The organism is Winogradskyella tangerina, assembly GCF_003260205.1.
Classification (GTDB): Bacteria; Bacteroidota; Bacteroidia; order Flavobacteriales; family Flavobacteriaceae; genus Winogradskyella; species Winogradskyella tangerina.
The window spans coordinates 1-57,671 of record NZ_QERF01000005.1 but is presented as its reverse complement, the minus strand read 5'-3'; the positions used below and the strand labels follow the sequence as shown (position 1 = coordinate 57,671).

Annotated in this window: 57 protein-coding genes; 24 read left to right on the top strand and 33 right to left on the bottom strand. The window is 36.3% G+C overall.

All coding sequences use genetic code 11. From position 1 onward, the window contains the following. Positions 1–74 precede the first annotated feature (74 nt). Positions 75–1,133: a serine hydrolase domain-containing protein gene (locus tag DDY94_RS09095; RefSeq protein ID WP_111683795.1), complete on the top strand. Its 1,059-nt coding sequence runs from the start codon at positions 75–77 to the stop codon at positions 1,131–1,133. On the opposite strand, the gene DDY94_RS09090 is transcribed toward DDY94_RS09095, so the two are convergent. The 11 genes from DDY94_RS09090 to DDY94_RS09040 form a co-directional block, all read right to left on the bottom strand. After that, entirely contained in the window at positions 1,130–2,794 is a 1,665-nt protein-coding gene (locus DDY94_RS09090; RefSeq protein ID WP_111684014.1) for an amidase family protein, read from the bottom strand. The genes DDY94_RS09095 and DDY94_RS09090 overlap by 4 nt on opposite strands. Positions 2,795–2,826: 32 nt before the next feature. Beyond that, the gene (locus tag DDY94_RS09085; RefSeq protein WP_157957284.1) at positions 2,827–3,180 is read right to left on the bottom strand and encodes a hypothetical protein; all 354 of its coding nucleotides are present in this window, start codon (positions 3,178–3,180) and stop codon (positions 2,827–2,829) included. A 27-nt stretch (positions 3,181–3,207) separates the two neighbouring features. Then, positions 3,208–4,182: a signal recognition particle-docking protein FtsY gene (gene ftsY, locus DDY94_RS09080; protein ID WP_232817847.1), complete on the bottom strand. Its 975-nt coding sequence runs from the start codon at positions 4,180–4,182 to the stop codon at positions 3,208–3,210. Positions 4,183–4,437: 255 nt separating this feature from the next. Then, positions 4,438–4,590, bottom strand: coding sequence for a DUF4295 domain-containing protein (locus DDY94_RS09075; RefSeq protein WP_008271041.1), 153 nt, complete (start codon positions 4,588–4,590; stop codon positions 4,438–4,440). A 6-nt stretch (positions 4,591–4,596) separates the two neighbouring features. Then, positions 4,597–4,779: a 50S ribosomal protein L33 gene (rpmG, locus tag DDY94_RS09070; protein WP_076616981.1), complete on the bottom strand. Its 183-nt coding sequence runs from the start codon at positions 4,777–4,779 to the stop codon at positions 4,597–4,599. A 25-nt stretch (positions 4,780–4,804) separates the two neighbouring features. Beyond that, on the bottom strand, positions 4,805–5,041 hold the full coding sequence (gene rpmB / locus DDY94_RS09065; RefSeq protein ID WP_111683792.1) for a 50S ribosomal protein L28: 237 nt from the start codon (positions 5,039–5,041) through the stop codon (positions 4,805–4,807). Positions 5,042–5,120: 79 nt separating this feature from the next. Then, positions 5,121–6,368: a competence/damage-inducible protein A gene (locus tag DDY94_RS09060; protein ID WP_111683791.1), complete on the bottom strand. Its 1,248-nt coding sequence runs from the start codon at positions 6,366–6,368 to the stop codon at positions 5,121–5,123. Beyond that, positions 6,369–6,710, bottom strand: a complete 342-nt coding sequence (locus tag DDY94_RS09055; RefSeq protein WP_111683790.1) for an Hpt domain-containing protein — start codon at positions 6,708–6,710, stop codon at positions 6,369–6,371. Continuing rightward, on the bottom strand, positions 6,711–7,322 hold the full coding sequence (locus tag DDY94_RS09050) for a fumarylacetoacetate hydrolase family protein (RefSeq protein WP_111683789.1): 612 nt from the start codon (positions 7,320–7,322) through the stop codon (positions 6,711–6,713). 13 nt (positions 7,323–7,335) lie between these two features. Further along, entirely contained in the window at positions 7,336–8,256 is a 921-nt protein-coding gene (locus DDY94_RS09045; RefSeq protein WP_111683788.1) for a carboxypeptidase-like regulatory domain-containing protein, read from the bottom strand. A gap of 19 nt (positions 8,257–8,275) precedes the next feature. Then, positions 8,276–9,052, bottom strand: a complete 777-nt coding sequence (locus DDY94_RS09040) for a 3'-5' exonuclease (protein WP_111683787.1) — start codon at positions 9,050–9,052, stop codon at positions 8,276–8,278. Between the two features lie 110 nt (positions 9,053–9,162). Here DDY94_RS09040 and DDY94_RS09035 point away from each other — a divergent pair, with 110 nt between their 5' ends. Beyond that, complete coding sequence (locus DDY94_RS09035; protein WP_111683786.1) at positions 9,163–10,239, top strand: NADH:flavin oxidoreductase; 1,077 nt, start codon at positions 9,163–9,165, stop codon at positions 10,237–10,239. Positions 10,240–10,460: 221 nt separating this feature from the next. On the opposite strand, the gene DDY94_RS09030 is transcribed toward DDY94_RS09035, so the two are convergent. From DDY94_RS09030 to DDY94_RS09015, 4 genes are all read right to left on the bottom strand, one after another. Next, a complete protein-coding gene (locus DDY94_RS09030) occupies positions 10,461–11,828 on the bottom strand; it encodes a dihydrolipoamide acetyltransferase family protein (RefSeq protein WP_111683785.1) in 1,368 nt (455 codons plus the stop codon). Positions 11,829–11,911: 83 nt separating this feature from the next. Then, a complete protein-coding gene (locus DDY94_RS09025; protein ID WP_111683784.1) occupies positions 11,912–13,012 on the bottom strand; it encodes a glycosyltransferase family 2 protein in 1,101 nt (366 codons plus the stop codon). 7 nt (positions 13,013–13,019) lie between these two features. Next, positions 13,020–13,637 (bottom strand): recombination mediator RecR, encoded by a 618-nt coding sequence (gene recR, locus DDY94_RS09020; protein ID WP_111683783.1) that lies wholly within the window; start codon positions 13,635–13,637, stop codon positions 13,020–13,022. Positions 13,638–13,719: 82 nt separating this feature from the next. Beyond that, a complete protein-coding gene (locus tag DDY94_RS09015; RefSeq protein WP_111683782.1) occupies positions 13,720–16,704 on the bottom strand; it encodes a VPS10 domain-containing protein in 2,985 nt (994 codons plus the stop codon). A gap of 71 nt (positions 16,705–16,775) precedes the next feature. Between DDY94_RS09015 and DDY94_RS09010 the strand changes: the two genes are divergently transcribed. Next, a complete protein-coding gene (locus tag DDY94_RS09010; RefSeq protein WP_111683781.1) occupies positions 16,776–18,242 on the top strand; it encodes a sodium:solute symporter in 1,467 nt (488 codons plus the stop codon). On the opposite strand, the gene DDY94_RS09005 is transcribed toward DDY94_RS09010, so the two are convergent. After that, complete coding sequence (locus DDY94_RS09005) at positions 18,229–18,591, bottom strand: CoA-binding protein (protein WP_111683780.1); 363 nt, start codon at positions 18,589–18,591, stop codon at positions 18,229–18,231. The genes DDY94_RS09010 and DDY94_RS09005 overlap by 14 nt on opposite strands. Before the next feature lie 100 nt (positions 18,592–18,691). Between DDY94_RS09005 and DDY94_RS09000 the strand changes: the two genes are divergently transcribed. Beyond that, entirely contained in the window at positions 18,692–21,163 is a 2,472-nt protein-coding gene (locus tag DDY94_RS09000; RefSeq protein WP_111683779.1) for a TonB-dependent receptor domain-containing protein, read from the top strand. Between the two features lie 382 nt (positions 21,164–21,545). Here the strand turns inward: DDY94_RS09000 and DDY94_RS08995 are convergent, their stop codons facing one another. From DDY94_RS08995 to DDY94_RS08985, 3 genes are read right to left on the bottom strand one after another with little or no spacing between them, the layout of a single operon-like run. Further along, positions 21,546–22,169 carry a hypothetical protein gene (locus tag DDY94_RS08995; protein ID WP_157957283.1) on the bottom strand — a complete coding sequence of 208 codons (624 nt, stop codon included), beginning with the start codon at positions 22,167–22,169 and terminating at the stop codon, positions 21,546–21,548. A gap of 20 nt (positions 22,170–22,189) precedes the next feature. Continuing rightward, positions 22,190–22,699, bottom strand: coding sequence for a hypothetical protein (locus tag DDY94_RS08990; RefSeq protein ID WP_111683777.1), 510 nt, complete (start codon positions 22,697–22,699; stop codon positions 22,190–22,192). Positions 22,700–22,739: 40 nt separating this feature from the next. After that, positions 22,740–23,750: a 3-oxoacyl-ACP synthase III family protein gene (locus tag DDY94_RS08985; RefSeq protein ID WP_111683776.1), complete on the bottom strand. Its 1,011-nt coding sequence runs from the start codon at positions 23,748–23,750 to the stop codon at positions 22,740–22,742. Positions 23,751–23,931: 181 nt separating this feature from the next. On the opposite strand from DDY94_RS08985, the gene DDY94_RS08980 reads away from it, so the two are divergent. Together DDY94_RS08980 and htpG are read left to right on the top strand one after the other, a co-directional pair. Continuing rightward, complete coding sequence (locus DDY94_RS08980) at positions 23,932–26,373, top strand: alpha/beta hydrolase family protein (RefSeq protein ID WP_111683775.1); 2,442 nt, start codon at positions 23,932–23,934, stop codon at positions 26,371–26,373. 165 nt (positions 26,374–26,538) lie between these two features. Beyond that, entirely contained in the window at positions 26,539–28,446 is a 1,908-nt protein-coding gene (gene htpG / locus DDY94_RS08975) for a molecular chaperone HtpG (protein WP_111683774.1), read from the top strand. A gap of 229 nt (positions 28,447–28,675) precedes the next feature. On the opposite strand, the gene DDY94_RS16125 is transcribed toward htpG, so the two are convergent. Next, positions 28,676–29,035 (bottom strand): hypothetical protein, encoded by a 360-nt coding sequence (locus tag DDY94_RS16125; protein ID WP_198658937.1) that lies wholly within the window; start codon positions 29,033–29,035, stop codon positions 28,676–28,678. Between the two features lie 389 nt (positions 29,036–29,424). Between DDY94_RS16125 and DDY94_RS08965 the strand changes: the two genes are divergently transcribed. The 5 genes from DDY94_RS08965 (at position 29,425) to DDY94_RS08945 (ending at position 34,604) form a co-directional block, all read left to right on the top strand. After that, the gene (locus tag DDY94_RS08965) at positions 29,425–31,077 is read left to right on the top strand and encodes a serine hydrolase (protein WP_111683772.1); all 1,653 of its coding nucleotides are present in this window, start codon (positions 29,425–29,427) and stop codon (positions 31,075–31,077) included. Between the two features lie 153 nt (positions 31,078–31,230). Beyond that, entirely contained in the window at positions 31,231–31,815 is a 585-nt protein-coding gene (locus tag DDY94_RS08960; protein WP_111684013.1) for a Crp/Fnr family transcriptional regulator, read from the top strand. A 157-nt stretch (positions 31,816–31,972) separates the two neighbouring features. After that, positions 31,973–33,154, top strand: a complete 1,182-nt coding sequence (locus tag DDY94_RS08955) for an NAD-dependent epimerase/dehydratase family protein (RefSeq protein ID WP_111683771.1) — start codon at positions 31,973–31,975, stop codon at positions 33,152–33,154. A gap of 16 nt (positions 33,155–33,170) precedes the next feature. Then, entirely contained in the window at positions 33,171–33,806 is a 636-nt protein-coding gene (locus DDY94_RS08950; RefSeq protein ID WP_111683770.1) for an MOSC domain-containing protein, read from the top strand. A gap of 12 nt (positions 33,807–33,818) precedes the next feature. Beyond that, complete coding sequence (locus DDY94_RS08945) at positions 33,819–34,604, top strand: class I SAM-dependent methyltransferase (RefSeq protein WP_111683769.1); 786 nt, start codon at positions 33,819–33,821, stop codon at positions 34,602–34,604. A gap of 77 nt (positions 34,605–34,681) precedes the next feature. Here DDY94_RS08945 and DDY94_RS08940 read toward each other — a convergent pair whose 3' ends face one another. From DDY94_RS08940 to DDY94_RS08930, 3 genes are read right to left on the bottom strand one after another with little or no spacing between them, the layout of a single operon-like run. Next, positions 34,682–35,848, bottom strand: coding sequence for a hypothetical protein (locus DDY94_RS08940; RefSeq protein ID WP_111683768.1), 1,167 nt, complete (start codon positions 35,846–35,848; stop codon positions 34,682–34,684). Then, on the bottom strand, positions 35,832–36,347 hold the full coding sequence (locus DDY94_RS08935) for a hypothetical protein (RefSeq protein ID WP_157957281.1): 516 nt from the start codon (positions 36,345–36,347) through the stop codon (positions 35,832–35,834). The genes DDY94_RS08940 and DDY94_RS08935 overlap by 17 nt, the downstream gene beginning before the upstream one ends. Beyond that, positions 36,328–36,876: an RNA polymerase sigma factor gene (locus DDY94_RS08930; RefSeq protein WP_111683766.1), complete on the bottom strand. Its 549-nt coding sequence runs from the start codon at positions 36,874–36,876 to the stop codon at positions 36,328–36,330. Before DDY94_RS08930 ends, DDY94_RS08935 begins: the two co-directional genes overlap by 20 nt. A gap of 125 nt (positions 36,877–37,001) precedes the next feature. Here DDY94_RS08930 and DDY94_RS08925 point away from each other — a divergent pair, with 125 nt between their 5' ends. Then, positions 37,002–38,327 carry a hypothetical protein gene (locus tag DDY94_RS08925; protein WP_111683765.1) on the top strand — a complete coding sequence of 442 codons (1,326 nt, stop codon included), beginning with the start codon at positions 37,002–37,004 and terminating at the stop codon, positions 38,325–38,327. Here the strand turns inward: DDY94_RS08925 and DDY94_RS08920 are convergent. Both DDY94_RS08920 and DDY94_RS08915 read right to left on the bottom strand, forming a co-directional pair. Beyond that, the gene (locus DDY94_RS08920; RefSeq protein ID WP_111683764.1) at positions 38,324–38,728 is read right to left on the bottom strand and encodes a hypothetical protein; all 405 of its coding nucleotides are present in this window, start codon (positions 38,726–38,728) and stop codon (positions 38,324–38,326) included. The genes DDY94_RS08925 and DDY94_RS08920 overlap by 4 nt on opposite strands. Then, complete coding sequence (locus tag DDY94_RS08915) at positions 38,715–39,299, bottom strand: RNA polymerase sigma factor (protein WP_111683763.1); 585 nt, start codon at positions 39,297–39,299, stop codon at positions 38,715–38,717. The genes DDY94_RS08920 and DDY94_RS08915 overlap by 14 nt, the downstream gene beginning before the upstream one ends. A 143-nt stretch (positions 39,300–39,442) precedes the next feature. Between DDY94_RS08915 and DDY94_RS08910 the strand changes: the two genes are divergently transcribed. From DDY94_RS08910 to DDY94_RS08900, 3 genes are all read left to right on the top strand, one after another. Beyond that, positions 39,443–39,787 carry a DUF6249 domain-containing protein gene (locus DDY94_RS08910; protein ID WP_111683762.1) on the top strand — a complete coding sequence of 115 codons (345 nt, stop codon included), beginning with the start codon at positions 39,443–39,445 and terminating at the stop codon, positions 39,785–39,787. Between the two features lie 98 nt (positions 39,788–39,885). Further along, on the top strand, positions 39,886–40,860 hold the full coding sequence (locus DDY94_RS08905) for a peptidase associated/transthyretin-like domain-containing protein (RefSeq protein WP_111683761.1): 975 nt from the start codon (positions 39,886–39,888) through the stop codon (positions 40,858–40,860). Further along, entirely contained in the window at positions 40,857–41,399 is a 543-nt protein-coding gene (locus tag DDY94_RS08900; RefSeq protein WP_111683760.1) for a hypothetical protein, read from the top strand. Before DDY94_RS08905 ends, DDY94_RS08900 begins: the two co-directional genes overlap by 4 nt. Here DDY94_RS08900 and DDY94_RS08895 read toward each other — a convergent pair whose 3' ends face one another. Beyond that, positions 41,400–42,080 carry a M15 family metallopeptidase gene (locus DDY94_RS08895; protein WP_111683759.1) on the bottom strand — a complete coding sequence of 227 codons (681 nt, stop codon included), beginning with the start codon at positions 42,078–42,080 and terminating at the stop codon, positions 41,400–41,402. It abuts the gene before it with no gap. A 32-nt stretch (positions 42,081–42,112) separates the two neighbouring features. Here DDY94_RS08895 and DDY94_RS08890 point away from each other — a divergent pair, with 32 nt between their 5' ends. The 9 genes from DDY94_RS08890 to DDY94_RS08850 all read left to right on the top strand — a co-directional run bounded on the left by DDY94_RS08890 (position 42,113) and on the right by DDY94_RS08850 (position 48,820). After that, a complete protein-coding gene (locus tag DDY94_RS08890; protein WP_111683758.1) occupies positions 42,113–42,718 on the top strand; it encodes an alpha-ketoglutarate-dependent dioxygenase AlkB family protein in 606 nt (201 codons plus the stop codon). A gap of 377 nt (positions 42,719–43,095) precedes the next feature. Next, positions 43,096–44,022, top strand: a complete 927-nt coding sequence (locus tag DDY94_RS08885) for an alpha/beta hydrolase family protein (protein ID WP_111683757.1) — start codon at positions 43,096–43,098, stop codon at positions 44,020–44,022. 296 nt (positions 44,023–44,318) lie between these two features. Further along, positions 44,319–45,179 (top strand): SPFH domain-containing protein, encoded by an 861-nt coding sequence (locus DDY94_RS08880; protein WP_111683756.1) that lies wholly within the window; start codon positions 44,319–44,321, stop codon positions 45,177–45,179. 2 nt (positions 45,180–45,181) lie between these two features. Then, a complete protein-coding gene (locus DDY94_RS08875; RefSeq protein ID WP_111683755.1) occupies positions 45,182–45,364 on the top strand; it encodes a hypothetical protein in 183 nt (60 codons plus the stop codon). A 1-nt stretch (position 45,365) separates the two neighbouring features. Then, positions 45,366–45,524, top strand: a complete 159-nt coding sequence (locus tag DDY94_RS08870) for a DUF4177 domain-containing protein (RefSeq protein WP_111683754.1) — start codon at positions 45,366–45,368, stop codon at positions 45,522–45,524. Further along, positions 45,524–46,039: a hypothetical protein gene (locus DDY94_RS16225; protein WP_198658936.1), complete on the top strand. Its 516-nt coding sequence runs from the start codon at positions 45,524–45,526 to the stop codon at positions 46,037–46,039. The genes DDY94_RS08870 and DDY94_RS16225 overlap by 1 nt, the downstream gene beginning before the upstream one ends. After that, positions 46,032–46,211, top strand: coding sequence for an Arc family DNA binding domain-containing protein (locus tag DDY94_RS08860; RefSeq protein WP_111683753.1), 180 nt, complete (start codon positions 46,032–46,034; stop codon positions 46,209–46,211). The genes DDY94_RS16225 and DDY94_RS08860 overlap by 8 nt, the downstream gene beginning before the upstream one ends. Positions 46,212–46,764: 553 nt before the next feature. Continuing rightward, complete coding sequence (locus DDY94_RS08855; RefSeq protein ID WP_111684011.1) at positions 46,765–48,024, top strand: DUF819 family protein; 1,260 nt, start codon at positions 46,765–46,767, stop codon at positions 48,022–48,024. 85 nt (positions 48,025–48,109) lie between these two features. Then, complete coding sequence (locus DDY94_RS08850) at positions 48,110–48,820, top strand: DUF4369 domain-containing protein (RefSeq protein ID WP_157957280.1); 711 nt, start codon at positions 48,110–48,112, stop codon at positions 48,818–48,820. 64 nt (positions 48,821–48,884) lie between these two features. Here DDY94_RS08850 and DDY94_RS08845 read toward each other — a convergent pair whose 3' ends face one another. From DDY94_RS08845 to DDY94_RS08815, 7 genes are all read right to left on the bottom strand, one after another. After that, the gene (locus DDY94_RS08845; RefSeq protein WP_111683751.1) at positions 48,885–49,151 is read right to left on the bottom strand and encodes a hypothetical protein; all 267 of its coding nucleotides are present in this window, start codon (positions 49,149–49,151) and stop codon (positions 48,885–48,887) included. Positions 49,152–49,220: 69 nt separating this feature from the next. Beyond that, positions 49,221–50,192 (bottom strand): type I phosphomannose isomerase catalytic subunit, encoded by a 972-nt coding sequence (locus DDY94_RS08840; RefSeq protein WP_111683750.1) that lies wholly within the window; start codon positions 50,190–50,192, stop codon positions 49,221–49,223. Positions 50,193–50,195: 3 nt separating this feature from the next. Beyond that, positions 50,196–50,606: a 6-pyruvoyl trahydropterin synthase family protein gene (locus DDY94_RS08835; protein WP_111683749.1), complete on the bottom strand. Its 411-nt coding sequence runs from the start codon at positions 50,604–50,606 to the stop codon at positions 50,196–50,198. Next, a complete protein-coding gene (gene idi / locus DDY94_RS08830) occupies positions 50,603–51,130 on the bottom strand; it encodes an isopentenyl-diphosphate Delta-isomerase (protein ID WP_111683748.1) in 528 nt (175 codons plus the stop codon). The genes DDY94_RS08835 and idi overlap by 4 nt, the downstream gene beginning before the upstream one ends. Positions 51,131–51,233: 103 nt before the next feature. Beyond that, complete coding sequence (locus DDY94_RS08825; protein ID WP_111683747.1) at positions 51,234–53,213, bottom strand: OmpA family protein; 1,980 nt, start codon at positions 53,211–53,213, stop codon at positions 51,234–51,236. 10 nt (positions 53,214–53,223) lie between these two features. After that, the gene (locus DDY94_RS08820) at positions 53,224–54,153 is read right to left on the bottom strand and encodes a PorP/SprF family type IX secretion system membrane protein (protein WP_111683746.1); all 930 of its coding nucleotides are present in this window, start codon (positions 54,151–54,153) and stop codon (positions 53,224–53,226) included. A 33-nt stretch (positions 54,154–54,186) separates the two neighbouring features. Next, a partial coding sequence (locus DDY94_RS08815) for a DUF7507 domain-containing protein (RefSeq protein WP_114317101.1) occupies positions 54,187–57,671 on the bottom strand: 3,485 nt, incomplete at its 5' end.

Here is a 57,671-nt window from a genome sequence, read left to right as displayed (position 1 = left end):
CTCTCATAAATTATACGACCATTATTAAAACTAAACCATTAATGATTATATTAGTCTAAAGAAAAATTCAAGCTATGAAAACTAGAGTATTTATGTTATTGAGCCTCATTCTTCTGAGTTGCTCTACCGACGAGACCGTAATTTCGTTTAATGACCCTGTTTATTTTCCACCAAATAATAGCGATACCTGGGAAACAATTTCCATAGAAAGTCTTGGTTGGGATTCGGCACGACTTCAGCCGTTACTTGATTTCTTAGATGAAAGAAATACTAAAAGTTTCATTATGCTTTATAACGGTAGAATTGTTATTGAAGCGTATATGAATGGTCAAACTCAAGATGCCGCTTGGTATTGGGCAAGCGCCGGAAAGACTTTAACCACAGCCACCGTTGGAATAGCTCAAGATGAAGGATTGCTAGATATAAATTCGCCTGTGAGTAGTTATCTTGGTAATGGCTGGACCTCAGCCACCACTGAACAAGAAAATTTAATTTCTGTTAGAAACCTGCTCACAATGACTTCAGGCTTAGATGATTCGGTTGGAGATGGCACAGAACCTGAAGACCTATTATACCTTGCTGATGCTGGAACACGCTGGGCCTATCATAATGTCTATAAAAAATTACAGGATGTTGTAGCGGAGACGAGCAATGAAACCTGGTCTTCCTATTTCAATACTAATTTAAGAGATCGCATTGGAATGGAAGGAAATTGGTTTCAGCTGAATGACTTTAATGTTTACTGGAGTACAGCCCGAAGCATGGCACGTTTTGGCTTGTTAAGCTCTACGCTTGGTAATTGGAATAACGAACAAATTATCCCAGCCGAATATTTTAATGAATCTGTGAATACTTCACAAAACCTCAACCAATCTTATGGATATATGTGGTGGCTCAATGGTAAAGAATCTTACCGTTTGCCCCAAACACAGTTGGAGTTTGAAGGTCCATTAATTCCTAATGCGCCTCAAGATATGTATGCTGCCTTGGGCAGAAACGACCAAAAGATCTATGTTGTACCTAGTCAGAAATTGGTCATCATCAGAATGGGTGACGCTGCTGATGAAGACAATTTTGCACTGTCAGATTTTGATGACCAACTTTGGATTCAAATTAATAGTCTTACCAACTAGTTGTAATTTTTTGGTGCAACTCTCGCTTTCGTAGCTTGTTCAAAAGCGTAAGCCCATTCAAGTAATTGCTTCTCTTGAAGTCGTTTTGCAATAAAGGTTAAACCTTTTGGAGCACCTTCATTGGTATATCCCATAGGCACAGTTAAGGCCGGATATTCTGCAACAGCTGCATAAGAAGCATGATAATTATTAATGGATAAAAAGCCATCTAAATTATGGGCTTCCATAGGCACATCAAAAAACTGTTTGCCGTTTGTGCTCAGCGTATCTTTAATGGCTTCAAGGAATGCTGCATCACCTTTGTCATCAACAATACCTTGGAACAAGCGTTGACCGTAAGGCATAGTTTTCAAGGAATCTTTCAAATTGAAGGCCATCATATCGGCCACAGTTCTCATAGAAATGGATTTATTCGCATAGTTTTCCATGTAATCAGGTAAGTCCTTTTTCATATCGAGATTAAGGAGACTTAAAAAATTTGGTAGGCCAAGACGCTCAGGATCTATTTCTATAACCTCAGCACCCTGCGCCTTTAACACCGCAATGGCTTTCGTATATAGCGTATCTTCTAATAAGCGCTTTGGAGCACCAAATCGTTTACCTTGAAGACTTTTTGTATTAAGGTCTTTGGTATAAAATCCAGATTCCCACATAATCATAAAAGATTTAGAATCTGATTTGTCTTCGCCAAAAATGGCATCGAGAACAATGGCATTATCCATTACCGTTCTTGTTATTGGTCCGGCCGTATCTAAAGTTGAAGAAATCGGAACAATCCCAGAGCGACTTACCAATCCAATAGTTGGTTTTAAACCTACTGCTGAATTCTGACTGGCAGGTGATAGTATTGAACCTGAAGTTTCACTACCTATCGTAGCAGCAGCAAAATTAGCTGCGGCAGCCACACCACTTCCTGAGCTCGATCCACCAGTATCAATGATTCTACGCCCATATGGATTTAAGGTTTGACCTCCAACTGCAGAATAGCCACTTGGACAATCACCACAAAAGAAATAGGCCCACTCACTTAGGTTAGCTTTGCCTAAAATTATAGCGCCTTTAGATTTCAATTGCGTTACGATAAAGGCGTCCTCGGTAGTATTATTTTGCAAAGCAACAGCTCCGGCGGTAGTTGCCATGCCTTTGGCATTAATATTATCTTTAAGAAGAATTGGCATTCCGTAGATAGGATGGTTGTTTTCGTCTCGATTACGATCCAATTCTTTTGCTGTTGAAATGGCGTCAGGATTGATTGAAATCACCGAATTCAGTGACAATTCGTTTTCTCTGTCATACTTTCGAATGCGATATAAATAGAACTTTGTGAGTTTTTCATAATTGAATTTTCCTTCGGAAATATGTTTTTGAAGCGTTGGTATATCTTGCTCTAGAATTAATGGCTTCAAACGATTATAATCGCCCTCTTCAAAATCTTCCATTTGAGAATTGATATTCGACCAGATGTCGGCCTTGGTAAGATTTTTCGAATCGAGTACTTTGAATTCTCTGAAATCCTTGGTAGAAATGTCACTAAGATCATTTTCTGAAGCTTCGGTTTCCACTGTTTCTGATTCTGAAATAGGCTCTCGAGCTTCACGAGATTCTGAATCTTTACACGAAAAAATAAATACAAAAAGGAATAGGAATAAGGTGAGTCGCATGGTTAGTTTTTTTATAAAAATACGAAATGTAATCAATCTTTAAATGGATTGATCTGCATCAAAAGCCAATGGATATCACTCGCATTTATAATATAAAGTATAACAAGACCAAACAATAAGGTTACGAGATGCTTCTTAAATCGTTTCTTCACAAGGTTGCGATAGCTTATAAAACCAATTATTGCGAAAAATAAAGCACCTACAGATGATGCGAAGGACGCATAATAAAACAGCTGACGAGGTACTAATGGGTTGCGATGTGAATAGAAATAATTAGAAACTACACTCGATAAATTTCCAATGACCACAATGATGCAAATGAATAAAGTAGCATAGCTTAGGTTACGGAGTATCCTATCTTGATTCCACTTAAAACTTTTTTGCACTTTGATGTTATAAAATTGGCTTCCGTTCTATTTAAAGAAGGAATCTACAAATTCGTATTTATTGAATACCTGAAGATCTTCTATACCTTCTCCTACTCCAATATATTTCACAGGAATTTTAAACTGGTCACTAATACCAATTACAACACCACCTTTAGCTGTACCGTCTAATTTGGTCACTGCTAAAGAGGTAACTTCAGTGGCAGCCGTGAATTGTTTTGCTTGCTCAAAGGCATTTTGTCCGGTAGAACCATCGAGTACCAATAATACATCGTGTGGTGCATCGCCAACTACCTTTTGCATAACGCGCTTCACTTTAGAAAGCTCATTCATTAAGTTTACTTTATTGTGTAAACGTCCTGCTGTATCAATAATAATGACGTCGGCATTCTGATTAACACCAGACTGAAGTGTATCAAAAGCAACTGAAGCTGGGTCAGAGCCCATTTCTTGTTTAATCATTGGTACATCTACACGATCTGCCCAAACCTGTAACTGATCTATGGCTGCTGCTCTAAAGGTATCTGCTGCACCTAAGACAACGTTTAAGCCCTTCTTTTTAAACTGGTGCGCCATTTTACCAATGGTTGTGGTTTTACCAACACCATTTACTCCAACAACCATTACTACATAAGGTGTTTTACTACCATCGGGTTGTGCTGGCAGATCTGGAATTTGATAATCAGTGTCTTCACCAACATTGGTTTCGGATAGTAGTCCGGCGATCTCTTCTCTCAGTATCTGGTTGAGTTCTGAGGTCCCTAAGTATTTATCGCGGGCAACACGTTCTTCAATTCGTTCTATGACCTTAAGTGTTGTGTTTACACCAACATCACTGGTTACTAAAACTTCCTCGAGGTTGTCTAATACATCGTCGTCAACTTTAGACTTTCCTGCAACGGCTTTATTTAATTTATTAAAGAATGAAGATTTAGATTTTTCTAATCCTTTATCTAAGGTCTCTTTCTTTTCTGAAGAGAATATTTTTTTGAAAAAACTCATTTTATCGTTTGTACGCTTTTTGTTTGTTTGTATGCTCTGCGTTAGGGATTGTAGCGGCATCCCCTGACGATTTCGTCTGGGAAATAGCGTAAAGCCCGACCAAGACATTTATCGTCTTGGTAACGCCCAAAAAACCTATACAATAATCTTGCCTTTGGTTGGTTACTGATAAGTTGTCAGGTTAGCGTTCAAATATAGCCATAAAAAAACTGCTTTCAAATGAAAGCAGTTTTATCAATCTTATTTGTAATAAGCTTACTTTTTGTTTAAAAAGTCATTGACAAATTCTGGTGCCATTACTGATTCTACAAACATGTAGGCTCCAGTTTTTGGAGATTTCACCATTTTAATAGCTTTTGTCAAACGCTTTGATCCTGTCTGTAAAGACGCTACTGATTTCTTTGCCATAACTTATTATTTTATCTCTTTATGAACTGTCATACGCTTAAGGATAGGATTAAATTTCTTAATCTCCATACGGTCTGGCGTATTCTTCTTGTTTTTTGTTGTAATATATCTAGAAGTTCCTGGCATACCAGAAGCTTTGTGCTCTGTGCACTCTAAGATTACCTGAATTCTATTTCCTTTTTTTGCCATTGTAAATTGACTTTAGCTTTTCAGCTTATTTGTAAAATCCTTTTGCTCTAGCTTCTTTAATCGCTGCTGAGATACCAATCTTGTTGATAGTCTTTAATGCAGATGTAGAAACTTTTAACGTTACCCACTTATCTTCTTCAGGAATGTAAAAACGCTTTTTGATCAAGTTAGCATTAAACTTGCGCTTCGTTTTATTCATGGCGTGAGAAACGTTGTTTCCAACCATTGCTTTTTTCCCAGTAAGTTCACAAACTCTTGACATTGTTATCTTTCTTTAGGTATGTTATTTTTTAACAGGGTGCAAATTTAGTAAAACTTTACGTTTCAACAAACATAAAACCTTACTTTTTCAAAATTTCTTTTTGAAGCATTTCAAAAGCCTTGTTCGTAGCTTTCATAATTACCTTATCGCGATGATTTCCGAAGTTAAATACCTCTGAATGAACTCCGTCTTTATTGGCAATGGCAATCCAAACTGTACCTACCTCAGCGTCGGAATCACCTTTTGATGGTCCGGCGTTACCTGTAGTACTGATTCCATAATCCGAATTGAATAAGGTTTTTACATTTTGTGCCATGGCTTCAGCTACTGCCTTACTCACTACAGAATGGGTTGCGATATCATCTTCATTAACCTCTAAAATTTTCACCTTGGCTTCTGTTGCATAACTCACCACACTACCTTTAAAATAAGCCGATGCTCCAGCATTTGTAGTAATGGCTTTGGCAATTTGTCCGCCAGTACAACTCTCCGCCACAGCAATGGTTTTGTTCATCACCGTCAATTGCTTGCCTACAATGGCTTCTAATGATGATTCTTCTTCAAAACCTACGAAGATATCTTCGATCTGTGGAATTAATAGTTGAATTTGCTTAGCGAGTTCGGCGTCTAACAACTCCTTATCCATCGATTTCCCTGATAGTCGCAATCTTACCTTGCCTAGGTTTGGTAAATAGGCCAGTTTAATAAAGTCTGGCAGCGCATCTTCCCATGCTTCAATTCTGGCTGCGATGGCACTTTCGCCTAAACCATAGGTAAGTAATGTTTTGTGCTTAATGTATGGAAAATGATACTTATCCCTTAGGGCAGGAATAACTTCATTTTTAATTAAAGCCTTCATTTCGTATGGTACGCCCGGAAGTGACACAAAGGTCTTGCCGTTGTTCTCCATCCACATGCCTGGCGCTGTTCCGAATTGATTCATCAGAACTTTGGCTTTTGAAGGTACCATAGCCTGATGTCTGTTCATATCAGAAATTGGTGTGCTGATATATTTTTCGAACAGCCATTCTACATGCGCTAAGACCTTTTGATCTTCAACCAAATGATCATTAAAATATTCGCAAAGTGTTAATTTGGTAATATCGTCTTTAGTTGGACCTAGCCCGCCTGTTATTACGATAATATCAGCATTCTCCTCAGCCTCTTTCAAGGCCTTTAAAATATGTGCTTTATCGTCTTGTACAGAGGTGATCTGAAAGATAGAAATACCGATCTTATTGAACGCTTTCGCTAAGTACGCGGAGTTAGTATCTACAATTTGTCCGATGAGGATTTCATCGCCAATTGTTATTATTTCTGCTTGCATTTATAATCCAAAATCAGCCTTGATCTCATTGGTGGCATTTTCTACGGCCTCCAATACTTTTGCCAGCTGAGCATCTACATTTTTATCTTCTTGTTCAAACTTCCCCCAATCCTGAACTTCAATAAGTTCGTCATAAACGCCCAGATCGAATAATTCGATGGTTGGTTTCATTTTATGTGCAGCCTGATAGGTTTCGTAAAAGTCCTTTTCTGGAACAGCCTTTCTTAATCGTTCTGCATCTTCAGGAACTTCTTCTATAAAAGCTGCTGCTAATGCCATGATGAAATCTTCATCGTTATCGGCCATAGCGCGCACACGGTCTAATTTATAATGTTTTGCCATTTATTTTATTTTTATTGAAAAGAGCTCTTCGCCCTCAATATATCCTTTTAATTCATCGTTTGCAAAAACCTTACCAACTCCTGCCGGAGTACCGGTAAAGATAATATCTCCAATTTTTAGCGTAAAATATTTTGAAACATATTCAATGAGTTCATCGATCTTCCAAAGCATTAATTCGGTATTCCCTGATTGAACGATCTCATCGTTTTTCTTCAGACTGAAATTTATATTGTTAACATCACTGAATTGAGATTTTGGTAACCACTTCCCTATTACAGCCGCACCATCAAAGGCTTTGGCCTTTTCCCAAGGCAAGCCTTTAGACTTTAACTTGGCTTGAAGGTCTCTTGCTGTAAAATCGATTCCCAGACCAATTTCGTCATAGTATTTATGTGCAAATTTTCTATCGATATACTTCCCAACCTTTTTGATTTTCACTAGCACTTCAACTTCATGATGGACATCATTTGAAAAATCTGGAATAAAGAAAGGCATCTTTTTCAACAAAATAGAGGTGTCGGGTTTTAAAAACACGACAGGGTCTGTTGGTTTTTCATTTTCGAGCTCTTTTATGTGCTCAGTATAATTACGACCTATGCAGATGAGTTTCATTTATGCTAATTAATCAATTGGACAAAGTTAATGATATAGCCGGAACTAATTTCTTATCACTTCTGAATTTATTTGGCGAATAAAATCTCCATAGTCCAGATATGTAAGCAGCTATGGTGTAGTCTCCTTCGTTAGCTTCGATAGCTGAAAACTTTGGGAGATATTGAACGCCCTTTACATTCTTCTTATCTTCAAATACATAGGTCACTTTTTCTTCGTTATAGGGAATGTAAAGCCATTCAAATGCGATATAAATACCTCCGGTTGGGAAAACTAAATTTTGATCAGAAATATCAATATCAGCAAATTTCTGTTTCTTTTTCAGATCGATGATGACATTCGATTTCAAAATGTCCTTATCTGGTAAACTATCTTTACCTATGGAAAACATTCTTAGTCTAAATTTCGATCTTTTGTTCTTATAATTTCCAAAGTGAAACCTAACTGATTTTAAATAATTAATATCATCATAGATGGAATCGTACGGCATATATAAGGCAATTATCCATGGATTCTTTGCATTCGTTCCGAAACCTGATGATAGGTCTTCTTCATTTATAGGGTTAACCACCATTGTTTTTTCTTCAAACTTTTCGGAAATAACAACTTCTGAAAGTTGCTCCGCAATTGGAGTTAATAACACTTCCTTCAGCTTTATAAAATTTTGAATCGTAAGTGTCGTGTCTCTATAACCTAATGAAGATAATTTTACATATTTGGAGAGATCAAGTTTCTTTATCTCAAGTAAGTAACTGCCACTCTCATCACTCGAAGTTCCAAATGTAGATTCTAAAATTGCAATATTGACATAAGGGATTGGCGCTCTAGTTTCTTTATCTAAGATGACTCCACGAGCAGTTTGGTCTTGAGAAAAAGACAAAAAAGAAATAAATAGAAAGATATACCTCATGGAATGCTTAATAATGAGATTCATGCTTTCGCAGGAATGACAGCTAACCCAATTTATTATTAAACTGACGTAACTTAATAGCGGTTAACACTTTTTTAGTATAAAGTGGGAAGTCAGCATTAAGTAACCAACCAAAATAACCTGGTTCTTGCTCTAAGACATCAACAACACGCTTTCCTTTGTGCTTTCCAAAGGCGAAACATTCTTCACCATCTTTATTGAAGGCTACAAAACCTGCAAAATCTGCAAATTTCTTTCGTGAACTAAACTCTGCTAAGAATTTCGTGTCATTTTCAATTTCATCATATCTATCGATTTGCGCTTTTAAAACTTCGTAAGTTGCTAAAGTATCCGCTTCAGCACTGTGGGCATCATCGAGATTTTTATTGCAATAAAACTTATAGGCAGCACTTAAAGTACGCTGTTCCATGCGATGGAAAATAGTTTGAACATCAATAGCCAAACGATTTTTCATATCAAAATCGAGATCGGCGCGCAACATTTCTTCCGCTAATAATGGAATATCGAAACGGTTAGAATTAAAGCCACCTAAATCAGAGTCTTTAATTAGATTATGAACTTCCTTTGATATCTCCTTAAAAGTTGGTGCATCTGCCACATCAGCATCAGAAATACCGTGAACTTTAGTCACTTCTGGTGGGATGGGAATGGTTGGGTTTACGCGTTTTGTATAGCTCTCCTCTTTACCGTTAGGATGCACTTTCAGAATGGAAATTTCTACAATACGGTCTTTTGAAATATTAATTCCTGTTGTTTCCAGATCGAAAAAACAGATGGGTTTATTAAGGTTGAGTTGCATGTGCTATTAATTTAAACAAAGGTAGTGCTTTAATCTTACTTTATTCAGAAAACCACTTGTTATTAAGGCTAAAATAATCGAATTTCGTAAGGTTGAATATCTACAAATCTATGAGCAAAATATTCCAAAATTCTATAGAATTCAAATGTGGTCACATCATGCCAAATCCATTTATGCTAGCACCATTAACGAATCAACAAAGTCATGAAAACGGGCAACTGTCGGAGGATGAATTTAATTGGTTAACTATGCGTGCCAAAGGCGGCTTTGGGTTAGTGATGACCTGCGCATCACATATTCAGGAAATTGGCAAAGGCTTCTCTGGACAACTTGGAATATTTTCTGATGAATTAATCGACGGGCATAAAAGATTGAGTTCAGCAATAAAATCTTATGGTAGTTTAGCCGTAATTCAATTGCATCATGCCGGAATGCGTTCGCCATTTGAAGTTATCCATGAAAAAGCCGTTTGCCCTTCAGCGCACGAAAAATATAATGCTAGAGCTTTAACTCTGGAAGAAGTACATCAATTACGTGATGATTTCATTGCTGCCGCCGTAAGAGCTAAGAAATGTGGTTATGACGGTGTGGAAGTCCATGGGGCACATGGTTACATCTTGACTCAATTTTTAAGTTCGAAACTAAATCAAAGAACAGATGACTATGGTGGTACCCTAGAAAATAGGGCACGGATCATTTTTGAGATCATTGATGGTATAAGGCGAGCTTGCGGTGACAAGTTCTTACTCGGTATTAGATTGTCTCCTGAGCGCTTCGGAATGAAACTTACTGAAATTAAGACCTTAAGTCAGCAGCTTATTGATGAAGGTAAAATTGATTTCTTAGATTTTTCACTGTGGGACTGCTTTAAAAAAGCGGAAGAGTTGCCTGAAAGTGACTTGAGCTTACTCGACCATATACTTCAGCTAAATCGTAAACATGTAAAATTTACGGTTGCTGGAAACATACGAACAGGTAAAGATGCCGAACGTGTATTAGAAAAAGGAATTGATTTTGTTACCATTGGAAGGTCGGGTATTTTACATCACGATTTTCCAAAAAAAGTCACTGAAAATTCAAACTTTACACCCATTGAAAATCCAGTGACTCCAACGTACTTGAAATCTGAGGGACTTAGCGAAAAATTTATCAATTATATGCGCCGTTGGGACGGATTTGTTGAATAAAATACACTAAGAACCGTTTAGCTATACTTCAATAAATTTCAAGCGTTTACTTGTTTTACCTTTTTTGAAAATAATAGTATTGGGAAAGCAAAGAGCGATAGTACGAATGATTTCATAATTAATAGACCTTGGTTGATTTCGTATCGCAAATCATAAAAAAAGTCATCAAAAAAAAGAGACACCGTTTTAGGTGTCTCTCTTCATATATTATTTTACTCAGTCTATATTTCTCTTTCAGGATCCCATGCTTCGAGGTAATCTTTAACTGCTTTTACAAATTGCCCACCCAAAGCACCATTAACTACACGGTGGTCGTATGAGTGTGACATGAACATTTTATAACGGATTCCGATAAAATCTCCTTGAGGTGTTTCTATAACAGCTGGCACTTTTCTAATCGCGCCTAAGGCCAAAATACCAACTTGTGGTTGATTGATGATTGGAGTTCCCATAATACTTCCAAAAGTACCGACATTAGTTACGGTGTACGTACCATCTTGGATATCATCTGGATTTAACTTGTTCTCGCGAGCTCTGTTGGCTAAGTCATTTACCTTCTTGGCCATTCCGAGAAGATTTAACTGATCAGCATCTTTAATTACTGGTACAATTAAATTTCCGTCTGAAAGCGCAGCGGCCATACCTAAATTGATATGCTTCTTTTTGATGATACTATCCCCTTGAACAGAAATATTCATCATAGGATAATCGCGTAATGCCTTTGCGACTGCTTCCATAAATATCGGTGTGAAGGTTAAGTTCTCACCTTCTCTTTGTTTGAAGGCATTCTTATGCTTATTGCGCCAATTCCAAATTTCTGTAACGTCTGCTTCAATAAACGACTGAACATGTGCCGAAGTCTGAACTGAATCGATCATGTGTTTTGAAATGAGTTTCCCCATTCTGGTCATTTCAATGATTTCATCTTCACCAGAGGCAACTACAGGCGTTGGCGCAGGTTTTGCTTTTGGCTTGGGCTCAGATTTCGTTTCAACAGGTTTTGGCGCAGCCACTTCTTTAACCTCTGCAGGAGCTGGTGCTGCACTAGTTACCGGTGCCGAACTGCGAGATTGTAAATAGCTTTTAATGTCGTTTTTTGTAACGCGACCGTCTTTCCCTGTACCTGGAATACTATCTAATTCAGTTTGTGATATACCTTCTTGTTTGGCAATATTCTTTACTAAAGGCGAATAAAAACGATCTCCAGAACTTACTACTGGCGCAACTGAAGTCTGAGCAGCAACAACGGTTTGTGCAACCTCAGCAACAGCTTTTGGTGCTTCTTCAACAACAGGCTCAACTGCAGGTTCAGTGGCAGCCGGAGCAGCAACCTCTACTGTTCCTTCACCATCGATTTGAATGATAGCAATAGTCTGACCAACTTGAACAACGTCATCAACATCGAAAAGTTTTTCAATTAAAACGCCGTCCACTTCACTTGGCACCTCACTATCCACCTTATCCGTTGCAATTTCTAAAACGGCTTCGTCTGCTTCAATAGTTTCACCAACTTCTTTCAGCCATGAGGTAATTGTTGCTTCCGCAACACTCTCTCCCATTTTAGGTAATTTAAGTTCAAAATTTGCCATATCTTTAATTTGAAGGTCTTTATTTGCTAATTGAGTGCAAAATTAATAAAAAATAGTCTTTTTTGTTGATTTTTTTTCATCAATTAATCAAGAGGGATTACTTCACCTTTGCTCTGATTGCTATCACTTCCGAGGATAAAATTACTATTTTTTAGTAAAATCCGATAGGTGTTTTGATTTGAGTTTTTGTGCTTCAACATATAATTTACAATAGCCTTAAAATCAATAATACTTGTATCGAAAATTATTTGCGCATCGGACGGTAAATTGTTTAAGTCTTGAGTAAAGGTGATCGAGCGATTCAATTTCGACTTTAAACCATTAAATATCGCATCGGTGACTATAACACAATTATTTATATTGGCTGGTGCGGTCCCTTTTAAACGCTTTCTTTTAGAAGCTAGATTTAACCCCAGTTTTACCAACAAGGTTACTACAGGATTAAAGGCAAAATGTTTCTTATAGAATATTTCCATTGCTCCATAAAATCGCTTGGCGTAAATTTTATTCTTATGGGTACTTTCGCCCTTAAAGTGAATTATGGTAGTTTCACCAAAATAATAGTTGGTATATCCCGCTTTCAGAATTTTATAGGATAAGTCTATGTCTTCACCATACATGAAATAGTCCTCATCAAATCCATTTACTTCATTATAGACGGATCTTTTCAGAAGCATAAAAGCACCAACGAGTATATCTGTTTTACCAATCTCACCAGATTGTAATGATGATGTGTAGTAATTCTCCGTATTACCCATTAACTTTTGAAAGGCAACTTTCGGTGTAGGTATTTGACGTTTACTCTCTGGCAAAAATTGTCCACTTCCATCGATAAGCTGACAGCCAACGATACCGAGATTTGACTTAGAATCCGCAAATTCAATAATCTTAGAAAATGTATCTTCAGCAACAATCGTATCAGGATTTAGAATACATAAATAGTCTCCTTTAGCTTTGGCTACACCAATATTATTACCTTTTGAAAATCCATAGTTGTCATCATTTTCAATAAGATGAACTGATGGAAACTGAGTTTTTACCATTTCACAACTTCCGTCTGAAGACTTATTGTCAACCACAATAATTTCAGCATTGATGTCTTTAACGGCTGCTTCCACACTTCTAAGGCAAACCTCTAAGAAGTAGCGCACATTATAATTGAGTATGACGACAGAGAGCTTCAAGACGAGCTTATGATTTTAAAGAGGCTTCAAATGGGATGCGATCGATGATACTTCGTCCTAAGGTAATTTCATCAGTATATTCTAATTCATTTCCGGCAGCAACTCCTCGTGCAATAGTTGATGTAGCAACATCATAGTCTTGAATCTGTCTGAAAATGTAAAAATTGGTAGTATCGCCTTCCATAGTAGGACTCATAGCGAAAATCAGCTCTTTTACTTGTCCGGATTTAACTTTTTCAACCAACGAATTAATATTAAGATCTTGCGGACCAATACCATCGATAGGTGAAATTTTACCACCTAAAACATGGTATAAACCTTTAAACGAACTTGTATTTTCAATGGCCATGACATCGCGGATATCTTCGACAACACATATAAGTTCTGTGTTTCGGTTAGGATTTTCACAAATTTCACAGAGCTCCTTATCACTTATATTATGACACGATTTACAGAAATTTATTTCTGCTCTAACCTTAGAAAGTGCATCGGATAATTGATACGTTTGGTCTTCTGGTTGCCTTAATAAATGAAGTACCAAGCGCAACGCTGTGCGTTTACCTATACCTGGTAATTGGGCCATCTCATTAACGGCATTTTCCAAAAGTTTTGATGAAAATTCCATAGATGCGAAGTTACTGATTTAAGAATAAAAAAAGCCCAAATGCAACCGAATTACAAATGGGCTTAGAATATTCTATTCGTTTTTATTCTAAGATGAGCTTTTTGGTGATTTCACCATTATTGCTCTGAAGCTTCACAAAATATAATCCGGCGTCGAAAGATGACATATTGATTTCAAAACCATTGAATAAGTTAACACTCTTTCCATAGAAGACCACTTTTCCTTGGGTATCAAAAATTCTAATACTAACATCTTCAGATTTGTTCCATTTGAGGTTAACCACATCAGTAGTTGGGTTAGGATACAACGTCAGGCCTTCAAATTCAAAATCATCAACACTAAGTGAAGAATTATAAACGTTTGAACGCCATAATCCTCGACCATAAGTTGCTGCATAAATTCTGTTATCTACTGTATTTATTTCAAGCTCATTAATTCTCACATTTGGCAAACCATTATTAAATGGTATCCATGTATCACCAAGGGCATTATCAGTATAATAAACACCATAGTTCATACCAACGTATAAGCCATCTTCTCCATTATCTTGCCATGCCAAAGCCTGAGATGAAAAATTAGGTAAATCCCAGCGTAGTGAGGTCCATGATACGCCACCATTTGTACTTAAATAAACTTTCTGACTATCTGTCGTCGCAATAGCAATCTTATCTGGGTCTGTTGGATGAATAACGATTTCATTGATCCTTCCACCTCCTAAAGCTAAAGATGACTGAGTCCAGTTTAAACCAGCATTAGATGAATACCAAAAGTTCCCATTGATGGCGAGATAGAGTTTATTGTTGTTTGATGGTGCTATTTTAAAATGGTCGATATTAGATCCGAAATCAGGTGAAATAGACACCCAACTTGCACCACCATTTGTTGACTTAAACACTTCTTTATACGCGGCGTAGATGGTATTATCAACAATTGGGTCTTGTTCAAAAGGAACAATCCAATTCCAGTTACCACTTCCGACAGGGATACTAATTGATGCCAGATTAAAACCACCATTTGTGGTTTTGCTCAACCCTCCAAATTGCGTTGTTCCATACATTATCTGACTATTATTCTTGTCTACAAAACCTTCCATACCATCGGCGCCTAGCCAATCTCTCCAACTTCCGTCTGCTCTCATAACTGAAGTTCCGTTATCTTGAGAACCACCAGTTACTACAACAGGATCGGTTTGGCTTATTCCAATTCTGTAAAACTGCCTAATTCCCATTCCTGGAGTTAGGTCCGTATAATAATTACTATCAACAACTGTAGGGTTATCAGCTCTAAAAATACCGCCATCTGACCCTACAAATAATCTTGCATCAACACCAGTACCGGCAAATAAGAGTATATCAACATCAGCATGACAATATCCAATGTTTTGAGATGACGCACTTCCTGGCACCCACTGCGATGTAATGGTGAAAATAAACCCGCCATTTGTAGACCTCCATGTGTTAATACCTGCAATATGAACATCATCAACATCATTTGGATTTACCACAATATCCATGTCTCGTGGCGCTTGTCCCAGCGCATCATTACCCATTGAATCATATCCGAAGTAATTCACTGAACCGTGATTGAATTTTGTAAATGTTGCACCTCCGTCTAGTGATTTATGCAGTCCACCATAGATATTTCCGTTCGCTTCAAGTACATATACAATATCAGCATCATCTGCACTAACACCAATCATTTTCGCGCCAGAACCGAATTCATTCGATCCGGATTCAAAACCATCAGAAAAAACAACTCCAAGATTCGAAGCCTCAATTGAAATATCATCTAAAGTTAAGCCTCTACCGTAATTGGCAGTCCCTTCAAAAGCGACATAATAATCTCCTGTAGGGTTTGGAAGATTCAAAGTAATATCAGACCATGAACTTACCTCAGCTGTGTAATGCGCTAATTCTATCCACGAACCAGCTGCAGAAGTTTTATATAACACACGTAATTCGTCGATATCTCCAGACCAATTTACTTGTGTATATGAAAAATTTACCTGTGGATTAACTGCACCGCTCAAATTGAGTGAAGGTGTGACTAATCTGGTTGACGGGCTAGAAAAATTCCCTATGTAGAATAGACCTAATCCGTTTCCTGTTCTCGGTGTTACTGTATTATTTTGATTTGAACTTGCTGTAGCCCATGATGTTGAACCAGAGACAAATTCTTGAGTCCAACCATTCAATCCACTATCCGTAGAAAAGGTAGTTCCTGAATCATTGGAAATGAAAAATTTTGTTCCCGTGGCATAAACCACACTTGGGTCGCCAGGCTTAAACTCTATGTCGTAACCAGTTGTTGCTTCAGAATGAATAAGCGTCCATGAGGTTCCTCCATTTGTTGACTTATAAATACCTCCACCTTGTGCAGTTGCAAACATGATCATAGAATTGGTTGGATGAATAAGAATCTTATTCACGAAACCATTAGGTAACGAGCTATGCAAGAACCACGTGGCACCACTATCGGTGGACTTAAATATATTTCCACTGGTAGATCCCCAATAATAGGTTGAATTATTACTTGGGTCTATGGCCAGAGCATATACATCTATGTTTGAAAGGTTATCTGTGAGAACTTCCCAAGTTGAACCACCATCAAGGCTACGCCAAACACCACCTGTTTCGCTACCTGCGATGATATGATTAAGATTATTTTCTTCAACTGAAATCGAAGTTATTCGACCTACACCTGGATTCCAACCGGCTAGAGCATTCCAATAGGTTGGTCCCATTTCTTCCCAGTCACCAACTGTAGTTCTGAAAGCTAATCCTTCACTATTAATGTTGGCGTTGTAATTTAGAAGTTCATTATAATAGAATTCAGGAGATTTTAATCGTCCTGTTTCGTCCATAGCACGTTCTGCAAAATATTGCCAACGTCTGAAAGGTTTGTAGCCAGTACCTCTACCTCTACCAACGGTATCGAAATGGCGTTCTGCAACTTCAACAATTTCGGCGACGGTGTAGGATCCATCTGCAATAAGATCTTGATAGTTTTGTGAAAAGCTAACTATTGATATGCACAAAAATGCGAATAGTGGGGCTATCTTTTTCATAAATATTCAAAATTTGGATAGTATTTTTTCCAAATGTACTATTTTTCATAAAATTTTCTTAATAAAAGTTTATGAGCCCCAGTGCGATCTTGTTCATAATTATCGGTTACTTCGCTGTATTGATCCTTATTTCCTATTTCACCGGAAAAGATGATAGTAATGATGTTTTCTTCAAAGCTAAAAGACAGTCGCCTTGGTATGTTGTAGCCTTCGGGATGATTGGCGCATCACTTTCGGGTGTTACTTTTATTTCAGTACCCGGGCTTATTGGAGCAGAACAATTTTCTTATATGCAGGGTGTTTTCGGATTCTTTTTTGGATACATCTTCATTCTAACCGTATTAATACCGTTGTACTACCGACTAAATGTAACCTCTATTTATCAATATTTAGAACAACGCTTCGGATTGGTAAGCTATAAAACTGGTGCATTTTTCTTCCTATTATCTAGAGTTACTGGTGCCTCTTTTCGCTTATTTCTAGTGGCCTTAGCCATGCAGTATATCGTTTTTGAACAAATAGGTGTTCCGTTTTGGGTAACGGTAGTTATTTCGATAGTATTGATTTGGTTGTATACGAATAGAGGCGGAATTAAAACCATAGTTTGGACAGACACTTTGCAAACACTGGCTATGCTAGTATCGGTTGTTGTGGCGATCTTTCTTATCAATCAACAACTAGATTGGTCTTATACTGATTTTCTGTCTTCGGATGAATTTAAAGAAAAGGGGAAACTGTTCTTTTTTGACGACCCTAATTCAAAAATATATTTCTGGAAATATTTTATTGGCGGCATTTTTATTGCGATCGCAATGACCGGTTTAGACCAGGACATGATGCAAAAAAATCTCACTTGCAAAAATCCAGCAGATGCTAAAAAGAATATGTTGAGTATGGCAACGCTCTTAGTGATTGTTAACTTTATCTTTTTATCATTAGGAGCACTTATATTTATTTATGCCGAAAAGTTCAATATTGCTATCCCGGTTTTAGATGGACGCGTAAGAACTGATTTGCTTTTCCCTGAAATTGCCATGAATCAAGGTTTAGGAAAAGGGCTGGCAATAACATTTTTAATTGGGCTTATTGCAGCGGCCTATTCGAGTGCAGATAGTGCGTTAACCTCCTTAACCACCTCTTTTAGTGTTGACTTTCTGAATATTGAAAACAAACCAAAAGAAGCACAAAAACCCCTTCGGAAGAAGGTTCATATTTTTGTTTCGATCACCTTAGTATTAGTGGTATTACTTTTTAATATGTTAGACGGCAGTGTCGTTAGCAATCTGTTTAAGTTTGCTACATTTACTTATGGTCCGTTACTAGGCTTGTTTGCCTTTGGCATCCTCACTAAATATAAAATCAAAGACCAATTTGTATGGATCGTTGCTTTAATATCGATTACATTAACCTTCGTGATTAGTTCTTTGCCAGAAAGTATTATTGGATCTTATGTATTCCACTGGGAAATACTACCCCTTAATGGCTTAATAACGTTTTTAGGATTACTATTAATTTCAAAAAAATCTAGTACTGATTAGTACCGAGTAATACTAAGGTACACGCTACTTCAAAAGCAATATTGTTGTCTTTGAGAATTTGATATAATTCTGGGTTTTCTGTACCAGGATTAAAAATAACGCGTTTAGGATTTAAGCTAATTATATAATCATAGTAGGCTTCCTGTCTTTTCGGGTTAAGATATAAGGACACTGTATCGATGTCTTCGTAATTCTTCAATTCTGTATCAATTACGACATCTCTAACCTCACCAGGTTTAATACCAAATGCAACCACATCGTGCTCATTATTGAGTAATCTGTGTATTGCTATGTTAGAATAGCGCTCGGGTTTCAAAGAAGCACCTAACACTAGAGTTTTTTTATTCATATGTTAAAAAAATGTTAAGGGATGTTAAATCAAGTAACATGATGTAAAAATAGTCGTCTAGAGATAAAGAAACTATCAATCAATCAAAAAACAATCAAAAATGAAGCATTTTGCCTTAATGCTTATTATGGTATTCTCTACCATTTTAGGTGCACAACCAGAATCAAATTCAGAAATTAAAAACGGTTCCATTTCAGGTCGTGTTCTAGATGCAGAACTCAACGAACCACTACCTTATGTGAATATCATTGTAAAAGATGCAGCCGATAAAGTAATTACCGGTGGAATTACCAATAGTGATGGTACATTTACCATTAAAAAGATTCCTGAGGGCTCTATTAAAGTTGAAATCACCTTTATAGGATATAAAACTATAGTACGTCAAGAAACTATAGGAAAAGGAAACTACGACATCAATATGGGTGATATTCGTTTGGCAGAAGACGACACGGCACTTGATGAAGTAACAGTGGTTTCAGAAACGTCTACAATTCAACAGAAAATAGATCGAAGAGTTATCAACGTTGGAAAAGATCTTACCACTTCGGGCCCGACAGCTTCAGAGATCATGAATAACATCCCAACCGTTAACGTTGACCCACAAACAGGCGATATTGCCCTTAGAGGAAATCAGAACGTTCAGGTGATGGTAGACGGTAAATTGTCTAATATTCCTGCGGCACAATTATTACGTCAAATTCCTTCAACCTCTATTAAACAAATTGAGCTGATCACCAATCCATCGGCAAAATATAATCCTGATGGAATGAGTGGAATTATCAATATTATCCTTCACAAGAACATCAATGTTGGATTTAATGGTAATGTTAATTTCGGATTAGGCTATCAATTAGAACCAAAGTTCAATAGTTCTATTGATATGAACTACAGAAATAACAAGCTGAATTTCTACGGAAGCTATGGTAACAATATCGCCGAGAATCAAAACTTTATCTTTCTAAATCAAGTAGACACAGGTATCAATCAAGAAATTGATCTCTTAGATGAACGTAATTCGCACCTATTCAAATTTGGTGTTGATTACTATATTAATGAGAAGAATACCTTTTCTGTTTTCACTAATCAGAACATATTTGATGGTGGCGCTTTAGGACAAACCTTTTTAATGTTTCAAGATCCGGCGGACGATCAACTTCAGGTGATTGACAATACCAATGAGAACATGAGTCAGCAATATAATGTGAATTATAAGCTAGATTTTGACAAAGAAGGTCATAACATAGAGCTCGAGGCTGATTTCAATATTTTTGATAATGACGTTGAGACTTTCAACCGTTTTACTGGTGCAAATGTTCGACCTAATTTCGATGAATTCACCGACACTGAACGCGATCGTACTACACTAAATCTTGATTATGTGAATCCGTTGTCTGAAACTGCCAAAATCGAAGCTGGTTTACAAGCGAGGATATTTAATACAGATCTGAATTATAATTCTGATGCGAGAGTTCAGGATGAATTTGGGAATTTCATTCCTACAGAAACATCATTCGACTATGAGCGAAATATCTATTCAGCTTATGTAAGTTATAGTAAGCAGCTTGAAAAATGGTCGTACCAACTTGGTTTAAGAGCTGAAACGGTGAATGTAACAACCTTTGCTGTTGATACTAATCTGTCTAATAACACATCAACTGAGTTTCCTTTTGAAAATGATTATACTCAGGTGTATCCTTCAGCATTCGTAACTTATAACCCTTCTGAAAAGAATTCGTATCAGTTCAGTTTTAGCCGTCGTGTAGATCGACCAGGTGTTGGACAAGTAAATCCAATTCCGGAATTTAATACGCCATTGATATCTCAGTTTGGTAATCAGGAATTAGAGCCACAATTTACCAATTCACTTGAAGCTAACTACACCAGAAATCTTGAAAAAGGTAGCATCACTGCAGGTGTTTTTTATAGACTGATCGAAGATGAAATAAATCAAGGTGTATTTGTTGATCGTGCAGCATTAGGCTCTGGACGTGTGATCTTAAGAATCGATAATTTTGATAATACATCTGCCTACGGTGTAGAGATTTCAAGTAACTACAGACCAACAAAATGGTGGAGTTTTAATGCTAGTTTTGATTTGTACGGGCGTACGCAACGTGGATTCGCAGAAACTTTAGACCCAACGATTCCTAATCCAACAGAAAATGATATTGAGATCAATAATACAGAAGTAGACAACCTTATTCTCAACTTTAGAGTATTCAACAATTTCAAGGTGACTAAGAAACTATCGCTTTCGGCATTTGCCATGTATCGTGGTAAGGACACAGGCTTAAACTTTGAAGTTGATCCGTTTTACTTTGTGAATCTTGGTTTACGCTATAGTTTCCTTGAAGAAAACAGAGCAACATTTAGCTTAAACTTTAATAATGTATTTGATACTCAGGAAATCAACATTTTAAGTGAACGACCATTTAGACAAGAAGCAGAGTTTATTCCTGAATTCAAAACCATCTTTGCTAGTTTATCCTATCGTTTTGGTGGTGGAAAGTACCGTGCGAAGTCTCGTAAGAATAGAGATAATGATGAAAAATCTGGTGCAGGCTTCTTATAAAAAAGTGTTAAATCCACTATTGAAACTGTCACAAACTACGCATTTGATAGTCTTTATAGTGTAGAAGATAGCTTTAATATTTAATAGTTTGCATAAATAGTTGATGGTTAGTGTTAATGTTTAACTATTAGATAAGAAAACCCGAAACGCTCGTTTCGGGTTTTTGTTAAATAGGCGTTAAAAATGTTAATGTTTGAAATAAAACTAAGGCTTCTACGTCTAAGTTAATGAGATAAGTTTTAAGTAATAGTTATTATAAGATTTATGTTTTATAATAAAGTGTTAGTTAAAGTTGGTTAATAGCTGAAAAGCCCGGACAATATAGTTGTTCGGGCTTTTTTATTAGCTTATTTCTTTCACATGATTTGCTTAACCTTCTGATTCAATCTGCTCTGGCATAAGTCTTAAGAACTAATCGATAAAACATAGTGTCAAAATCATGTGCGTTTTCCAATAAGAATGTTGTTAAGATAAGGTACTCTTCATTTAGTTCAGTAATGGATAAAATATTAGAATCGTAACTCAGAGATTCTAAATAATCTTTGGGTAAAGCCTTAATAATATTTTCATCTAGAACTGGATATTGCTTTTCGTTATATTGGATAGTGACATTTCCGATCATATTAGTTTTTAAAATCCATTTGCCTTCTACCGTTTTACCATCAGAACTTTGAGAATAATAGTGATCAGCTCCAAAAACAAGTGAATCTTGTACAATTAGATTAGTAGAATCTCCATTAATACGCTTTACACTTTTTATTTTCCATTTTCCAACTAATAATTTTGAAATGGTCGCACTGTCTTTTTTTATGAAAAGTTCTTTACGCATATCATCCACAAGATGAGGACTCAATGAGTCTAAATTTGAGCTTAAATTACTTTTTAATATGACTTTCCCATTAGGATTTAAGGAATCATAGACAACAATTATATCCTCTGGATCAGTTTGTCCGAAGAAGACAAAAACATTAAAAAAGGTGAGTAAAACTATAAATTTTTGCTTCATCAAATTGTGATTTTTACGCGTCAATAACCAGAGTCATATAGTCTTTTTCCAAAGTATTTTATTGATCGCCTTGCTACAATTAATACAATAAACATAGGTGAAAACATTGGAAAAATAATCCAATCTAAAGATAGAAATAAAGCATCTAATAAACCGCCAAAGATGGCAAAAATCAAGATCATAATTAACATTAATGGTCCTCCTAAACTTGAAAAACCATAATAATTACTCATAAATTGTCCAATTTCATAAAAATATGAATCATATAAAGAATACGCTGAATCTTTGTTGAATTCAGTACTTCTGTAGGCCTTTAAATATTCTAGTAGTTTTTTCTTTATCCTAATTTCTCCTAACTCCTGGAGCTTTTTATTCCTTTTTGGATTATCCTTCGGATGATCGATAAGGTGGTATATAATATTTTTTATTGAACGATGATTGAAGTACTTTTTTTGTTCAGTATCTAATTCTGCATATACCCTTAGAAACTCCTCCTTTATCAATATATCTAAATTGTCGCCTTCAAGCATTTAAGACAAGATTTTTAGCTATTTTATAAAGAAGTAATACTTACCACTTAATAATAGCACTACCCCAAGTAAAGCCACTACCAAATGCTGCTAAAACCACATTGTCACCTTCCTTGATCTTGCCTTCTTCCCAAGCTTCAGTTAGAGCAATCGGAATAGATGCCGCAGTAGTATTTCCGTAGCGCATTATATTGTTGTAAACCTGATCATTGCCTAGACCAAATTTCTTTTGAATAAACTGTGATATTCTCAAATTCGCCTGATGTGGAATTAACATATCAATATCCTCCTTTTGAAGATTATTCGTTTTCAAGCCTTCAATAATGGCCTCACTAAAACGCACAACAGCATGCTTAAAAACAAACTGACCATTCATATACGGATAGTAAGACACGTCTTCCGGATCATTGTCTTCCATAATGGCATCAACCCAACGCCCTGTGCTCGGTCCTTCAAGAGATAACTCTTTAGCATGTTTTCCTTCAGAATGTAAATGTGTAGACAGTATACCTTTACTATTATCTTCTTCCCTACTCAATACAGCAGCACCTGCACCATCACCAAAAATTACGGTAACACCTCTACCACGTGTAGAACGCTCTAATCCACCAGAGTGATTTTCACTTCCTATAACCAAGACATTTTTATACATACCAGTTTTAATGAATTGATCTGCTACAGATAGCCCATAAATAAATCCAGAGCACTGATTACGAACATCAATAGCTCCAATGGTATCCATTTCTAAAAGCTCTTGTACACGTACGCCACCTCCAGGAAAATACATATCGGGACTCAAGGTTGCAAAGACTATAAAATCAATATCGTCTTTGGTTAAACCGGCACGTTCTATGGCTATTTTAGCAGCTTTGGCTCCCATAATAGATGTCGTGTCATCACTTGTTTCTGGATCGATCCATCGACGTTCTTTTATACCTGTTCGTTCCTGGATCCACTCATCACTAGTATCCATCCAAACCTTCAAATCATCATTAGTTACGACATTTTCTGGGACGTACTTTCCCAATCCTGTAATTCTCGAATTGTACATGTTTATAATAATAGTTAGGACAACAAATTTAACCCATTTCCGTCTAATCCTAAATCAATTCGTTATGCACGCATAACAAACTATAAACACTTCAAATTTGATATAATTTTAACAATAGTATCACAGCTTCGACCTTTAATTTTGAGTATCTTCAAGCCACTAATCAATTATCTTCTATTATATGAAATCATTAATCAATTTATTTGCAATGCTTTTTATTCTGAATAGCTATGCACAGCAAAGTCTAAAGTACCAAATGCCATCTGATGAGATATTAGAATTGGCCGATGTTGAACTCGCACCTGGTGTTCAAATTGACAGTAAAGGTGATCATATGGTACTGCTCTACCGTAATCAATATAAATCAATTCAAGAGCTATCCGAAACCGAAATGCGCTTAGCCGGATTGCGGATTAATCCTGTTACGAACATTGGAAGTAGAACCAATTACATTACCAATATCAAGGTTAAGAAGATTGAAGATAAAGACGCTACGCAAGTTATGGGTTTACCAGACAATGCCCGATTATCAGGTTTTAGTTGGTCGCCAGATGAAAGCAAGATCGCTTGCTTAAACACCACCGCAACTGGTGTTGAGGTGTGGGTATTAGATGTGGCAACAGCCAAAGTCACCAAACTTACAGATGCAACCGTAAATGCCAATATGGGAAGTACCATCAATTGGTTTAAGGACAATAAGAGTCTTTTGGTTAAAATGTTACCTGCCGATCGTAAGGCTTTGATCAATACGGCTAGCGCTGTACCTACTGGCCCGACCGTTTCTGTTAGTGATGGTGCCAAAGCACAGAACAGAACTTACCAAGATCTTTTAAAAACACCTAATGACGAATTCAACTTTGAACAGCTTGCACGTTCTGAAATAAAGAAAGTGTCTATAGATGGTAATATTGAAGATTATCTCCCAGCCGATATGTACCGCGGCATTAGTTTCTCACCTGACGGAAATTATGTGATGATCACAAGAATTATGCGTCCATTCTCATACATTGTTCCTTACAGCAGATTTCCGAATGAAAGTAATATGTATTCCGCAAGCGGGAAGAAAATCAAAACTGTAAACGAGGTTCCTCTAGATGAAGTAAGACCAAAAGGTTTTATGTCTACACGCATGGGGAAACGAAATATGACCTGGAGAGGCGACCGTTCTGCAACCCTAGTTTGGGCTGAGGCTTTAGATAATGGAGACCCAGAGGTTAAGGTAGATTACAGAGATGTCGTTTATGAACTGAATGCTCCGTTTGATGGAAAGCAAAAAGAAATTCTAAAAACAAAGCAGCGTTTTTCTGGAATTCAGTGGGGTGACGATAATCATGCCATTGCTTACGACTACTGGTGGAATACAAGAAATCTAAAGACTTATTTGTTTAATCCTTCAAATGGAGAAGCCAAAATAATTTCAGATAGAAACTATCAGGATGTTTACAGCGATCCTGGAAATTTTGTGAATTCTAAAAATGAATATGGCCGTTATTCCTTAACCATGAATGGTGATAAAGTCTATTTAATGGGTGATGGCTATTCCAAAGAAGGTCAATTCCCATTCATTGACGAATACAACATTAAAACTGGCAAAACAAAGCGCCTTTATCAATCTGAATATACCGACAAACTCGAAAGTCTGTATTCGGCAATCGATATGAAAAAAGGAGAAATCTTAGTTAGAATTGAGTCTAAAAAGGAATATCCTAATTACTACATAAGAAACATTAAGAAAAATAACCTTACTGCCATCACAGAGTTTGAAAATCCATTCAAAAGTTTAGAAGAGGTCGATAAACGTGTTATTTCATATAAACGTGAAGATGGCTTAGACTTAGACGGTACCTTATACCTTCCACTCGATTATGAAGAAGGTAAAAAATATCCGATGATTCTTTGGGCATATCCACGTGAATATAAAGACAAGTCTAGTGCTTCTCAAAGTACTTCAAATCCAAATGAATTTGTGTATCCGTATTGGGGGTCGCCTATTTACTGGGTCACCAAAGGATATGTAGTTTTAGATGATGCAGCATTCCCAATTGTAGGTGAAGGTGACGAAGAGCCAAATGATTCTTTTAGAACTCAGCTTGTTGCAAACGGCAAAGCTGCTATTGACGCTGTAGATAATCTCGGTTATATTGACAGAGAAAAAGTAGCTGTTGGAGGACATAGTTATGGCGCCTTTATGACGGCGAACTTGTTGTCGCATTCAGATTTATTCGCTGCAGGAATCGCTCGTAGTGGAGCTTATAACCGAACCTTGACGCCTTTTGGTTTCCAAAGTGAAGAACGCAGTTATTGGGAAGCACCTGAAATCTATTACAATATGTCGCCATTTATGCATGCTGATAAGATGAAAACACCATTACTTTTAATCCATGGTGTGGCTGATAATAATTCAGGGACTTACCCTCTACAAAGTGAACGTTACTTTAATGCCTTAAAAGGTTTAGGAGCACCAGTGCGACTAGTAATGCTACCTAAGGAAAGTCACGGTTATAGAGCAAAAGAATCGATTATGCACATGCTTTGGGAGCAAGATCAATGGCTAGACAAACATGTAAAAAACAAAACAAAAAAGGAAGAAAAAATCCAGAAGGAAGAAACCATCAAGAATTAATCTCAATATAATTGTTATTAAAACCACTCAAAAATTGAGTGGTTTTTTTATGCCATCTTGTCACAATATTCGCCTTGGTATTTTATTTGAAATATCTCATTTCAGAATAAAACAACATCATTAACGCAATTTCTGCCTGTGCAGGAATGACAAAAATTACATAAAATGACAAAAGGAAGTATTAACGTATCGGTAGAGAATATCTTTCCGTTAATTAAAAAGTTCTTATACAGTGACCACGAGATCTTTCTGCGTGAATTGATCAGTAACGCTACAGATGCGACACTTAAACTTAAACATTTAACAAGCATTGGCGAATCGAAATCTGATTATGGTACGCCTAAGATCGAAGTGAAAATCGATAAAGAAGGTAAAAAACTTCACATTATCGACCAAGGACTTGGGATGACGGCTGAGGAAGTTGAAAAATACATCAACCAAGTCGCTTTTTCTGGTGCTGAAGAATTTTTGAACAAGTATGATGAATCTGCTAAAGATGCCGGAATTATTGGTCATTTTGGACTAGGTTTCTACTCGGCTTTTATGGTAGCAGATAAGGTTGAGATCATTACCAAGTCGCACACAGATGCTCCGGCAGCTCACTGGACTTGTGATGGTTCTCCAGAATTTACACTAGACGAAGCAGATAAAACTGAAAGAGGAACTGAAATAATTCTACATATTTCAGAAGGTGAAGAAGAATTTCTTGAAGAATCTAGGATTAGAGAATTGTTGACCAAGTACAACAAGTTCATGCCTATCCCAATTAAATTTGGTAATAAGGAAATCAATGATCCAGAGCACGAACCACAAACAATTACAGATGAAGATGGTAAAGAAACCACAGAACCTCAGCGTAAAATTACGGTGGATGATATCATCAATAATCCAAATCCTGCTTGGACTAAACAACCTGCAGACCTCGAGGAAGACGATTATAAAAACTTCTATCGCGAGCTCTATCCAATGCAGTTTGAAGAGCCATTATTCAATATTCACTTAAATGTTGATTATCCGTTCAATCTTACTGGGATCTTATATTTCCCGAAGATGACAAACGATCTGAATATGCAAAAGGATCGTATTCAACTCTACCAAAATCAGGTTTTTGTAACCGATAATGTGGAAGGTATTGTTCCTGAATTTTTAACCATGCTACGCGGTGTTATCGATTCACCAGATATTCCATTGAACGTGTCGCGTTCTTACCTTCAGGCTGATGGAAATGTAAAGAAGATCTCTTCATACATTACGCGTAAAGTTGCCGATAAGTTGAAATCTCTTTTCAATACTAATCGCGAGGATTTCGAACAGAAATGGGACGACATTAAAATCGTGATCGAATACGGTATGCTTTCCGAAGAAAAATTCTTTGAAAAAGCAGATGCCTTTGCACTTTACCCAACGGTGGATGGTAAATATTACACTTTTGAAGAATTAACAAATGCTATCAAAGCCAAGCAAACGGACAAAGACGATAAAATGGTGATTCTTTATGCGGCTAATAAAGATGAGCAACACAGCTATATTCAAGCAGCTAAAGACAAAGACTACGAAGTGCTTCTGTTAGATTCACCTATTGTTAGTCACTTAATGCAAAAGCTAGAATCGACAAAAGAAAACATAACTTTTGCTCGTGTAGATGCTGACCATATTGATAATCTTATCAAAAAGGACGATACTACAATTTCAAAATTATCTGATGATGAAAAAACCAAGTTAGATGAATTATTGAAAGAGGTAGTGCCGTCTGAAAAGTTCATGGTGCAATTAGAGGCCATGGATAGTAATGCATCGCCATTTATGATCACGCAGCCAGAATTTATGCGTCGTATGAAAGAAATGCAACAAACTGGTGGTGGTATGTTTGGTATAGGCCATATGCCAGAGATGTACAACTTGGTGGTTAATACAAATCATGAACTGGTAAGCGAAATATTAAACACTAAAACAAGGAAAAAGCAAGAACGTTTAATAAATCAAAGTTTAGACCTGGCACGTTTATCGCAAGGGTTGCTTAAAGGTGAGGAACTCACTAACTTCATTAAACGTAGTTATGATATGATTAAATAGACTTGAGATTAGAAACTTGAGATTTGAGATAAAAAGCCACTTTATAAAAAGTGGCTTTTTTGTTAAAATCGAATACGTTAAAATCTTCAGAAAGAATTGGAAAACATATTATTATTCTTAGCTTTACGATAGGAACCCTTAGGAATTGTCTAGTAAAATTTATATCTGTTAAATTAATTTAACACTGGCTATTAATGGAATTAATTAAAAGGGGGATTAATCACTTTTCTCAAAAAACACTCGCAACTTTATTAGTCATTCTAACCATAATCCTTTTTTGGTTGGTATATATTATTTCAGTAAAATTTGAAATACCCATAAGGTATTTTACTGCAGACCCACTGTCACTATTCGATGTAAACCCTCTGATTGGTGTAGTGTCTAATATTGGAATATTACTATGGTGCGCAACTACCGCCGTACTTCCTTTTACATTTATTCTTGTTATAGAAAAGGTGAGCAGCAAACAAATATCATTCTTATTATATGTTGCTGTAATAACGGGACTTTTGCTACTCGACGACTTTTTCATGTTCCATGATCGAATTTTATTATCACTAGGAATACATGAATTGGTTATGTATGGCATTTATGCGCTACTATTTGGTATATTAATAATCCGGGTTTTACAAAATTTTACTTTCAGCTCGCTTCAAATTCGCTCTAATTATTGCATTTATCTCATTTGGAAGTTCTGTTTTGATAGATCTTCTTATTGAAGGAGAAGTCTTTAGAATTCTACTAGAAGACGGATTCAAATTCTTGGGCATTGTTTGCTGGTCAATGTTTTACATTTTTTATTGTGTTAGCCTTGTACAAAGGCATATAAAATAAGTAAATAAGCGATCCTTCAACAAGGTAAAACTTACTGGAATGACTAAGCTATCGTAAAAACCATTTGCTTATTTGAATTCCTGAAGTTTTTGTAACTTCTTACCAATAAAAACGTCTCATTAAAAACAATCAATCACAATCAATATGAAAACCAAACTTCTTTATTGCTGTATGGCGTTGAGCATGCTTCTTACAGTTTCTATCCAAGCCCAAGATCTCACTCAAAAATTCGATGATATCGTTGCTCAATTTTACGACGCCAATATGCCAGGTGCTACCATTCTAGTTGCCAAAGATGGAAAACCGATTTACAGAAAAGCTGTAGGTAAAGCAAATTTAGAATACAATATTGATATGATTCCTGAGAATGTATTCATGCTTGCATCGATCACAAAACAGTTTACCGCTGTTTCAATTTTAATGCTCGAAGAACAGGGAAAACTAAGTATGGATGACCCAATTACAAAGTTTATCACAGATTATCCAACCAATGGGAAGACCATAACTGTGCATCAATTATTAAACCACACTTCTGGTATAAAAAGTTACACAGGAATTGGGAATTTAGTAGAAGTTGCAAGAAAAGATATGACGCTCGATGAGCTTATCGATTATTTCAAAAATGAACCCATGGATTTCAATCCTGGCGACAACTATAGTTACAATAACTCTGGCTACGTATTGTTAGGAAAAATCATTGAAATACTCTCTGGTGAAACTTATGAAGACTATATCGAAAAAAATATTTTTGAACGATTAGGCATGTCGAATTCTAGATATGGCAGCAATCGCGAACTCATAAAAAATAGAGCCATGCCTTATGAACAAGGGCCGGATGGTTATGTAAATGCCAACTATTTAAGTATGACGCTTCCTCATGCCGCAGGTGCCTTAGTGTCTACAGTTGATGATATGCTTAAATGGCAAAATGCTTTGAGAAATAACACCTTAATAAGTGCTGAAACTTTTAGCAAAGCCATTAAAGGATCTAAACTTAATAATGGCGAGTATATCGACTATGGCTATGGTCTTGGCGAATTAAACTTAAGAGGTTCTAAGGGCTATACACATAGCGGTGGAATATTCGGAACATCTACCAATGGCATTTACCTTATGGAAGAAGATGTATATGTTATTGGTCTTAGTAATTGCAGTTGCAACGATATCGGAGCACTGACTCAAAATATTGCTGCAGCAGCGATAGGAAAGCCTTTTCCATCAATGAAAGATGTTGTAAAACTATCTGAAAATCAACTAAAGCAATGGGAAGGTGCTTACCAATTTGAAGACGGCGCTATCAGACACATATTTTTCCAAGATGGCGGACTGAAAAGTATGAGAGAATCTGAAACCAATACGGTATTCGATATATTCCCGCTTTCTGAAAACCGTTTTATGTTTGAAGAAGGTACCATTGAATATAAATTTTCAAAAACAGCTGACGGTAAAAAACAGGCGATTTTTATTACAGACACTGAAAACATCGGTAAAGAAACTAATAAAGAAATGCCAAAAGCAAGAGAAGAAATGAAGCTTTCAAACGCTATTTTAAAGCAGTATGTTGGTAATTACGAGTTAGCACCAAACTTCTTTGTTGAAGTGACGGTTGATGGCAGTCAGATTTTTGCGCAAGCTACCGGACAAGGTAAATTCGAGCTCTTTGCTGAAAGCGAGACTAAATTCTATGCAAAGGTTACGGCACTCACAGTAACCTTTAATAAGAATAACGCCAATGAAGTTGAAAGTTTTACACTCGATCAGGGTGGACAACAAACCAATGCAAAAAAAATAGAATAACTCTTTTCTAAAATTTTTACCTAACCATTTGTATATCAGATGGTTTTTTTAGTTTTTATAGCGTTTCAACTAACTTTTTGTGACGCCTATCGAATTTAACTTTTATCCTTCAAGAGATTTGAGTAATTTAAAGTGGCTACAAAATCAGACGTCGTGCGCTCGGACAATTCTAAAATAAAAGAGATCTTTAAAACGCTCAATTTTAATGAGAGTGAGATCAAGATTATTGAGAATGTTTTTCATAAGGTAGTAGTAAAAAAAGGCGATATTTTGTTAAGACCTGGCGACGTGGTTGACTCTCATTATTATATTCTGGAAGGATGCCTCAGAACTTTTCATATAGACAGTCAAGGTAAAGAATATACCGTTCAATTTGGGATTAAAGATTGGTGGATCAGCGATTATACGGCCTTTTTTACAGGTGAAAAAGCTATCATGACGGTCGAAGCTTTGGCCGATTCCACCATTTATAGAATTAACAGAAGTGATAAAGAGGCTTTATATGATCAAATTCCGAGAATAGATCGGTTTTTCCGGATTAAACTTGAGCGTGCATTTGCAGCATTTCAAAAGCGTATACTTGCCGGAATATCTCAAACAGCGTCCGACCGTTATATCCATTTTATGAAAACCTATCCTCAAGTAGAAAAGTATCTAAAAAACTACCATATTGCCTCCTATCTTGGTATAACTACCGAAAGTCTTAGTAGAATTCGTAAAGAATTATCTGAACAATAGATTTCTTAACATACATCAATTTTTGAACGGGATAATAGTTTTAATTTTGAATCCCTAACATGATTAATTTAAGTCCCTTTTAGGATTAATAGCTAAATGGCGCAAGTTGAGAAAACTTGCGCTTTTTTTTTAACTTTAGAATCTAAAGCCAATCCAGATGAAAAAGTTAAATTCTCGACGATCATTCATTAAAAAAAGTACGCTTGCTGGCATTGCATTACCATTACTCGGAAGTAGTCTCATCGGTTGTAAATCGGACACAAAACCTAAATCTGATACAAATACTTCAATCAACAAAAAACTAAGTATCCTCATTCTTGGAGGTACTAGCTTTTTAGGACCTCATCAAATTGCCTATGCCCTATCTAGAGGTCATAAGGTGAGCACATTTACGAGAGGGAAAACAAAACCGCGGGTACATGCTGATCTTTTCGATCAGGTTGAACAACTTGTTGGCGATCGTGAAAACGATCTTACCGCACTTGAAAATCGAAAGTGGGACGTAGTAATTGATAATTCTGGTAGGAAGGTAAGTTGGACTAAAGCCACTGCCAATCTATTAAAAGATAATGTTGGCATGTATATGTATACCTCATCTACAGGTGTTTATTATCCGTATCTATCTGGAGAAATTTCCACCAAAACAGAAGTGGCTTTGGAAGTTCCTGAAGATCTAACTGAAGATGAAAAATACGAAATGGATTATGGCGTAATGAAGGCCAATTCTGAACTAGAAGCTATTAAGGCGTTTGGAGAAGAACGCACTGTTGTTATTCGTCCGACTTATATGCTTGGTCCGGCAGATCGCACCGATCGCTTTATCCATTGGCCTGTGCGTCTAGCAAAAGGCGGGCAACATTTAATTCCTGGAAAAGCCGAAGATCGCGTTCAATATATCGATGTTAGAGATGTTGCTGAGTGGTTTATTCGATTGGCAGAAAACAAGCAATCTGGGACCTTCAATGGTGTTGGACCGAAGGATGTTCAAACTATGGAACAATTTGTTGATGAGGCTGCAAAATCATTCAGTCCAGCTGTAAATTCAACTTTTGTTTTGGTTGATGACTATGATTTTTTACGCGAGAACAATATCCTCTACTCTATTCCATGGGTTATGGCTGACAAGGCTCATTTTGGTTCGGCTAAAATTGCTAACGCGAAATCTATCGAAGCCGGATTAACCTTTAGATCATTGAATACCACTGTAACTGACACTTTAAAATGGTGGAACTCTGATCAGGTTGACCCTGAACGTAAACAAAAATTTAATAGCAACCTCGAAGCCATGCTAATAAAAGAAAAGAAAATATTGGCCGAATGGGGCAATCGAAATTCTTAAATCAAAGCCTCAATAAATGAAAATTGTATCCACAAATATTGCACAACCTAGAACATTTATTTGGCAGGGTCAAGAAATTACAACAGGTATATATAAAAAACCAACGGAGGTGCCTATCTACCTTGGTAAGGAGGATGTTAAAGGCGATATCGTGGCTGATAGACGTGTGCACGGTGGAGAATTCAAAGCTTGTTATTTATTTTCTTTGAACCATTATCCGTATTGGCAAAACTTATACCCTAATCTTGATTGGACTTATGGTATGCTCGGCGAAAATCTCACGGTTGAAGGCCTAGACGAAAAATCAATTTTTGTTGGAGACATTTTTAAGGTTGGTGAAGCAACTGTGCAAGTTACCATACCAAGAGAACCTTGCTTTAAGTTTGCTTATAAATTTAATTCTGATGACGTCTTACAACAATTTATTGATCATGGTTATCCTGGCACTTATGTTAGAGTCCTTAAAAACGGTAAAGTAGAAGTAGGTGACGAATTTCAGCTTTTAGAAAAATCAAAAGACAGTATCTCCATTTTTGATTTTTTCAAACTGCTATTTTCTGAAGAAAAAAATAAAGACCATATCACGATTTTACTAAACAATAAAAACGTTCCTGAAAGACTTAAAAAGCGTTTAAGATTTTTTGCTAAATAACATCGGTTCCATATGCCAGCCAAATACAATAAAATAGGAATTAACTATAATCAAACACGCAAGGCAGATCCCTATTTAACCGAACAACTAATTAAACATCTCAATCCAAAGAATGATGGTTTGTATTTAGATATTGGTTGCGGTACAGGAAATTACACCATTGCTCTGTGGAAAAAAGGGTTTCATTTTATTGGCATAGACCCATCCATTGAGATGCTTCAGAAGGCACAACTCAAAAACAAAGACATCAAGTGGCACATCGGAACCGCTGAAAAAACAGGTTTAACTGAAAATAGTGTAGATGGTATTATTGCCACTTTGACCATTCATCACTGGAGGAATTTATCGAGAGCATTTTCAGAGTTGGCTTATGTCTTAAAACCTGTAGGTAAGGTGGTAATCTTTACTTCTTCGCCTATTCAGATGGAAGGTTATTGGTTGAATCATTACTTTCCGAAGATGCTGAAAGATTCGATATTACAGATGCCTTCAATAGATAATGTGCTAGCAGTATTGCATTCGGCTGGGTTCAAACTGAAAGCTAAGGAAAAATATAACATTAAACCAGATCTTAAAGATCAATTTCTGTACTGCGGAAAGCACAATCCAGAGCTTTATTTCGATGAAAATATACGACGTGGTATTTCATCTTTTAGCGCCTTATCTAACAAAGAAGAGGTTGAAACAGGCTTAGAAAATCTGCGTTCAGATATAGACTCTGGGAAGATCGAAAAGGTTATTAAGAACTACGAAAATGATAAAGGTGACTACCTTTATTTGATTATTGAAAAGTCATAGCGCAATACGATTGGAAACAAAGTGCTCCTAACCAAAACAGTGAATGGTTAGAAACACCTCTTTAATGTAAATTTTGGTTAACGCTTAATATGAATATAATCCTCGCCAAATCTTACAATTCCATGAATGGTATTTACCTGAATCTTATTCGGGTCTGCACTAGATCCAAAATTCATCATGAACGTTGATTTGTTTTCTCTGCTCGGTGCAATTTCAGTGGTAACGCCTAAATAAAAATGAACCGTGTTGTGACCGAAAGTAGCCAGTTGATATTTCATGTTTTGAGGAAAAAATATATTGATCTTAGAATACTCAGTATCCATTAAAGCCTTATCAAAATTTAGGGTCCAATTATATAACCAATATTGGCTATTAAAGTCATTAATTATGGTCTTTGTCCCAACCTCTCCAATTTCAATTTTTGAAAATTCTGAATTGATCTTGGCCTCTTTGATACGACCAATTTTTCCACCATTAACATTCTTCAATTCATAAACACCTCCTACAAGAGATTCAGCTTCAAAATGCACATTGTCCATTTGAACAAAATTGAAGGTATTGGTAAGTGCCTTAGCCTTGAAGTTACCTTGTTTCGATGTAACTACCAATTCATTCTGAACATCGTTTCTAAAGTAAATACCAGAGTTCTTCGACTCGATATTCAACTTTACAAATGGCGGGATCTTAATAACAAATTGACTTCGCATTATTTTTACATTGCCCTTTCTTATAGCCGATAGATTGCCATCTTTATCCATTTTCTTAAACTTACCATTAAGGTATTTTAACGGATCTTCAGCCCAATTAGATCGGTTGTTTTTCCTGATCTCTGTGAGCAATGAATCTGTAGATTTTCTGTAAACAGTATCACTTCGCTTTCCGAAAAGGTCGTCTTCCATATACAAACCATGTTCTGAGGTAAGGGCAAAACTTTGAAACGAAATTTGGCTCATACTGTTAGCCTTTAATGTAATTGTACTGCCGCTCTTTTTAATGTCTGTTTCTATGCCATCAAGTTTTTCTCTAATGGCCTTTTTTGAATAGCCATCAAACTCTAAAGCATAATCAAAATGAATCTTACCATCAGTAGACTCTTCGATAGCAAGGTAAATATTTTCGATATCTAGCTTTACCGTAGAATTCTTATCAAGATCTATACTTTCCTTTAATATTTGATTTCGCTGAGCTAAAGCAGGTGCTGATGTGATTAAGATCAGCAATAGGTAATTAAATAGTGATTTCATTTTGTTCCTTTTTTTGATTTAAAATATTGATGTGTTCTTGTATATCTTGTAAAATTTGAAGTCGTGTTTGTAGGTTGTCTACTAGTGCTTCAATAATTTCAATATTATTTGCATCATTTTGAAACTGTGCAGCAATTTCCTGATAATCAGCATCTAGTTCATTTAAACGCTTTTTAAATCTGGCAACTAGGGCTTCATCATTGGCAACAGCAACAAAACTCTGCCATTCTTTTTCAATATCTTTAAGGTATTGGTCTTCAACCGCTTTAATTTGAGAAATAACTGGTGGTTCTACTTCATTTGGTTGTTTGTAGAATTGACTATATCCAATGGCTAATGCAATGATCACCGTAGCCGCAACTCTAATCCAAATTATATAATTGGAATTCTTTTTAGGCTGACTCTTAAGCTTCTCTAAAAACTCAGCTCGGTGATCGTCTGGGAGTGTTTTTAGATCCTCCTCATTGGTAAATAAATCTCTAATATCCTGCTTCATCATATGTTGATTTTAGTATAGCTCTAAGGTTTGTCTTTCCGCGCCTCAACTGCGTTCGGGATGTTTTCACGGGTATTTTCAAAATCTCTGAAATCTCTTGGTGGTCGTAACCTTCAATGAGGTATAATTTTACCACGATCTTGTGTTTTGTATTGAGTTGTTCAATGGCGTCTAGGATTTGATTTTTTGTAATTGAGTTATCGAAAGTCCAGTCGTCATCTTCAATTATATTTAGCGTTTCTAAGCCATCATTACTAAATTCGACCTTGCGTTTTTTTAAGGCATCAAGGGACTGATTGATCACAATTCGCTTTAACCAGGCACCAAAACTAGAATGGGGTTGGTAACTTTTAATATTCAAAAAAGCTTTCAAAAAACCTTCTTGCATTACATCTTTTGCTTCTTCTTCATTTTTTACATACCGACAAGCAATTGTAAACATGGCCTGTGCATAGTTATCATAAAGCTGCATCTGTGCTAATCGATTTCCTTTTTTACAGGCTTTAATTAAACGATCTTGTTGGTTTTGCATTTAGTATGATGGGTCTCTTTGTAATTAAAAACGAAAGAATTTCAAAAGGGTTTCAAATTTTGAAAAATAAGTTGAAATTAATTGAATATCATTAACTTTAGACTAAAATAAAATAGCCATAACTTATGAGTCAAGATCATAATAATCCAGCTTTCAAAAAACTACTTCAAAAATTACAAGAAGAAAGCTGGCAATTAGAATTACTTATTTCTGGTTTTGCCATTTTCGGTCTATTTACTGCTTTTCCACATATAACCATTGCAGCGAAAGCTGCACAGAATGATGGAAAAATATACTCCTGGATTATTTTAATGGTGGTGTTGGTTTCTTGTGCTATTCTAATATTTAACCTTTTGCTCCATGTTGTATTAAGGGGATTGTGGATTGGTGCACTGGGATTGCGGTACGTCTCTGGCGATATTGATTATGACGAGCTCAATTATAGTGAGAAGTTCACCAAATACTTAAAAAAGAAAGTAGGTTCTTTTGACAGATATATTGCCAAATTAGAGAATTACTGTAGTATCATTTTTGCAATATCCTTTATGCTCATTTTTTATGTGTTGGCCTTTACATTTACCATAATCAGCATTGTTGTAATAGCCAGGTTATTTTTAGATGATAGTTCTAGGATCATTGAAAATGATGCTATTAGTTACTGGATCGGAATACCTTTGATGTTGTTCTTTGTAATTGGAATGCTATTTACATTTCTCGATTTCTTAACCTTGGGTTGGTTTAAGAAAAAGAAATGGTTAAGCAAGATCTATTTCCCCGTATATTGGGTATTTAGTAAAATAACTTTGGCCTTTTTATATCGTCCTCTTGTGTATAATTTCTTAGATAACAAATTTGGAAGACGCGTCAGCATGGCATTAGTACCTATTTATGTTTTAATCCTTGTAGGTGCAAGTTTAAGGTATAAAACTTCAAATTATTTCAATGGTGAACTATCCTCAAATAGTATCATTGCTAGCAATGAAAATTACGAAGACATGCTAGATGAAGACGATTTTATCGATAATGTAGCTATTGAATCTAAAGTAATTAAAGACAAATACATGAAAGTCTTTATGGTATTAGATGATGATTTTGATGATTATGTGTTTTCATTTAATAAAGGACTAAAACCTGAAAAAGATATTAGAGGTTTAGATTCGGATGTGTTTGTCATGAACAGCCTTTCATGGAATCAGCGCGATAGTTTACGAAGAGCCTATGTTAAAACCCTAAATGAGATCTTTACAGTACGAATTGATTCGGTTAAATTCGATTCTGAATTTATAGTAAGTAGAAGTATTAAAAACCAAAAAGGATTTGAAACCTATGTTGGCTTGAAAAATCTCACAGAAGGCAAACATTTATTGCATGTAATGCGCAAGCGTATTAGGAAACAAGACACACAAAACTGGTATTATGAGTCTATTCCGTTTTGGTATTTCCCGAATTAATAAGACAATCGACTATTAAAATATTGCTTCAATATCGGAATCTGTACCGTCACCATAATCGCTAAAAACACGATGGCATACATTAAGGTATTTGAAACGTCTAAAGAAACATTTTCAAAGAGATTAAATGAAACGTCTGGTAAGTTGTAACGCTCAACAAGGCTAGTCCCCTCGCTTGGTTTACCCAATAAAATATTTCCCACTAAAGTTGCAAAACCAGCGGCAAGTAACCACCATATATATTTTGGAATAAGAGGTTTGTAGACCGTAACTTCAGAATTCGAAAGGGCTTCAACCTTTGCCATAACCTTATCAGTAAAATCTGCAGGTGCCGTTTCAAGCGAATCAGCTTGCATTAATTTATTTACCAGATCCTCAATTCTTTTATCATCCTTTTCCATAATTCAACTTTTTTTGTGGTTGTAAATATTGCTCTAAAATAACAGCGAGTTTTTTTCGAGCTCTAAAAAGCTTCACCTTTACAGTGTTGGCTTCAACGTTTATTATTTTTGAGATCTCCTCTAAAGATAACTCTTCAAAATAAAATAGCGTTAATAAGGCACTACTATCTTCGGGCAACTTATTAATACACTTTTTTATCAGATCTCTTTTTTCTTCATTTATAATATGGTCTAATGCATTATCGATAGTTTCCAACTTATTAAATGTGTACTCATCAATAGCTACATTATTTAAATGCTTCTTATTCTTCTTTATGGTATCTAAGCAGGTATTGTATGCTACTTTATATATCCAGGTTGAAAACTTAGAGTCGCCTTTAAATTTGTGTAAGGACTTAAAAACCTTAATAAAGGTATCTTGTGCAACCTCTTCTGCCTCTTCCCTATGCTTCAGCATACGCAAAGCTAAGGTATATACCAAATCCTTATAACGGTCAACTATTTGCGCATAGGCCTTAGTATCGCCATTATTAATTGCATTGATTAATATAGTATCGTCGTTGGTGGTCATGTTGATATTAAGACGACATATAATTACTTTAGGTTACAAAACAGGCGAAAAAAATTTTTTTTGAAAAAATTGTAACCTAAATAAAAAACACGTCGTCATAAGCTGTGAACGAATAAAAATAATCAATTAAAAAAACAAATATTATGGATGAAGATATTTTAATACCAATTAGCATGTTTGCTGTGGTTTTCGGAATCGTTTACCTTTACTTCTCGACAAGAAACAAAGAGCGTTTAGCATTAATAGAAAAAGGCGCTGACGCCAGTATATTTAATATTGGTAAGCGTAGAGGATCGTCTTGGAAAGTCGTGGTAATAAATTTAGCCTTTCTACTTATGGGTATAGGTCTTGGCGTATTTATTGGCAACATACTAGATACCTACACAGGTCTTGATGATGAAGCAGTGTATCCTTCAATGATCTTTTTACTAGCAGGTGCGGGGCTCTATGTAGGCTATACACAAACTAAAAAAGCACTAGACGAGTAGTTATAAATAAACCTAATCAATCAATAGAAAAACGCTTCATGAAAATGAGGCGTTTTTTTATGCGACCAAATGATGTATCTTTAAGCTAAAGAAGAACTATGCCCAAAATCTTATTTTTTATACTGGTTTTTAGCCAATCAGCATTAGCTCAAATCACAGTATTAGACAGTATTTCGAAGTATCCCGTAAGCTATGCAACCATTTCTTTTGGTAATGGCCAAGGTATTTTTGCTGATGATGAGGGTACTTTCGTTTTTACAAAAAAGTTATACCCAGATGTCGATTCGCTATACATTTCTGCACTAGGCTTTAAAACACTTAATATAGCAACGGAAAATCTTCCAAAACAACTATTAATGCTACCACAAGCGGATGAACTCGATCAGGTTACTGTGCGTACAAAACTTAATAGAAAATTCAAAGAAGAAACCCTGAAGCCTTATTTAGATGATGACTATTACCATTGTTGGCTGCCTACGATTGAATCTGAAATTGCAGTTTACTTTCCTAAATCAACTACGAAAGACCAGAAATTAACCTCAGTGACTTTCCCAATTGCCTTAGAATCTAAGGATTGGAAAAAAAGAAAGCGTTCTAATAGCGATAAGAAAGCATTTTCTACCCTATTTAAGGTGCAGTTTTATGCTAATGATAACGGCTTACCAGGAAAATCATTAACCTACGAAACCATCGTATTTAGAGCCACTGAAAAAAATGGGGATGCCTTCACTTTAAATGTTGATGATTTTGACATCTATTTACCAAAGGATGGGTTCTTTGTATCGCTTCAGGTCATGGGATATACAGATAAAACGGGTAAACTTCTGCCAAATAAAAAATACAAGGAAATAAAGACCAAAAACGGTACAGTTAAAATACCTACCAACTTCAGACCTCTATTGCCATTCACTGGAGACATTCAGTCTAAAAACACCTTTATTAAACGCATATTCATAAACGGAAATAATTGGGTGAAGTTTGATAAAGGCAATGGATTTAGATCGAGCCTATTAGATCAGGAGCTCTATAATTATGGAATAGGCATAGGTTTTAAAACATTTAAGGATGAATGAAGCATATCGACCACTGTAATTTATGTGAACATCAAAGCACTGATCTTAAAATTGGTTTTTATTGTGGTCTTACCAATCGCAAACCTGAATTCTATAAAACTTGTATTAAGGCCAACTTTGACAATAAATTAGCCACTAAAATTGAGGACGTAAATATTGATTATGAAGATATTAAGAGACAAAAATGGCGGGTTTACACCAACTCTATTCTCTTATTTATTCTAGGTATTTTACTCTTAATCTGTAGTTACTACATGTCAAAATTTGTGTCTGGACTAAAGGCATCAGAATACTGGCGTTATAGGTATGTTAGCTACGGTCTTACCGCATGTTTCTTAGGTAGCTTATTATTTGTATTTCCTGCAGCAATACGGTTATTAAATCGATATAGAAATGAAATTCGTAGTGCTAAAATTGATAAAGAAAAAGTTGACAAAGTTTTAGAATTATATGGCATTTCATATACCATTAATATTACTTTTACCCGAGGACCACTTGGTTATGATGAAGTCGATATTGATCTCATCATTAAGAAGTAATTACTCCACCTCAAAATCGAAATAGGTATCAGGAAAGGGCTCCCATCGTAAAGTGAAATGCCACCACTCCTTAGGATAATTTCTGAAATTATGTTTCAACATCACCCGTTGAAGTAGCTGACGATTCTTTTTTTGCTCATCTGTAATAGCATCATGATCAACCCATGATTGTACCCCAAAAAAATCGAATGGACTTCCCATATCCAATTGCTCACCAGTATTACCATCAATAATGGTGATATCTACAGTACTTCCTCTACTATGACCAGATCTTGAAGCAATATATTCCTCTTTAAATAAGTAACGTTTTTCAACATCAGGATAGAATCGAGATTTATAGATCGTATCATTGAGATCTCGAGCCCAACGGATAAAATGATTAACAGCCCGTTGTGGACGATAGCCATCGAACACCTTTAAACACAGATTCTGTTCTTGTAACTCCTCTTGTACTAATTTTAATTTCTCGGTTGCCGCTTTGGTAAGGATCAGCGTATTAGAATTGTAACCATCTATAGTATCTCCAACGAAATTGTTGGTGCTATAGTAGCGTAATTCTACATCCATATCTGGAATTACAGATTTTACATAAACAAATCCTTCAGGTAATTCCTGATTTTGCTCAAAACCAAAAAGGATTCCTGCAAAAATTAACGTGTATAGGAGTTTTTTATATGTCATACTGATGTACTAATTTAGACAAAAATTATGCTATGGACTTGTTTTCGAACGAGAAACAACATCTAATCTTACCTAATGCCGAGTTGATCTATATTCCGAAAGCGTTCAACCAAAGTGAAGCTGATGACTTTTATCATCGCATAAACAATGAAACAAATTGGCGCCACGATGACATTACAGTATTTGGCAAAACCTATAAACAACCAAGACTTACAGCACTTTTTGGCGACTCAGACCAACCCTATGGTTACTCAAACATTGTGATGCACCCCAAACCATTTACAAGCACACTTCAAGAAATTAAATCGAAAGTAGAGACCCTTTCACAAGTACATTTCAATACCTTATTGATCAATTTGTATCGCGATGGTAACGATAGCAACGGTTGGCACGCTGATAATGAAAAAGAACTTGGTAAAAACCCTATAATAGCTTCAGTGAGTTTTGGTGAAGCACGACCGTTTCACTTCAAGCATAGAACACTAAAGAATGAGCGTTATAAACTTAATTTAGAACATGGAAGTCTATTAGTTATGAAAGGTGAAATGCAACACTTCTGGCTTCATCAAATTGCAAAAACAAAAAAGGAAATCAAACCGAGAATAAACCTAACATTTCGGAACGTAAAACAGGTATAAAAACAAAAAACTGGGTTCCCTCAAACCCAGTTTTTCTAATTTGCTTTTTTTATTATGTAAGTAGATTTAGGGTCTCTAAGTCAACATAACATAATGCAAATATTAATTAATTAATCCATTGAACTAAAAACTAAATTTTAGTACACTTCAAATATATGATTAGGTTTCAATTTCATCGCCTAAAAACATCATTAATCGATGAAATGCATTTAATTTTAACATTTTAGGATGAAATAGTGCATTTCGTCGATAAAATGCATTTGTCGATTTTGAAGATTTCCGAAGAATTGAGCATAATAATACCTCATAAAAGTTGTTTATTCATTAAAATAGAAATTTAATCGCATACCTTTATGTGCTATAAAATTCATTGTATCATGAAGCCATTTAGTTTAATTATTATCCTATTCATTTCGGCGCTCAGTTTCAGTCAGGAACAAACCTATACTGATGAAGAATTATCAGTTTCAAAATTTATAGATGGAACCTTACTAAAGCCAAAGGAAACCACTAAAACCAAGTTGGCCATAATTATTGCAGGTTCTGGTCCCACAGATCGAAACGGTAACCAGAACTTCCTAAAAAACGATGCACTTAAGAAACTGGCGGTAGGTCTTACTAAAAATGGGATTGCGACTTTTAGATACGATAAACGCGTGGTGAAGCAAATACGGCAAGGGAACGTAGATCCTAATATAATGTTCGATGATTTCGTAAGTGATGCTAAAGATGTGATCACTTACTTTAAGACTAGTGGGTCATTCGAAGAAATTTATATTATTGGTCACAGTCAGGGCAGTCTCGTCGGTATGCTTAATGCCAACGAAGATGTAGATGGATTCATTTCTATCGCTGGTGCGGGTCAAAATATTGGAGATGTCATTGTAGAGCAAGTTACTAATATGGCGCCACAACTAGGTGAAGCTGCCAAAAAAGTAGTTGATCAACTAAAAAAAGGTGAAAGAACAACCGATTATCCCCAAGCACTGGCTTCGGTTTTTAATGCCGATATTCAAGAATTTATGATCAATTGGATGCAGTATTACCCAACAGAAATAATAAAAGAATTGGAAATGCCGGTCCTTATTGTTAACGGCACAAAAGATCTTCAGGTTTCTGAAGCCGAAGCGAAACTACTCAAAGATGCCAATGAAAACGCCGAACTCGTCATTATTAAAAATATGAATCATGTATTCTTCGAAATTGAAGGCGACGATCTTGAAAATTCTAAATCCTATAATGAAATCAAACGGCCAATAGCAACCCAGCTAGTACAAAGTATTGTAGATTTTATTAATCCATAATCAACAAATCTTTCAACCATAATTAAAAAAGCATCTCACTCAGAGATGCTTTTTTACTAACTAACCAACCAAATTGTAATGTCGCGATTTTGAAGTGTGTTACGCTAGTAACTCTCGCTGTAACCATTACACTTTTATAATAGCAAACGGCGTGCCAAACTTTATTTTCTTTTCTTTTTTAAAAAAATTGTAACAAAATAATTCATTTGCATACTAATGAAATAAATTATATCTTTATGATATCATTTTAATATCATATTGATTTACTAAATGATTAACCTGTTAAATTTTAAATTATGAAAGAAGAAAAGATCATCGTTCCCGCAAATGGCTACTTAATGCTAGTGGTATTCTTAGTTCTATTTTTTGGACCAATATTCTATGCCATCAATTTTGAACAGCCTGAATATCTGCTCATTTTAATTCCGGCATTAATCCTGGCCTTCGGATTTGTTATGGTACAACCAAACGGATCGCGTGTACTTTTACTTTTCGGAAAGTATGTCGGTACCATTAAGAAAAATGGATTTTACTGGGTAAACCCATTTTATACCAAAAAGAAGATCTCACTCAGAGCAAGTAACTTTGATAGCGAACGCCTAAAAGTGAATGATAAACTGGGAAATCCTGTTATGATCAGTACCATTCTGGTTTGGCGTGTTCAAGATACCTACAAAGCCGCTTTTGATGTAGACAACTACGAGAATTTCGTAAGAGTTCAAACCGATGCAGCAGTGCGTAAACTAGCAAGTATGTATCCATACGACAATTTTGCAGACGAAGGTCACGATGAAGACATAACACTACGTTCAAGTGTAAACGAAGTTAGTGAGGCCTTAGAACGTGAGATCGACGAGCGTTTATCTATTGCTGGTATCGAAGTTCTTGAAGCGCGTATTGGTTACCTGGCCTATGCTCAAGAAATCGCCAACGCAATGTTAAAACGTCAGCAAGCTACTGCCATAGTTGCCGCTAGACATAAAATTGTTGAAGGCGCTGTGAGTATGGTTGAAATGGCCATTGAAGAACTCAATAAAAATGAGATCGTTGAGCTCGATGAAGAGCGTAAAGCCGCCATGGTAAGTAATCTTATGGTCGTTCTTTGTGGCGATAAAGAAGCTGCACCAGTAGTAAACACAGGAACACTTAGCCATTAATTATGAATAAAAGTCAAATTTATAGTGTAGCATTAGGCAGTGCCTTCGGAACGAGCATTGGCACCACAATCGGTGCCGTAATTGGCAACGTTGCCATGGGAACTGTCTATGGCTCTATGATTGGATTAATTATAGGCGTTGTATTGGCCTTGGTCATTTTTAAAGATAATCAGAAAGAAGAATAGCATGAAAGAATATAAAGTTATTGTGCCAAAACTTGGCTTTAGAAACAGAATCCAAAATTATGAAGACGTATTAAATCAATATGCACGTGAAGGGTGGATTGTTAAACACATTGGTCAGAATTCACCAATGATTGTTTTTGAACGCGATAAAAATAGATAATGAGAGTATTTAAAGAAGAACAGCGGTTTACACAGACCTGGTTAATTGCCTTGGTTATAGTTAGCATAATGGTACCATTAGGTATCATCATTGGTACATATATCAATGAACCTGACAGTTTTTCTACCTCAGAATTTATACTCATTATTGGGATAATTGCCCTGGCTTCGGGCATAATTTTTATCTTCAAATTGTCGTCTAGAATAGATGAGAAAGGATTTCATTATAAATTCTTTCCGTTCCATCGCAAATACAGAATTATTCCATGGTACGATATTCATAGCGCTTATGTGAGAACCTATGATGCCATTACCGAATATGGTGGTTGGGGACTTAAAGGTGGTGCACTTTGGAACAAATCCAAAGGTATTGCTATAAACGTCTCAGGAGATATAGGGATTCAGCTTGAATTGAAAAACGGAAAAAAAATATTGATAGGTACTCAAAAACAGAATGAAGCCATGGCCGTTTTAGAGACGTATAAAGAAAAATTAATTACAAATACAGATGTCTAAGAAGAAAGCCTTTGCATTAAGAATCAATGAGGATATGCTAAAAGCTATTGAAAAATGGGCTGCAGATGAATTTCGCAGTACCAACGGACAAATTGAATGGATGTTAATGCAATACCTTAAAGAACATAAACGTCAACCAAAAAAGAAACGAACAGATGAAGAGAAAAAGTGATCTATATGGTCACTTTTTTTGGTATTGAATTTTTGTATTTTGCAGTATCAAATGTCATTTCATGAAAATACAGTCAAACTTCTATCTTTATCTTTTACTAGCTTTTATTTTTTCAATTTCAGGACATGCGCAAGGTGTTACTTTTGAAAATGTTGACGGCGATAGTTCAAAATCTCTAGAAATCCCTGTTTCTGCACAAAAGCTTGCATTCACAGATTTTAATATCAAAATTTCAGCTACTGATTCACTCGTAAAATTTAAAGATATAATTCCGACAGAACGAATTGATGACTACAACATTAATATTTCGGACTATCAAGCCGAGATTAGCTTTAGCTCTCAAAAGACCTTTGCTAAGGATTCTGGTCCCTTATTTAATATTATCATAAAACCCGATGAAAGCTTTGTAGATCAGAAAATCATTACCATTGATCACCTTTCCTTCAAAAATAAAAATGAAGAAATCCCGCTGTCTTTTATAGAAAATGAACCCTCTACAGCCATAGTGAAAGCGCCTTTATTCACTAAAGACACTATTGTTTTTGGATTATTGATGCTCGCTTTAGGAATCGTGTTTATGACCGAATCTATTGAAGGTGGTTTCTGGAAAAAATTCTATAAGATCGTACCCGGACTATTTGTAGCTTATATGCTACCTGCTGTTTTAACAACCTCTGGATTAATTGCCCCAGAATGGGAATCTATTACAGCTGATAGGACGATTGAGGACCATAGCACAAACTTGTATTATATGGCGAGTCGTTATTTATTACCAGCAGCACTGGTACTTATGACGCTCAGCATAGACCTCAAAGCCGTCTTTAATTTAGGCTGGAAGGCTTTAGTAATGTTTTTTACGGGTACTATCGGTATAATTATTGGTGGTCCATTGGCGATTCTATTAATTGCAATGGTTTCACCAGAAACTGTTGGTGGTGCTGGTGCTGATGCCGTTTGGAGAGGCTTAGCCACTTTGGCAGGAAGCTGGATTGGCGGTGGAGCTAATCAGACAGCGATGTTAGAAATTTATGGCTACAACCAAAAGTTATATGGTGGTATGGTATTCGTTGATATTGTTGTTGCCAATATCTGGATGGCCATTATTTTGTTGGGTATTGGTAAACGCAAACGTATAAATAAATGGCTAAAAGCAGATACGTCTTCAATTGAAGACCTTAAAGAAAAGGTGACTTCTTTTTCTGAAAAAGTAAAACGAAACCCTTCACTAACTGATCTCATGATCATTGTTGCCATTGCCTTCGGAACGGTGAGTATTGCACATTTATGTGCTGGATTTTTAGCACCTTATTTTGAAGGAACCGTGAATAATATTCAATCTGAAACAACACGAAATATTTTCACCTTCTTGGGGTCATCGTTCTTTTGGATGATTAGTATTGCAACCATTATTGCTATACTGTTGTCCTACACCAAAGCCAGAAATTATGAAGGTGCAGGAGCCAGTAAAATTGGAAGTGTATTTATCTATATTCTTGTGGCTACCATAGGTATGAAGATGGATCTCACACTTATTTTTGATAACCTTGGTCTCATTGCCATAGGTATTGTTTGGATGGCCATTCATGCCGGCCTACTCATCCTTGTAGCTAAATTAATAAAAGCACCTTACTTCTTCCTAGCAGTTGGGAGTCAGGCTAATGTTGGTGGAGCCGCCTCAGCGCCAATTGTGGCTTCAGCTTTTCATCCTTCATTAGCAACAGTAGGTGTGTTATTAGCAGTCTTTGGATATGCTGTAGGAACCATTGCCGCAATTGGCTGTACAATTTTGATGCAATTAGCAGCTGGAGGTTAGCATTTTTAAATTCAAAATAAGATATTTGCCCAACAAAATTCAACTGAATTGAATTCCAATAATGGTGCAATTAATTCAACACTCTATGTTAAAAAAATATACGGTACTAGGTTTCATAATGTTACTAATGATTAGCTTGTCTTGTGAAAAAGAAAAAGAAGCTAATTTCACGCTAAATGCTAAAATCAAAGGACTTAAAAAGGGTGTGGTTTACCTTCAAAAAGATGGAGATTCTACCATTATCGACCTCGATTCCTTGGTCATTAATGGTCAATCTGAATTCACTTTACAAACAACTATTGATGAGCCTATCTTACTCTATTTAAAACTATTTAAGAATGATGATGATGAGCATTATATTCCATTCTTTGCAGATAAAGGGATCACAGAAATTAATACCTCATTAAAGAATTTTAATTACGATGCTGTGGTAAAAGGTTCTAAACAACAAGACTTACTTAATGAGTACACCAAGGTAATGGCTAAATTCAATGATCAGAATTTAGACCTAATTGAAGCTAGCCTTAATGCACAAAAAAATGGTGACAGCTTGGTTTTAGATTCACTAAATAGAGTTTCTGAAACCTTATTAAAACGCAAATACTCTTATACCATTCAGTTTGCTTTAAATAATAAAGACAATATAATTGCACCTTATTTAGCTTTATATGAAATTCCTTCGGCCAATCCGGTTTATATAGATTCGGTATACAACGGGTTGAATGATGATATTAAGAACTCATTCTACGGGAAGAAATTAGGTGACTTTATCGACAGCAGGACTACCTCTAATTAAGCACAATATCATATAAAAAAAGCCAATCGTTTAGATTGGCTTTTTTTTATAGTTATTAATTAACTTATAATTTGTTAATGCGCTCTATAAGTGCTCTTCCTTTTTCTTCTAGATCATTTCTTATAGCTTTGAAATGGGCCTTTTTGTCTTCAACGCTTCTGTCATTAACACGTCCTATAAATTCCAAAAAAGTGTCATAAGTATCATCAAGAATGGCATTGCTTTCTTTTGTTGATTCATTGGAATTTGATTTCTCCCAATCTTCAACATATCCCATTATTTCTCCAAGAACGTAGTTAATTTCTTTTTTTAAATCTCTCTTATTCGCCATAATTCGTAAAATTTATTGGTACAAATGTAGTAAATCTAATCGCGATTTATTCTATGCTAACGCGAAGTTTTAAACATAAACTTCAAGAAGTTTAGCACTTTTTGTTTTTAGACTAAATTCTTTAACCGCAGCAGGAATTAAAATAGTTTCACCCTTAGAAATAAAATCTGAAGTTTGATCCGTGATCACTTCCACATCACCATCAACGCACATATATATCAAGAACGAATCCTCTGTATTTTCCTTTTTAATTTCGGCGTCTAATTCCATATAATTAGTTGTAAAGAAAGGACAGCTGACCATATCGTTGGAAGTATTCTTATCGGTTTTATATTCAACTCTAAAATTATCTTCCATTTCAAAATTAAAAGCATCGATTGCGATATCATTGTGCAATTCGCGTTCATTGCCATTGGCATCTTTTCGGTCCCAATCGTAAACACGATAAGTAACGTCACTTGTCTGCTGGATTTCGGCAAGTAATACTCCGGCGCCTATAGCATGTACACGACCAGCTTCGATAAAATAGGTATCACCTTCCTTCACCTTATCAAAATTTAAAATCTCCGTTAGTGTTTTTTCTTCTAGGTGTTTAAGGTAAGTCTCCTTATCCATTTTCTGGTTGAATCCTACGATAAGTTTCGCATCCTCATCGGCTTGCATTACATACCACATTTCGGTCTTACCGAATGAGTTATGTCGTTTTTTAGCCAACTCATCATCAGGATGAAGCTGAATACTGAGATCTTGCTTGGCATCAATAAATTTAATAAGTAATGGAAATTCCTTTCCAAATCGTTTATAATTCTTTTCACCTATAAAGTCAGATGTATACTGTTCTAAAAGATCTTGTAAATTACTTCCTTTGAGGGCACCATTAGTAACTACAGAAATATCGCCTGGCACTGTACTTACCTCCCAACTTTCACCAAGTTGCGCCTCGTCTGACTGTTTATTAAATTGCGATTTTAATTTTTCACCTCCCCAAATTCTGTGTTTTAAAATGGGCTGAAATTTAAGTGGATGTAAAGTATGTTTCATATGTTATTCACCTGAGTAGGTTACAAAGTTACGAGGAGTTTCGTAAAGTGTGATTTCTAAATGAAATTTTGGATCGAGTTTCGCCTTTATCTTATTGTAAATCACAACGGCAATATTCTCTGCTGTAGGATTTAAATCAAAAAATTCAGGCACTTCTTCATTCAGGTTTTTATGATCAAAGGCATTTTCAACCTCAGATTTAATAATGTCTTTCAAAATTTTCACATCGATAACATAACCTGTTTCAGGATCAATCTCGCCAGTTACACTTGCAATTAATTCGTAATTGTGCCCATGATAACGTGGATTGTTACACAAACCAAAGACCTCTTCATTCTTTTCAAAACTCCAGTCCTTTCGGTATAGTCGGTGCGCAGCATTAAAATGCGCTTTTCTGTGTACAGTTACTTTCATGAGTTATTCACATTTATGAATTCGTAAAACTTTTCAAAAATAATTTTAAACCAAGCCGTGTAGTTTTCAGGGTGAACTATCATATCCTCCTTAACTGCTTCGAGCGGCATCCATTTCCAATCGGCAACTTCATCTGGATTAATTATAGGTGAATCATTATAATATCCAATCATGACATGATCGTATTCATGTTCAGTGAGTCCGTTATCAAAAGGGGCTTTATATATAAATGATGTTGATTCTTGCAAGTCGGTCACAAATCCCATTTCTTCCTGTAAACGTCTCTTACCGGCTTCAATATTGGTTTCACCATTGCGCTGGTGACTGCAACATGTATTGGTCCATAGCCCTGGTGAATGATACTTGTGCATAGCGCGCTGCTGAAGCATCAATTCGTTTTTGTCATTGAAAATAAATACAGAAAATGCACGATGTAAAACTGCTTTTTCGTGGGCTTCCATTTTTGGCATTAAACCAATTTGGTTGTCGTTTTCATCCACAAGGATGACTTGTTCTTCATTCATAAAGCAAAATTAACACCTAATATGTTAAAAAAAGTAAAGGAATTCATAAAAAATAGCCGCTAAAATATTAACGGCTATTGACTTATTTTATAGAGATATTGGTCTATTCTTTATCGTCGCAAGACTCACCTTTAATGCTTGTAATGATAAATTCGCTTCGACGATTAAGCTGATGTTCTTCATCTGAACAACTCGATTCATTTGTTGGTTCACAACCGCAATCGTTAACCAATTGTGATTCACCATAACCTTTTGCAGTTAGGCGTCCGGCATCAATACCATTATCAATTAGGTACTGACGCGTAGATTGTGCTCTTCGTTCAGATAGACGTTCATTGTAATCTGCAAGTCCTCTACAATCTGTATGCGAACGAATATCTATTGTCATCGTTGGATATTTATTCAATACTGCTAATACTTTTTGCAGTTCGATCTCTGCGTCGTATCTAATATTCGACTTATCAAAATCGAAATAAATGATAGGTATATCGAGTACTTTTGCTAGGTCATCACATGGTCCGATCTCTTGAACATCTTTATCTAGAAGTAATTGAACTTGAAGATCTTGTTTTTTCTTCGGTGTAGTAAATCGTACTTCGTCTGAGGCATAAGTTTCCATTTCACCTCTTACAATGTATTCTTTTTCACAATCGAGATCAAACTTAAAAGCGCCGTTAGCATCCGCATTTGAACGTCTTATTAGATTTCCTTCACCATCAAAAAGAATCACAGTGGCATTAACAATCAATGCATCTGTATTTTTATCGATTACTGTACCAGATACAAGCTGTTCACATTCTGGTATTACGAAAGTATAAATGTCATCACTTCCTTTTCCACCTTCGCGATTAGAACTGAAATAAACACGCTTGGTTACTAAATTCTCATAGTAGCCAAAATCATCAGCAGAACTATTTACTGGCATTCCAATATTTTCTATCGGAAAATTTCTATTTGAACCTGAAGCTACTTTCTGATCTAACTCTTCAGATTTATAAACATCAAATCCACCTAAACCAGGGAAACCAGTTGATGAGAAGAATAAATTACCGCTAGTATCAATGAACGGAAATGATTCTTGTCCTTCAGTATTAATGGAAGGTCCAAGATTTTCTGGCTGACCAAGAGTTCCGTCGTCATTTACATCTACAACAAATATATCAGACTGACCAAAGGTTCCTGGCATATCTGAAGCAAAGTATAATCGCGATCCTGTTAAGTTTAACGTAGGATGTGCAACAGAATAGTCTTCGCTATTGAAATGTACTTTGTGGATTTCATCCCATGAACCGTCTTCACTCAAGGTTGCTCTATACAACTGAAGTCTGTTCACACCTGTTTCATCCTCCTTATATTTAAGTCTGAAGAAATTATTTCTTGTAAAGAACATGTAACGTCCATTCGGTGAAAAAACAGCACTAGATTCGTGGTATTTTGTGTTGACTTTACCTTGAAGTTCTGTCGCTTCTCCAAATCCGTTCTCAGTTTTTTCAGCACTGTATAAATCTAAATAAGGCTCTTCATTCCAACGATATTTGCGACCGCCACCTCTTGCTGAGGCAAACACAATTCCGTTTTCGTATTCTGTAGTTCCGAAATCTGAATATTCAGTATTGATATCAAGATTTTCTGGTTCCACATCCAGGTAACTTAATTCTTCAATATTCGATTTATAATCTACTTTTGAAAGAAAGGCTCTACCCCTACGATCATCTGGTTTAAGTTCATTGAACTTTTTCATCCACTTATCAGACTCTTCATAATTCTCTACGCCTTTAAGGGCTAAAGCATACCTGAAATAATACTCAGGATCGATAACTTCATTCATGGACATTAACTCACCATACCACTTTACGGCGTTCTCCATATCATTCAGAAAATAATATGAGTTAGCTAATTTCTGGAATAGTTCAACCGACCTGTAGCCTTTATTGGCAACTTCAAGAAGAACTTCGCTTGTTTTTACATAAGCAAAATCTTCATAGTCGTTTTCTACGCTTTTAATTTTTCCGTTTTGCGCATATGCAGAAAGTGCAAAGACTCCTGCAAATACAACACTGATATATCTTGAAACTGTTCTCATAGTTATTTTATTAGAAGAAACGTGGTGATAAAATTCTACCTAATCGCTTCACTTCGAATCTTAAAGTTATTTCGTGAGTTCCGCTGTTATAGTTATTTAAACCTGTTGTGTTTAAATCATAGCCATACCCAACAAACATGCCAGGTGTAATTTGAAAACCAACCAATGCACTTACTGAGTCATCCCAACGCCATGCAACACCAGCCGTTAAATTCTTCTTGTACCAGAAGTTAGCGGACACATCTGCAATAATTGGTGCACCTGAAACGCCCTTCACTAAAAAGGCTGGTTTCATTTCTAAGGTCTCACTGAGGTTAAATACATACCCACCAATTACATAGAAATGCATACGCTCAGTGGCCACAGATTCTTGGAAGTCATCATAGTGTTCCGTCTCAAGGAAATTCGGAACAGCAACTCCTAGATACCATTTTCTGGTATGCATATACAATCCGGCACCGACCATTGGTGAAATTAAATTTAGATTGTTATTAAAGACGACATCAGGATCTTGAAAACGTCCTTTACTCCAATCAGTATCTAACATATGGAATCCTCCTTTCGCACCAAATGATAATTTAAGATCATTGGCATTTAAAGGAATGGTATAAGAAAAATTCGCATCTACAAAGGTTTCTCTTGCTGGTCCTAAAGCATCACTTACAATATTTAATCCTAATCCAATACGCTCATTACGCAACGGAGAATGAATACTTAAAGATTGTGTTTGCGGCGCACCGTCAATACCAACCCATTGTGATCTGTGTAATCCCACAACACTTAGTGTTTCTCGCTGACCTGCATAAGCCGGATTTACACTTAATGTATTATACATATAGTGGGTATACTGTGGATCTTGCTGTGCAAAACTACTAGCACTAATTAGCATTATAAATACTAAAACTATTAATCCTTTTATTTTTGATGATTTATGTATCATTTTAATCTAGTTTATAATTAGTGTTAATTAGTTTTATCTATTAATGTATAACCATCCAACTCTTGGTTCCGAGCCATCACCTAGGTCCAGAACATAATAATAAGTTCCTACAGGTAAATCTCCTGATGAATTAATGACAGCTCTTCCATTAGACTTGCCGTCCCAATCATTGAGATAACCATTTTTCGAGTACACGATATTACCCCATCTGTTATAAACTTCAAGTTTATTATTAGGGAATCGTTCTAAACAATCAATAACGAAGGTCTCATTTACACCATCACCATTAGGTGAGAATTCATTGTAGATCGTTAAACAAATAGGATCTACTGAGGCACTACTTTCGTCATCTGAAGAGTTCACGTCGTCACCGCCATCTGCATTTGCTACGAAGGCCGTGTTTATATAGTCTCCAATCCCGAGAACTTCTACAGTAATCTGAAGAATTTCTACCTGATCTGGATCTAACTGACCCACAACCCATTCGCCATCAAATTCTGAATAAGTTCCAGCGGTTGTGATCGCAGAGATGAAAATATATCCATCTGGTATAACTTCACTGATCACAACATTGGTCGCTGTTACGTTTCCGATATTGGCAACTTCAATTGTAAATGTTACTTCATCACCAACTACTGGTCGCGTTTCATCTACTTCTTTAGTTACTTCAAGATCAAAGATCGAATTCACTGGAGTTACAGTCGGATCGTCAGGATCACCGTCACCATTAGGGTCGTCGTCATTGGTGTCGTTAGGGTCATCACTGACATCTTCAACATCATCCGATGGGTCACCAAGATCACCACCTGGTCCTTCAGCTCTAACACTTGCTGAATTTGTTACAAATCCAATATCGAGATCGATCTGTGTAATTTCATATGTTGCTGTGAACGTGGTACTATCAATCTCTCCTGGGAGTAATTGAGCTATAGGACCACCTACCAAGTTCAAGCCAGGTAGTAAGTCTTCAACATCAATATTCGTTAATGTGACATTACCTGTATTTTCTACAACAAATACGTATGAAATAATATCACCTAAGCTGCCTTCAATACCATCGCCATTCGTGTCAGCTAGTGGTAATGTTGTCTTAATAAGACTTATCATTGGCACTTGAATAATCTCTGTATCTGTTGGATCATCATCACTTGTAGGATCCGTTGGATCATCACTATCATCATTAACCGGATCACCAAGTGGTGCTGTACCATCAACAGATGCTTGGTTTGTAACAATTCCTGTATCAATATCCGCTTGAGTAAGCGCATACGTAGCTTGATACACAATAGTTCCTGAACCTACGATGAGATCTTCTAGATCTGCTTCACCGTCTTCATCACTACCACCACTTAAATAAGTTGGTGTTGGTAAGGCTCCAGTTCCTGTAAAGTCTGCTGCATCTTCAGTAACGCTAACATCAAAAATTGTGACATTACCCGTGTTACTTACTGTATAGGTATATGTAATAATATCTCCTACGTTTGCAACACCATCCGCCCCAACATCAAGACTACTTGTCTTTTCAATGGCAATTCCAGGTAATTGAGGAATTACTGTATCTGTTGGATCATCATTACTTGTTGGATCAGTTGGATCATCACTATCATCTGTAATTGAACCACCTAATGGGTCAGAAGCATTTGCAATAGCTTGATTTGTTACTACTCCAGCATCAATATCCGCTTGCGTAATAGCATAGGTTGCTGTATACACAATAGTACCTGATCCTACAATCATATCTTCTAGATCTGCTTCACCATCTTCATCACTACCACCACTTACATATGTTGGTGTTGGCAATGTACCTGTTCCAGTGAAGTCTGTGGCATCTTCCACATCTACATCAAATACGGTAGTATTCCCAGTATTGGTTACCGTGTATGTATATGTAATTATGTCTCCCACTGTTGCTATTCCATCAGCACCTAAATCTAAACTACTCGTTTTCTCTATTGCAATACTTGGTACCTGAGGAATTGTCGTCACTGTTGGATCATCATCACTAGTTGGATCTGAAGGATCATCACTATCATCAGATACCGGATCACCAAGTGGTCCTGCACCATTTGTTTCAGCTTGATTTGTTACAAACCCAGCATCAATATCTGCTTGTGTAATTGCATAAGTTGCGGTATACACAATAGTACCTGATCCTACAATCATATCTTCTAAGTCTGCATCTCCATCTTCATCACTACCACCACTTACATAAGTTGGTGTTGGTAATGTACCAGTTCCTGTAAAGTCAGCAGCATCTTCTGTTACACTAACATCAAATACTGTAACATTTCCAGAATTAGTTATTGTATAAGTATAGGTAATAATATCACCTACTGTTGCTATACCGTCAGCACCTAGGTCTAAACTACTAGTCTTTTCAATAGTCAGTCTTGGATCTTGCGGTATATCAATTACTGTTGGGTCATCTACAGTATTACCATCCGTGTCATCACCATCATCACTCGTATCCGTTACATCATCCGGACCACCTAATGGGCTATCACCTGTAGCTGTCGCACTGTTGGTAACATTACCTGCATCGACATCGGCCTGAGTGATCGTATAAGTCGCCGTTACCGTACCTATAGCACCTGGGGCTAAGGTCGATGGACTGATCGCTAAGTTCGTACTACCCGTTAAGGCATCATCTATGACAATGTTACTGATCGTAACATCTCCCGTGTTCTCTACACTGAAGGTATAAGTGATCTCATCGCCTACACTTGCACCTGCAGGACCTACATCTGTAGTGATCGCTGCGGTCTTGGTAAGTTCTATAGATGGGTTCTGTGGTATCGTAACTACCGTTGGGTCATCTACAGTATTTCCATCCGTGTCATCACCATCATCACTCGTATCAATAACATCTCGTGGGCCACCTAATGGGCTATCACCTATAGCTGTCGCACTGTTGGTAACATTACCTGCATCGACATCTGCCTGAGTGATCGTATAAGTCGCCGTAACCGTACCTATAGCACCTGGGGCTAAGGTCGATGGACTGATCGCTAAGTTCGTACTACCCGTTAAGGCATCATCTATGGCAATGTTACTGATCGTAACATCTCCCGTGTTCTCTACACTGAAGGTATAAGTGATCTCATCGCCTACACTTGCACCTGCAGGACCTACATCTGTAGTGATCGCTGCGGTCTTTGTAAGTTCTATAGATGGATTCTGTGGTACCGTAACTACCGTTGGGTCATCTACAGTATTTCCATCCGTGTCATCACCATCATCACTCGTATCCGTTACATCATCCGGACCACCTAATGGGCTATCACCTATAGCTGTCGCACTGTTGGTAACATTACCTGCATCGACATCTGCCTGAGTGATCGTATAGGTTGCCGTTACCGTACCTATAGCACCTGGGGCTAAGGTCGATGGGCTGATCGCTAAGTTCGTACTACCCGTTAAGGCATCATCTATGGCAATGTTACTGATCGTAACATCTCCCGTGTTCTCTACACTGAAGGTATAGGTGATCTCATCGCCTACACTTGCACCTGCAGGAC

Bases quoted from the DNA above. Each gene is read 5' to 3' on its own strand.
- DDY94_RS09095 (WP_111683795.1), top strand. From the start codon at position 75: ATGAAAACTAGAGTATTTATGTTATTGAGCCTCATTCTTCTGAGTTGC.
- DDY94_RS09090 (WP_111684014.1), bottom strand. From the start codon at position 2,794: ATGCGACTCACCTTATTCCTATTCCTTTTTGTATTTATTTTTTCGTGT.
- ftsY (WP_232817847.1), bottom strand. From the start codon at position 4,182: ATGAGTTTTTTCAAAAAAATATTCTCTTCAGAAAAGAAAGAGACCTTA.
- DDY94_RS09075 (WP_008271041.1), bottom strand. From the start codon at position 4,590: ATGGCAAAGAAATCAGTAGCGTCTTTACAGACAGGATCAAAGCGTTTG.
- rpmG (WP_076616981.1), bottom strand. From the start codon at position 4,779: ATGGCAAAAAAAGGAAATAGAATTCAGGTAATCTTAGAGTGCACAGAG.
- rpmB (WP_111683792.1), bottom strand. From the start codon at position 5,041: ATGTCAAGAGTTTGTGAACTTACTGGGAAAAAAGCAATGGTTGGAAAC.
- DDY94_RS09060 (WP_111683791.1), bottom strand. From the start codon at position 6,368: ATGCAAGCAGAAATAATAACAATTGGCGATGAAATCCTCATCGGACAA.
- DDY94_RS09055 (WP_111683790.1), bottom strand. From the start codon at position 6,710: ATGGCAAAACATTATAAATTAGACCGTGTGCGCGCTATGGCCGATAAC.
- DDY94_RS09050 (WP_111683789.1), bottom strand. From the start codon at position 7,322: ATGAAACTCATCTGCATAGGTCGTAATTATACTGAGCACATAAAAGAG.
- DDY94_RS09045 (WP_111683788.1), bottom strand. From the start codon at position 8,256: ATGAATCTCATTATTAAGCATTCCATGAGGTATATCTTTCTATTTATT.
- DDY94_RS09040 (WP_111683787.1), bottom strand. From the start codon at position 9,052: ATGCAACTCAACCTTAATAAACCCATCTGTTTTTTCGATCTGGAAACA.
- DDY94_RS09035 (WP_111683786.1), top strand. From the start codon at position 9,163: ATGAGCAAAATATTCCAAAATTCTATAGAATTCAAATGTGGTCACATC.
- DDY94_RS09030 (WP_111683785.1), bottom strand. From the start codon at position 11,828: ATGGCAAATTTTGAACTTAAATTACCTAAAATGGGAGAGAGTGTTGCG.
- recR (WP_111683783.1), bottom strand. From the start codon at position 13,637: ATGGAATTTTCATCAAAACTTTTGGAAAATGCCGTTAATGAGATGGCC.
- DDY94_RS09015 (WP_111683782.1), bottom strand. From the start codon at position 16,704: ATGAAAAAGATAGCCCCACTATTCGCATTTTTGTGCATATCAATAGTT.
- DDY94_RS09010 (WP_111683781.1), top strand. From the start codon at position 16,776: ATGAGCCCCAGTGCGATCTTGTTCATAATTATCGGTTACTTCGCTGTA.
- DDY94_RS09005 (WP_111683780.1), bottom strand. From the start codon at position 18,591: ATGAATAAAAAAACTCTAGTGTTAGGTGCTTCTTTGAAACCCGAGCGC.
- DDY94_RS09000 (WP_111683779.1), top strand. From the start codon at position 18,692: ATGAAGCATTTTGCCTTAATGCTTATTATGGTATTCTCTACCATTTTA.
- DDY94_RS08995 (WP_157957283.1), bottom strand. From the start codon at position 22,169: ATGAAGCAAAAATTTATAGTTTTACTCACCTTTTTTAATGTTTTTGTC.
- DDY94_RS08990 (WP_111683777.1), bottom strand. From the start codon at position 22,699: ATGCTTGAAGGCGACAATTTAGATATATTGATAAAGGAGGAGTTTCTA.
- DDY94_RS08985 (WP_111683776.1), bottom strand. From the start codon at position 23,750: ATGTACAATTCGAGAATTACAGGATTGGGAAAGTACGTCCCAGAAAAT.
- DDY94_RS08980 (WP_111683775.1), top strand. From the start codon at position 23,932: ATGAAATCATTAATCAATTTATTTGCAATGCTTTTTATTCTGAATAGC.
- htpG (WP_111683774.1), top strand. From the start codon at position 26,539: ATGACAAAAGGAAGTATTAACGTATCGGTAGAGAATATCTTTCCGTTA.
- DDY94_RS16125 (WP_198658937.1), bottom strand. From the start codon at position 29,035: ATGCCATACATAACCAATTCATGTATTCCTAGTGATAATAAAATTCGA.
- DDY94_RS08965 (WP_111683772.1), top strand. From the start codon at position 29,425: ATGAAAACCAAACTTCTTTATTGCTGTATGGCGTTGAGCATGCTTCTT.
- DDY94_RS08955 (WP_111683771.1), top strand. From the start codon at position 31,973: ATGAAAAAGTTAAATTCTCGACGATCATTCATTAAAAAAAGTACGCTT.
- DDY94_RS08950 (WP_111683770.1), top strand. From the start codon at position 33,171: ATGAAAATTGTATCCACAAATATTGCACAACCTAGAACATTTATTTGG.
- DDY94_RS08945 (WP_111683769.1), top strand. From the start codon at position 33,819: ATGCCAGCCAAATACAATAAAATAGGAATTAACTATAATCAAACACGC.
- DDY94_RS08940 (WP_111683768.1), bottom strand. From the start codon at position 35,848: ATGAAATCACTATTTAATTACCTATTGCTGATCTTAATCACATCAGCA.
- DDY94_RS08935 (WP_157957281.1), bottom strand. From the start codon at position 36,347: ATGATGAAGCAGGATATTAGAGATTTATTTACCAATGAGGAGGATCTA.
- DDY94_RS08930 (WP_111683766.1), bottom strand. From the start codon at position 36,876: ATGCAAAACCAACAAGATCGTTTAATTAAAGCCTGTAAAAAAGGAAAT.
- DDY94_RS08925 (WP_111683765.1), top strand. From the start codon at position 37,002: ATGAGTCAAGATCATAATAATCCAGCTTTCAAAAAACTACTTCAAAAA.
- DDY94_RS08920 (WP_111683764.1), bottom strand. From the start codon at position 38,728: ATGGAAAAGGATGATAAAAGAATTGAGGATCTGGTAAATAAATTAATG.
- DDY94_RS08915 (WP_111683763.1), bottom strand. From the start codon at position 39,299: ATGACCACCAACGACGATACTATATTAATCAATGCAATTAATAATGGC.
- DDY94_RS08910 (WP_111683762.1), top strand. From the start codon at position 39,443: ATGGATGAAGATATTTTAATACCAATTAGCATGTTTGCTGTGGTTTTC.
- DDY94_RS08905 (WP_111683761.1), top strand. From the start codon at position 39,886: ATGCCCAAAATCTTATTTTTTATACTGGTTTTTAGCCAATCAGCATTA.
- DDY94_RS08900 (WP_111683760.1), top strand. From the start codon at position 40,857: ATGAAGCATATCGACCACTGTAATTTATGTGAACATCAAAGCACTGAT.
- DDY94_RS08895 (WP_111683759.1), bottom strand. From the start codon at position 42,080: ATGACATATAAAAAACTCCTATACACGTTAATTTTTGCAGGAATCCTT.
- DDY94_RS08890 (WP_111683758.1), top strand. From the start codon at position 42,113: ATGGACTTGTTTTCGAACGAGAAACAACATCTAATCTTACCTAATGCC.
- DDY94_RS08885 (WP_111683757.1), top strand. From the start codon at position 43,096: ATGAAGCCATTTAGTTTAATTATTATCCTATTCATTTCGGCGCTCAGT.
- DDY94_RS08880 (WP_111683756.1), top strand. From the start codon at position 44,319: ATGAAAGAAGAAAAGATCATCGTTCCCGCAAATGGCTACTTAATGCTA.
- DDY94_RS08875 (WP_111683755.1), top strand. From the start codon at position 45,182: ATGAATAAAAGTCAAATTTATAGTGTAGCATTAGGCAGTGCCTTCGGA.
- DDY94_RS08870 (WP_111683754.1), top strand. From the start codon at position 45,366: ATGAAAGAATATAAAGTTATTGTGCCAAAACTTGGCTTTAGAAACAGA.
- DDY94_RS16225 (WP_198658936.1), top strand. From the start codon at position 45,524: ATGAGAGTATTTAAAGAAGAACAGCGGTTTACACAGACCTGGTTAATT.
- DDY94_RS08860 (WP_111683753.1), top strand. From the start codon at position 46,032: ATGTCTAAGAAGAAAGCCTTTGCATTAAGAATCAATGAGGATATGCTA.
- DDY94_RS08855 (WP_111684011.1), top strand. From the start codon at position 46,765: ATGCTCGCTTTAGGAATCGTGTTTATGACCGAATCTATTGAAGGTGGT.
- DDY94_RS08850 (WP_157957280.1), top strand. From the start codon at position 48,110: ATGTTAAAAAAATATACGGTACTAGGTTTCATAATGTTACTAATGATT.
- DDY94_RS08845 (WP_111683751.1), bottom strand. From the start codon at position 49,151: ATGGCGAATAAGAGAGATTTAAAAAAAGAAATTAACTACGTTCTTGGA.
- DDY94_RS08840 (WP_111683750.1), bottom strand. From the start codon at position 50,192: ATGAAACATACTTTACATCCACTTAAATTTCAGCCCATTTTAAAACAC.
- DDY94_RS08835 (WP_111683749.1), bottom strand. From the start codon at position 50,606: ATGAAAGTAACTGTACACAGAAAAGCGCATTTTAATGCTGCGCACCGA.
- idi (WP_111683748.1), bottom strand. From the start codon at position 51,130: ATGAATGAAGAACAAGTCATCCTTGTGGATGAAAACGACAACCAAATT.
- DDY94_RS08825 (WP_111683747.1), bottom strand. From the start codon at position 53,213: ATGAGAACAGTTTCAAGATATATCAGTGTTGTATTTGCAGGAGTCTTT.
- DDY94_RS08820 (WP_111683746.1), bottom strand. From the start codon at position 54,153: ATGATACATAAATCATCAAAAATAAAAGGATTAATAGTTTTAGTATTT.